The following is a 57671-nucleotide window of genomic DNA, read 5'->3' on the forward strand; positions in this document are numbered from 1 at the left end:
GAACCACACCAGATCAAAACCCAGCTGCTGAACGACCGGTGCCACCAGCGGCAGAATGATCAGGGTGATTTCCACCCAGTCCAGGAAGAATCCCAGCAGGAAGACACCCAGAAGGATGGTGAGAACTACGCCGTATGGTCCGAAAGGAAGGCCCAGCAGGGCGTCTTCAATTACCTGATCGCCACCCAGACCGCGCAGAACGACTGAGAACGCCGTCGCACCCAGGAAAATGGCGAAGATGAACGCCGCCGTGCGGGTGGTCTGCTGCATGGAGGAATTAAGCACATTCAGGTTCAGTCGGCCAGAGATCAGGGCCAAAAGCAGAGCGCCCAGCGCGCCAACACCGGATGCCTCCGTTGGAGTGGCTATGCCGGCAAAGATAGAGCCCAATACACCCAGAATTAACGCGGCCGTTGGCACCACTGCCTTTGCGACGTCCCAGACGATGGCCCAGCTCACTTTCTCGGTACCCGCCGGTACTGGTGCAATGTTCGGTTGCAGCATCGGACGGATAATGGCGTAGGCCACATACATGGCACCCAGCATGAGGCCGGGGAAGAAAGCGCCCATGAACAGATCGCCGACCGATGCCTCAGGAACGGCCAGCCGGTCCGCCATCAGCACCAGCATAATGGACGGGGGGATCAGGATACCCAGGGTTCCGGTGGCACAGGCAGTACCCACCGCAAATCCCTTGTCGTACTTGTTCTCCATCATTACCGGCAGGGACAACATGCCGAGGAGTACCACGGAAGCACCGATGATGCCGGTGGTCGCAGCCAGCAGTACGCCGATCACAATTACGGTAACCGCATAGCCGCCGCGAACAGCGCCAAACAGCTTGACCATGCTGTTCATCAGTCGCTCGGCCACACCGGACTGGTCGAGCATGATGCCCATGAAGATAAACATGGGCAGGGCCACAAGGGTCTCGCTACTTACCACCTTCCAGATTCGCTCGGGGACGAGCCCCATGGAGGAGGAGTAGTCGAACCATAAGTTGGCACCAAAATTCTCAACGGCAACGACACCTACAACGGTCCAGATAACCGCGGTGCCACCCAACACCCACGCAACCGGAAAACCGGTCATCAACAGCGCCCCGAAAGTGAGGAACATGCCAATTACAAAAAGGGTTTCAAGCTCCATCAGGACGCATCCTCTTTCTTGTTCTCACCGGACTCGACCCGGATTGGCTTCGGAAAGCCGAAAAGCAAAGCGGTAACTTTCAGCAGACGGGACAGGGCCGCTATGATCAGAAGGGCAAAAGACAGCGCCAGAATGCCCTTGAGAATCCAGCGGTAAGGGAGGCCCGCCGGTGCCTGGCTGGTCTCGCCCTGCTCCCAGGAACTCACTGCATAGGGAATCATCTCGTAGACCGCCAATCCCAGAAACGGCAACAAGAGAAACAGCAGGCCAAACAGTTCAATCCAGGCCTGGCCCCTGAGCGACAGTCGCTCATGGATGACATCCACCCTCACGTGATCATCAGTTACCAGGGTATAGCCCAGCCCCAACAACCAACCAGCGCCGGCCAGGTGCCACTGGACTTCCTCCAGGGTGACCGAGCCCATACCAAACGCATAGCGGCCCACCACGGCATAAATGATCACGCCGGTGACCACAAACCAGAGCCAGGAAGCACTCTTGCCTATCGCAGAAATCACACCGTCCAGAACCTGGCTGAACCGGGTGGTCGGAAATTCGGTGTGGTGATGAATAAATTGACCGGCGTCCGACGCCGACGCGTGCACCTCAGGCGGTGAGCCTTTATCAGACACTGCCATACAACCGTTCCTCGTTCAGAAAGCCTACGGGTAAACAGGGATGGCCCCGCAGGGCCATCCAGACTCGATCAGGGGGCACCGGTCATCGCCCGGCCCCCGCAGTCAGCCCCGGACCTTAGAGATCCGCCGGAACGTAGGCGCGGGTATCCCACACCTTGTAGGTTTCCATAAACGCCTGCTGGCTTTCATAGACGCGTTTGAAGTCAGCATCCTTGGATGCTTCCTCCTTGAGCACCTCCTCGGTCACTTCTTTCAGCTTGAGCAGGACATCGCGGGGAATCTGGTCGGCCTGAACGCCCTTGTCCTGGAACTCCGCCAGAACCTTGCCGTTCTTGTACTCACCTTCGGCCAGACCACGAGTAGTGGCTGCAGTGCAGGAGGCTTCAACCAGCGCTTTCTGGGCTTCAGTGGTGCGGTCCCACTCATCCTGGTTGATCAGCATGTACTGTGCGGTGAACTGCTGATGCCAGCCGGGGAACAGGTTGTACTTGACCACCTGATTGAAGCCCAGGATCTGATCAATGGCAGGCATGGAGAATTCCGTGGCATCAATGGTTCCTTTCTCCAGTGCCTGATACAGCTCACCACCCGGCATCATGGTGACAGACGCACCCAGCTTCTCGAGAACCTTGCCGCCCAGGCCCGCAAAGCGGATTTTGAGGCCTTTGTAGTCTTCCAGTGACTCAATCGGCTCGGCATACCAACCCGCCGTTTCGGGCCCGATAATGCCACACAGCTGGGCATGTACCTTGAAGCCTTTGTTGGCGTAGGTTTCCTGCAACAACTCGTGGCCGCCACCGTAGTAGTACCAACCGATGTAGGCCCAGGGCTTCATTCCGAAAGGCACGGCCGCAAACAGTGGAATCGCCGGCACCTTGCCCTGGTCGTACCCGATCCAGGTGTAACCAGCGGAGACCTTGCCATCAGAGACAGATTGGAGAATATCGAATGGTGGAACCAGCTTTCCGGGTTCGTAAACACGAACCTGAATGCTGCCATCAGAAGCCGTGGTCAGGTTATCGGCTACCCAGGCCGCTGGTGAACCCAGGCCAGGCAGGTTGGTGGCGAAAGCAACCGGCATTTTCCAGCGAAGATCATCGGCGAAGGCAGAACCGGTGGTGAGAGCAATCGCACCGGCAACACCGGTGAGAGCCTTGAGAAGTTTCATTGGCAAGTCTCCTTGCTTTGTTGTTGTGTGCGGCCTTTGACGGCCTTATCTGAGTATAGTCAGACAATGCAGGAACAGACGGACAGGGGGTCTCGCGGGTCCAACGGGTAACGCCAGTCTTGTTGTCTGCATTGTTCTGACGTCCTGCACACGGCTCAAAGCACGGGGCATACCAGAAAAAATTAGTTATTGTTTTTCAAAGTGTTAGATAGATTCTTGTGAGGATCAACCGAACAAATCGTCCGGATATAAAGACACATATAGACCTCAGTAGTACGCAGTTGTCCCGATATCCAGACATATGTCCGGATTTCAGGACAGCTTGGCCAGTTTTTCATAGAGTACAGAACGGGAAATCCCCAGCAGCCGGGCGGCCTTGGTACGGTTACCGCGGCAGGTCACCAGGGCCTCTTCAATGGCCTGGGCTTCGGCCTCAGCCACAATGCGGGCCAGCGGCCGCACAGAGCGGGCGGGAACCGGAGAGACCAGACGCTGGCCAGCACGGGGTAATACTTTGAAGATGGCATCGGCATCCAGCAGGTCACCGTCTTCGCTCATGGTCAGGGCCCGCTCCAGCACGTTGCGCAATTCCCGGATGTTGCCCGGCCAGTCGTAACTGCCCAGGGCCGCGACGCCGGCATCGGTAATTTCGCCACGCATGTCCTGGCCCTCACAGATTTCACCCAGCAGGGCTTCACACAGCACGCCCAGATCGGCCAATCGGTCCCGCAGGGGCGGGATATTGATCTCCAGCACATTCAGCCGGTAATAGAGATCTGAACGAAAGCTGCCCTCGGCAATCATGGCCTCCAGATTGCGACTGGTGGCCGCAATCACCCGCACATCCACTGTCGTTACCTTGTTCGAGCCCAGAGCCTCAATTTCCCCCTCCTGCAACGCCCGCAACAGCTTGGCCTGCAACGGCAGCGGCATATCCCCCACCTCATCCAGAAACAGCGTGCCCCCGTTGGCCAGTTGGAACTTGCCCTCCCGGGTACGACGGTCTGCACCGGTGTACGCGCCCGGGGCGACACCGAAGAATTCCGCCTCCAGCAGGTTTTCCGGCACCGCAGCCACGTTCACACCAACAAAGGGCTTATCTGCCCGGGGCGACACCGCATGGATAGCCTGGGCTAACACCTCTTTGCCGGTGCCGGTTTCCCCCAGCAGCAGTACCGGCATGTCCCGGCCTGCCGCCAGTCGCGCCCGGCGCTTTACTTCGAGGGCCGCCGGACTACCACCGACAAAATCGCCCAGACTGTAGCGGGTGCCACGGCTTTTCTTCGCCAGGGCCTTGCGGGCAGCAGCCAGATCCCGGTGCAGGCGCCGGTATTTGGACACCAGCGGTGTCAGTGGTTGCAGGTCATCGTAGAGCACGAAGGCAACAGCACCGACAATGCCGCCCTGATCGTCGTAATACGGCAACCGAGTGACCACCAGTTGCTGCTCATTGTGCTCCATGATGTCCAGCAACAGAGGTTTGCCGGTTTCAATCACCTCTGGCATCCGGGTCTGCGGTATCACCTTGCGCACCGGCTTTCCGATCGCCTGCGAAGGATCCCCGAGCCCCAGCAACTGGGAATAACTGCCGTTGATCCAGGTAATGTTGGTTTCCCGATCCACTGCAATGGCACCGGCACTGGCCTCCTCAAACATGGGAAACAGGGCTTCGATCAGGTCACGGGTAAGGCCGCTCTTGTTCTTGTTGGTAAACAACTCGCTCATAGTCCGCGTGCTCACGGGTGGGGATGGTTTCATGGGCAATCCTTGGGCGTCCGGATTTCCGGACGCCGTCACGGGAGTATAGGAAGCCCCCGGTGCGGGGGCAAACCTCCAAAGGTGGCATTCAACCGTCGGTAATCAGTCCGGGATCTGCAACTGGTTACCGGTGAAGACAATCCGGTCCGCTTCCGCCGGTTCGGATTGAATGGGCGGCAGGTTCGCCAGGGTCAGGGGCGTGGTCAGGCTGCCCCGGGGCACCGTGCGCACCACCTGACTGGGCGGCAGCGGCTGCTTGTCGGTGAGATGGGCCCACACCAGATCCAGCGCCTGAAAGTAGTAGTGATGCAACGGCACATAGCGGTCACCGATGCCCGGAAAGCCGTTGAGCACGTCCAGGTGATGGGCGTTGAGAATTTCGTAATAGCGCAGGTTGCTGTGGCGGCCTTCCACTGCCTGGTTCAGGCCGACATAGGGTCGGGAGGTGTGGTTGATGGGCAGGATGGCATCGGCCCGTCCGGTGACAAACACCGTCGGCTTGCGCTGCAGGTCTCCGCTGGCCCGCACCGCTGAAATGCCACGGCTAATGGCTTCGTGCAGCTCAGCCTGAACGCCCTCGAGGGGCTCGCCGGTAACCACATCCCTGCCTTCGGCAAGACTTCTGAGGCACAACAGGGCGTCCAGACCGTAATCCACCTGGCTGGAACTGGGCGAGGCGCTAACGGCGAGGTTCGTGGGCTGGCCCTCGGCGTTGTCGTAGACCAGATTGACACCGGCGGAGGGCGGAATGCCGTTACTCGCCGCAAACAGCGACGCCTCGGCAGCAGGCGCCAGTGGCACCACCGCGCCGGCACTGCCGGTCGCCGCCAGGCTCAGGCCACACAATCGGTCTTCAACACCCGCGCGGCCATAGGCATTGGCGTAGGTCATGGCAATGCTCTGGGCGACCGCCAGGCCAAAATGCACCGGCGCCAGCAGGTTCTGCTCCGGCTGCACGCCGAAGTCCTCGTTCAGGATCCGTTGCGCATCGAGGGCCCAGTCATCCTTGGTTGCGCCAGACACCAGCCCCTTGTTGAACAAGGAGTGGCAGATGTTCTGGCCAGTCGCCGGCGGGTTGAACATGCCGTTCAGGGGGGCAAGATCGCGGATGCCGGGGGCCTGGTTGGCACAACCCTGGTACACCGCCAGCGCGGTGGTGTAATCCAGCAGGCTGCGGCTGTGTTCCGTCAGTGCAGGGCCATTGCCCTGACGAATGCTGAAACGCCGGTCCACAGCCGGATTCACATTGGGCTCAGACACCGCCACACCATCAATCAGGCCTTTCTCGTCCTGTTCCGCCGCCCGCACCGAGGCTCCGCCGCCGTTGGAAACACTGGAGGCAATCACCAGGGTGTTCCTCGGGTTGATGGTCCGGAGAGTTTCACCATTACCCAGTTCCCGGCCATGGAGTGTGTTCAGCACATAGAAGCCGAACTCAATGGATTGCAACACATGCCGGCCCCAGTCTGCCTCCGGGTTCTGTTTGGAATGGGCGTGTTTCCAGGCGAAGCGATCCGGCCACTGGCTATTGAAATCATCCCGGCTCTGAGCGTCCAGATCTGCCCGGAACAAGGCTTCTTCAGGTTCCATGGTGAGTGTTCCGTTCACGGACTGGGCGGTGTTTGTGGCGAGGTTATGGGCGCCGGTACCGGTGCCTTTATCGGTATAAACCACTGCGCAGCCCTTTTTCAGGCCCCACTCCCCGGCGGTGCCAATGGCGCCGTAGATCCCGCGGGAACCCGAGGAGGGCGCGGTTACCATGCACGGAAAATCCGGATCAAAGCTGTCGGGCACCTGGGCCATTACCGTCACCGGCACAGTGGCGCCCGGCACCTGCATCAGGGCAATGAATTCCTGGCCCGGAATTCGGCCACTGGCGTTACCCACGGCCGGGCCAAACAGGCTGCCATAACCTCCGCCGGGTGCGGTATCCACCAGCGCCCGGTAATTGTTGTAGATGGCCAGCCGGCGCAACTCTGCCGGTGTCGGATTCAGGGCATCGACAAACGCCGGTGGTGTGGCACTGGCCAGACCCTCCGGCCCCAGGCCAGCGGTAAGAAGATCATCGGTATTGCCATCGTAAGCAAACTGCTGGACATCGCTCACCAGGAAATCAGGCAAGGAGTTGAACACCTCGTCCTTCTTGCAGGCAGTGAGCGTTACCGTGGCAGCACCTATCAGGGTGCAGAGCATCATTCGTTTCATGGTCGGTCCTTGTTTGTTGTTGTTGAATCGGCCCCATGGGCGCCACGGCCCATGCGGATCCTGTGCCAACCGGACAAGACCATGAATATATTTAGAAAAATGAAAAATTACTGGCACTTGAGAGGGGGCTATTCCGGAATTCCGGACAGCGGTTGCGCGCGCAATGGCATGGCACGCGCGCAGCATCGCCGCTGGCCGCAGACTGTCCGGCAGACCGAACACTGTCTGAAAAACCAGACACCGGGCAGCGAAACTACCCTACTCGGACAAAGGGCAACAAGCTGATTGCCGCAATTGCAGCGATGGCCAGGCAGGCCGCCAGAGTCCGCAGCGGATAACGTCGAAACATGGAGCCGATGCCGCCGATTTCGCCGCGGGCCAGGCCCTGTTCATAAGCCTGGCGCTGGCTCTGAAAACGCTGGCGCTGGTAATCGTCCAGCAACGCCTTGGCCCGGGCCGCTTCGTCCGCATCTTGAACCCAGAAGCCGCCCATGCTGATGCCCCATCGGCTGGGCGGGGTCTCGTAGTAGCGCACCTCATGCTCCTCGAACAGAGCCCGGATCTCGTCGGCCTCGTCGTCGGGTACATGGCGCAGATTCATCAGGTGATGGGGCATGGCGCGTCCATTGGCTGGTATCAGGATCGTAATTGCCTATATGCTAACAGCAAAGCACCCACGACCGAACTTGCATCAGGACACTGCATGAGCCCGAACCCCCTTCGTCTGCTGCTGGATTTTGACGACCGCGTCCAGCGGGACAGGGATCAGCCCCCCGCCTTTCTCCACCGCCGGGACCGGCGCTTTGCTCTGGACTGCGAACAGCAGGGAATAAAGCCCAGCCCTTCGCGCTGGCTGGCACACATGGATCGACTGTCCGGCCCCGGCGGCACCGTGACGGCTGGCCGTCGGGAACTGAAACTCTGGCGCCGGGTAACCAGCGGCTTCGCAGGCGCCGGCTGCCTGATGGGCATAGTGACCATACTGGGTCTGCTGTTCTATGACGGCGGCCAGCGCATCAACATCACCGTGATTCTGGCGTTTGTGCTGCTCCAGCTACTGCTGGCCCTGGCCACCACGGTTCAGGCCATGATCGGCTGGCAACCCTGGCGCTGGTTGCTGAAACGGCTGCACCTGCACCACGCCAGCCCGACCCGGGCCCGGCTCCAGCCACTGCTGATGGCGCGGGCGGCCCACGCCGGCGGCGTTGCCTTTGGTCTTGCCGGCCTGGCCACGCTGCTGATCATGGTGGTGGTCCAGGACCTGGCCTTTGGCTGGAGCACCACTCTGGATACCGCCGCTTCCGGCTACCACCATCTGGTCAGCACCCTGGCGGCGCCCTGGTCCTGGCTGTGGCCTTCCGCGGTGCCATCCCTGGAGCTGGTGGAGGTAACCCGGTTCTTTCGCGCCGCTCCCGTCACAACCGGAGTTGAGCCTTCACGCTGGGGCCTGTGGTGGCCTTTCGTGGTCATGTTATGGCTGACCTGGACGGTGATCCCGCGTGTGCTCCTGCTGATTCTCAGTCAGGCTCTGCTGCGCCGCCGCGCCACTCACCTGCTGGCCGGCCACCCCGGCATGCGGGCCCTGCTATACCGGATGGAAACCGCCACCCTGGATACCGGCAGCAGCCACAACGATGCCGCCGACCTGCCAGACACCCGCACCCGGGCCCGGCCAGAGCAACTGCCGGACACCCCGCTGATGATCTGCTGGGCCGGTGCCGGCGAACCGGAGTTGCCCCAACGCCTGCAGGCACCGGATTCCCGAACTTTCCGGGCCGGAGGCCGGGCCACTCTGGCCCAGGACGACGAGGTACTGGCACAAGTGGGCGTCCACCTGGCCAGCCAGAAACATCCGGCAGTCATTGTCGTCACCCGCAGCTGGGAGCCACCCACCGGCGAGCTGCACGATTTTCTGGAAACCGCCCGCAAGCGCTGGCCCTCAAATAGCCGGGTAACCCTGCTGCCGCTGGCCAGTAACCCGAACCAGCCGCCGCAGAGCCATCTGGTTCAACCCTGGCTTCGGTTTACCGAACGCCTGGCTCCGGGCTTTGCCTCGGTCGCCTTACCGCCTACCGGCGAGCCCAACCCCTATCTGGCCGGGAGCGCGCAGCCATGACCAATGCTCCGGTATTCGCCGTGGTCGGCCACCCGAACAAGGGCAAATCCAGTGTCGTCGCCACCCTGTCCCAGAACGACGCTATCGCCATTGCCCTGGAACCCGGTACCACCCGGGCCAGGCAGGACTATCCCCTGACCGTTGACGGCCAGAAACTCTATACCCTGGTGGACACCCCCGGTTTCCAGCGCCCACGGCGGGTGTTGCAGTGGCTGGAAGCCCACAGCATTTCCGCCTCGGATCACCCGGAAACCGTGCGGGCTTTTGTGCTCCAGCACCGGGGCGATGACCGGTTTGTCGATGAATGTGAATTGCTGGCACCGATCGTGGAAGGCGCCGGGATCATCTACGTGGTGGATGGCTCGGTGCCCTACAGTGCCGAGCACGAGGCGGAAATGACCATCCTGCGCTGGACCGGGCGTCCGAGCCTGGCGCTGATCAACAGTATTGGTGAGGACGATTACAGCGACACCTGGCAGGCCGCACTGGGCCAGTTCTTTCAGGTTGTCCGCAAGTTCGACGCTGTTCGCGCCCCGTTTGAGCAACATCTTAGCCTGTTACGGGCTTTCGGCCAGCTGGAACCGGACTGGGAGACGCCGCTGGAACGGGCCACCCGGTTCCTGTCCGAACAGCGCCGCCAGCGCCGGCGACAGGCGGCTGGCCTGGTTGCCCGAGCCCTGGAAGACCTGATGTCATATCAGGAACGACGCACACTGACGCTTAACCAGATCGCCGAAACCAGCGATGCCAGCCTCGCCGAGACCCTGAGGGATCGCTGGTACCGGCACCAACGCCACCGGGAACAGGCCCTCAGGATCGACATCGAGCACCTGTACCAGCATCAGCGCATACGCCGCCAGGAAGCCGAACTCCAATGGCACAGCCAGCACGATCTGTTTTCCGAGGACACTCGCAAGCACTGGGCGGTCAGCAAGCGCTACCTGGCCACCGCGGGCTTTGGTGCCGGAGCGGTGAGCGGTGCCGGCATTGATGCCTTGACGTTTGGCTCGTCGCTGGGCACCGGCGCCCTGCTCGGGGGGCTGATTGGCGCTGCCGGCAGTTACTTCTACGGGGATCGCCTGGTTTTGCCGGCACTGAGCATCGGGCCCATGAAGGACGGCCTGAAAACCGCCAGCTTCGGGCCTGTACAGGACAGTCAGTTCGGCTATGTTGTGTTAGGGCGGGCGGTGGATCACTGGTGGCATATCAGCCAGCGAAACCACGCCGGGCGGGATTTGCTGGAACTGGAACCAGCCGACCATCACTGGCTGGAACAGCTCGACAAAGCCAGCCGGCGGGAAATCCAGAAAGCCTTCGAACGGTGCCGGAAACAGCGAGCTCTGACCCATCAGCAGAGGGAACAATTTGCCGCCGCCATCGAGCAGGCCATGGCGGCATACGACGACTGGCGGTTGAATCGAGCCTGAGCCGCATGTTTATACTGTATGGCTATTCCATCACAAAATGAGGAATGCGAATGAAAATCGTACGAGTGCAAGACATTATCGGTACCGAGCGTGAAGTTCACGGCCCGGGCTGGACCAGCCGTCGCATGCTGCTGAAGAAAGATGGCATGGGTTTCTCCTTTCACGAGACCATCATCCCCGCCGGCGCCGAGCTGAACCTCTGGTACAAGCACCACCTGGAAGCCGTCTATTGCGTCGCCGGTAACGGCAAGATTCTGGACAAAGCCACCGGTGAAGTACACGAGATTACCGACGGCACCCTGTATGCACTCGACAAGCATGATCAGCACACGCTCTACGGCGGCACTGAAGACATGCGCCTGATCTGTGCCTTCAACCCGCCGGTAACCGGCCAGGAAGTGCACGACGAAGACGGTGCTTACCTGCCGGATACCAGCGAAGACTGATTCGCTCCGCCGTGGCATTTCAAACCGCCGCGACCACACCGCCACCGCCAGCCCGATTGCTGCCGGTGGCGGTGTTGCTTTGGCTGGCCGGTGTTTACCTGCGTATACCCGTACTGGTGGCCCCGCCGCTGGCGCCTTTCATTGGCGATGAACTGGCCCTGACCCAGGCACTGACCGGCGCCCTGACCACATTGCCCATCCTGATGCTGGCCATTGGCGCCATGCCCGGTTCGCTGGCCATCTCCCGCATCGGCCCGCGAAACACCCTGGCACTGGCCATGGTGATCATGGTCATCGGCTCCGCCGGCCGTGGCCTGGTGCCCGATACCTTCACCCTGATGATAGCCAGCGCCGTCATGGGCCTGGGTGTGGCGATGATGCAGCCAGCGCTGCCAGCCCTGCTGCCGCGTTGGCTCGAACCCCATCACATTGCTCTGGGCTCGGCCATCTACATGAACGGCATGCTCATGGGTGAGTTCATCGGTGCCGGTATTACCCTGCCGGTTCTTATGCCGTTGCTGGACAACAGCTGGCGCGCCACCATGCTGGCCTGGTCGCTGCCGGCCCTGCTGGTAGTCGCCGCCCTGTTTCTGCCCAAACGGGACCTGGCCCGGCCCGCACGCAAAGCCGCCTGGCTGCCCGACTGGAAAAACCCGCTCACCTTGCGCCTGGGCCTGCTGCTGGGGCTTTCCGGCTCCATGTTCTTCGGCCTCAACGCCTACATGGGTAACCTGCTGGAACAACAGGGGCGTATCGGCCTGCTGTCCGAGGCCCTGTTCTGGTACAACATCGCCCAGGTCTTTGCCTCGCTGGTGATGCTGAAAATGGCACGGGCCTGGGTCGGCCGCCGTACCTTCATTGTCGTCACGGCGGTTCTCAGCATTGCCGGCACCGCCGGCACTCTGGTGCTCGAAGGCTGGTGGTTCATTGCCAGCGCCACGCTGATGAGCTTCGTGGCCGGCATTCTGCTGATCCTGTTGGTGGCTCTGCCGCCTTTGCTGGTGAACTCCGCCGAAACCGGACGGCTGTCTGCCGGCACCTTCCTGGTGGGCTATACCATGGCCTTCTCGGTACCCATGCTCGGCGGCCTGCTCGCCGACTGGACTGGCGACACCCGTCATGCCGTGATGGCCATGGTGGCCTACAGCCTGCTGGTATTACCCCTGGCTTTCACTCTGGACCTGAAACGAAAAAAGGATCAGCCCGCAAGCTGATCCTTTCTGAGATACCTCACTGACCTTCGGTCAGATATAGTAATCCTTCAACGGAGGAAAGCCGTTGAATTCAATGGCACTGTAGGTGGTGGTATAGGCCCCGGTCGACAGCCAGTACATCCGGTCTCCGATCGCCAGATTCAGCGGCAGCGGGTACTTGTGATGCTCGTACATGATATCGGCACTGTCACAGGTCGGCCCGGCGATCACACAATCCTCACCTTCACCGCTCTTCTCGGTCCAGATCGGAAACTTGATGGACTCGTCCAGGGTCTCGATCAGCCCGGAAAACTTGCCGACATCGGTAAACACCCAGCGGTGCAGGGCGGTACGGGATTTTCGTGAAATCAGCACGACCTCGCTGACCAACACACCGGCATTGGAAATCAGCGATCGCCCCGGCTCGATGATGATCTCGGGCAGGTCGTCACCAAAGTCCTCGTGCAGGAAACGGGCAATCTCCTCCGCATACACCCCCAGTTCATTGGTCCGTGTAATGTAGTTGGCCGGGAAACCACCGCCCATGTTGATCATCTTCAGCTCAATGCCGTCTTCTTCCTTAAGGCGCTCGAAAATCACCTTTACCTTGTTCAGGGCGGCGTCCCAGGCACCGATTTCGCGCTGCTGGGAACCGACGTGGAACGACACACCATAGGGCACCAGGCCCAGATCACGAGCCAGGATCAGCAGATCCATGGCCATATCGGTCTGGCAGCCAAACTTGCGGGACAACGGCCAGTCGGCGGTCAGGGTGCCTTCAGTCAGAATACGCACATACACTTTTGAGCCCGGGGCAGCCTTGGCAATGTTGCGCAGGTCTGCCTCGGAATCCGTGGCATACAGGCGCACACCCTTTTCGTAAAAGGTGCGAATGTCTTTCGCCTTCTTGATGGTGTTGCCGTAACTGATGCGGTCGCCGGTCACACCCAGGGCCATCACCTTGTCCAGTTCATACACCGAAGCGATATCAAAATTCGCGCCTTTGTCCCGCAGCATGGTCAGAATCTGCGGGGCCGGGTTGGCCTTCACCGCATAATAGACCTTGGCGTAAGGAAACCCTTCCACCAGCTCTTCGTACTGACGGTCAATGGTCTGGGTGTCGATCACCACAAACGGGGTTTCCTTGCCGTCGGCAAAGTCCTTGATCCGCTTGAAAGTCTCGGCACTGTAGTAGTCGGCGATATCGGCGTTAGGCGTCTGGATCATGGGTGGTGTGTCCCTCCACAGGGTAAACGGGCATAAAAAAAGGGTAGCACAGACTGGCTGTATTACCCGTGAATGGCGCGATCATCGGGCCTTTTTCCAATCACCGCAAATGCGCAGTTATACCCATAAACGCACCGGTCAACGGTGCGCCACGCGTGCCTCTGATTCAGGGTTCAGCGACAGGAAAACTTGTTACTGTCGGTTAACAGCTACCGACACTTTCAGGGGATCATGCTAGCCTGTTTGCAAATGAATCAACCCTAGAGGGGGTTGGCGTGTCTGACATTGCCGGAATTGCATCCAGTTATACCCAGTTCAAGCAACAACGGGTTCAGGAACAGGCGGAACTGGCCGTTCTGAAAAAGTCCATGGACATAGCCCAACAAGGTGCACTTCAGTTGCTTGAAGGCCTGACCGAAACATCTGTCGCGACAGCCGGCGCCAACCCCTCAGATAATGTGGGCAGCATGATCGACGTTCGGGCCTGACCGGTTTGTCTCTGCCTCAGACCGCAATTGGCCACAGCGGCGTTGGTTCGGTGGGACCATCCGGGTCCTGGGGCCGACTCTGGCGCTGCAGATAATCCAGTATGGCATCTTTCAGATCACTGCCCTGACCCAGGCCCTGATTGCCGAACAGACGGTTAAATTCCAGCACGTAGGGATAGCCTTCCACCAGGGCGATATCAAATCCGGCATGGTCGACTTCCAGCTCCCGGGCCAGACGCAGGGCCAGATCGGTAGCCACCGCCGGCACATCACCAGCCACAATCTGGCCACCCCTGGCGACGTTGTTGTAGAACCCCTGCTCCGACTGGGTACGCCAGTAGGCGGTCACCACCCGATCACCCACCACGACTACCCGCACATCCCGATCGATCGGCAGGTACTCCTGCACGTAGAGCACGTCTGTGCGATCACAATACTTCAGCCAGTCGGCCCGGGACTCGATCAACCACACACCTTCGCCCATGCTGGCCTTGGGTAGTTTGGCCACGAAAGGCAGGGCCATGGTGTCCCACAGCATGTCACGTTCCTGTGGACCATTGGCTTCAATCAAGGTCCAGGGTGTGTGTTCCGGCGCCACGGTCTGAAAGGCGCGGGTCATTTCCACTTTGTCGTGACCAATGCGATAACTGGCGATACTGGGGAACACCCGGCACTTCAAGCCATGCACCAGGGCGTTGATCTGCCAGTATTCCGGGAACAGTACCCAGTCCGCCTCCTGCAACAGCGGCTTGTGGCGAAGGAAATGCTCGGGCTTCAGTACAGTGGTGTCGGGAAAGCCAAGGGTACGGAACACGTTGAATGAGACAAGGTGCATGGTGACAGCCGCACAGAGTGAAAATTGGCTGCATTTTATCCAGCTTTGGAACCCTGGCAAGGGTTATTTTATGCGTAAATTGACCGATCTCATGGTCACAGTTAATGATACTGACAATAATTCGCATTAGTTATCACTAATGAGGAACTGACCATGACAAAACACCTGATGCTGGCCGCTGCCACCCTGCTGTTCACCCTTCCGGCCTTCGCCGATGATGAGTACGATCACTACAAAGGCGAACCCTCGAAAACCCTGGAGCAGGCGGTGGCCAATTTCTCCGAGTACAACAACCGGCTTGAGCAGGTGTTGGCCGGTGATCTGACACCAGAGGCGATGAGCGAAGTCCATCAGCTCACCTACACTCTGGAAAATGCCCTGGGCAAACTGGACCATGAGCTGGAAGACATTGCCGAGCGGCTGGAGAAAGTACACAAGGCTTCCGAGCACGCAGCCCCGGATACCGTGAAAGAGCAAGGCGCGGTGTATCTGGAAAAGAGCCGGTCCATCATCCGGTAACGGCCACGGGCTGCTAAGCTCCGGTAATCACTCGCTGACTTACCGGAGCCTGCCATGGGCACCCCTGAACCCGATTCCCGGGCCTGCAATATTATCGAAACCGTACGCGCTGATACCCAATCCGGTGCCGCCCAGCTGGCAACCAGAGCGCTGACGCTGGTGCGCCAATGGCTGGCCGCGGGTGGAGTCTCTACGGACGCACTCGAACAACTACTGACCGACCTTGCCAAAGCCCGTCCCAGCATGGTGCCGCTGGCCAACGCCATTGATCGGGTACGCCCGGGCCTGGTGGGCCACCAGGCCGTTGCTTCTGCGGCTGAACAGGCGCTGCCCATGGTGGACTCGGTTCTGGAGCAGATCGCCTCCGCCAACCAGCGTGTGGCGGAAATCGCCACGACACGGATTCCCGAGCGGGCCAAAATTTTCACGCACAGCCGTAGCTCCCAGGTGCTGGCGCTGTTCCGTTTACTGGTACAGCAGGGCCGCAACTTCTCGGTAATCTGCACCCAGAGCAGCCCAGGCAACGAGGGCTTTACCCTGGCCCGGGAACTGGATGAACTGGGCGTTCGGGTGACGGTGATCACCGATGCCCAGATGGGGCTGTTCGTTCCGAAGGCGGACCTGGTGCTGTGCGGCTGTGACACCTGGCTGGCCGATGGCCACTTTCTCAACAAGGCGGGCAGTTATCCGCTGGCCTTGCTGGCCAGGGCCGAGGAAAAACCGCTCTGGGTGCTGGCAGACAGCTTCAAGGACAGCACGGCGCCACACGATGAAGTCACACTGGAAGAAATGGCGGCGAACCAACTCGGTGCACCGGCCGGCCAGCACATTACCGTTCGCAACCTCTATTTTGAGCCTGTTCCGGTGCAGCTGATCAGTGGACGAATCAGCGAGCAGGGCGTTTTTTCGTTCCCTGCTGAGCCTGGGCCGTAAGCGGATCTTCCGGCCAGGGGTGTTTCGGGTAGCGGCCCCGGAGTTCTTTTCGTACCTGTGGATAGGCGTTCTGCCAGAAGCTGGCGAGATCTGCCGTGACGGCCAGCGGGCGCTGGGCCGGGGACAGGAGGTGGATTACCACGGGCACCCGGCCGCCCGCCACCGTCGGTGTTTCAGTCCAGCCAAACAGGGCCTGCAGCTTGGCAGCTAGCACCGGGCCGTTGTCGGCCGTGTAATCCAGCGTCACCGTCTGGCCGGTGGGGATGGCCAGAGCTTTCGGAGCCAGTTCATCCAGTTCTTGTTGCTGTGGATAATCGAGCAGGCTGTTCAGGGCGGATGTCAGATCAAGCCGGGCCAGATCCGACCACCGCTGCATGCCGGCCATAAACGGCGCCAACCAGCTTTCCACACCGGCCAGCAGGGCAGAATCCGTCACATCCGGCCAGTGACCGGGGAACTGTGTGGCCAGTAACTGCACCCGGGCCTGCCACTGGCGGGCGGCCTCGTTCCAGGTCAGCCGATCCAGTCCTTTGCGACGGACGGCATCCAGCAAACCCTGCTGGATCAGTTCGGGGGCCACCTGTTGCAACGGCTTTTCCGCCAGTATCAGGGCGCCAAGCTTGCGTACGTGACGCGCCACCACTGTGCCCCGCTTGTCGTCCCAGAGGGCTTCTTCCCGTTCTTGTATGTGCGCAGCCAGGTCCTGCTCCAGATCCCCCAGATCCACTGGCGCCGCCAGATAAATCGTCGCCTCCCGGGTCTTACCGTCCAGGTCCGCGGCCACCAGCCAGTCCTCCCGGGCCAGCGGATCATCGCCTCTCAGGCTCGCCCCCTTGCCATTACTGAGCTGGTAGCGCGGCGCCTCGCCCGAACGGCGGCGGGCAATACGGTCCGGATAAGCCTGGGCTAATACCCGGCCCACCTCGGTGGCAACAGGCTCGTTCCGGGACACCGGCTCCTGGCACAACCGTTTCGCCGCCTGCCGCACCGCCTGTAACCGGCCTGTATCGAGACCACGGGGTGGCCGTTCTCCCCGAACCATCCGGATCCGTTCGTGCAAATCCGCACCGGAGCCTGGCCCCAGCAAATCACGCTCTTCCAGCAATGCCGCCAGTTCCGCCGCCAGCTGGCCAAACCCCAGAGCCCGCCCCCGGATAACCATATGGGCCAGGCGGGGATGCAGCCCCAGATCCCGGGCGGACTTGCCGTGATCGGTAATAGCACCGTCAGCATCCAGCAAATCCAGCCACTGCAATAAATCCACCGCCTGCTGCCAGTGGGTTTGCGGCGGCGCATCAATCCAGGCCACCTGATCCGGTGAACGAGCCCCCCACTGGGCCAGCTCCAGTACCAGCGGCGCCAGGTCCGCCTCCTGAATCTCCGCTGGCGTGAACTCAGCCAGGCCGAACTGCTCCGACTCGCTCCACAACCGGTAACACACCCCCGGCTCAATCCGTCCGGCCCGGCCTTTACGCTGCTCGGCAGAGGCTTTGGACACCCGGCTGGTGACCAGGCGAGTCATGCCACTGTTGGGATCAAACACGGCCCGACGCTGCTGGCCCGCATCAACCACTACCCGCACGCCTTCAATGGTCAGGCTGGTCTCGGCAATGGCAGTGGCCAGGACCACCTTGCGAGCACCGTCCGGTGCCGGTGCAATGGCCCTGTCCTGTTCGTCGGCCTTGAGGTTGCCGTACAAGGGCGCCAGCACCACGTTTGCCGGCAGTTGTCCCGCCAGCAGTTGCGCCACCCGGCGAATTTCACCGGCCCCGGGCAGGAACACCAGCACCGAGCCAGCCTGGTCTCCCAGGACCTCCAGCACCACCGCCGTTACGTGATCCACCATCCGGGCATTGCGGGACAAGGGCCGATAAAGGACACCCACTGGAAACGCCCGGCCTTCACTGGAAATCACCGGCACGTCCCCCAGCATCTTGGCAATGGGCGCGGTATCCAGTGTCGCGGACATCACCAGAAGGCGCAGGTCTTCTCGCAGGGCCTGCTGGCTCTCTCGCACCAGTGCCAGCCCCAGATCGGCCTGCAGAGAGCGTTCATGGAATTCGTCAAACAGAACAGCGGCATAGTCTTCCAGCATGGGGTCGGTCTGGATCAGGCGGGTGAGTATACCCTCGGTCACTACTTCGATCCGGGTGGTGCCTGAGACCCTGGTATCCAGTCGGGTGCGATAGCCCACCGTCTGCCCGGGCGCCTCTCCCAGTTGCCGGGCCATATACCGCGCTGCCGACCGGGCCGCCAGTCGGCGGGGTTCGAGCATCAGGATTTTGCGGCCATCGCGCCAGGGCGCATCCAGCAGGGCCAACGGTACCCGGGTGGTTTTACCCGCGCCGGGCGGCGCCTGGAGCAAAGCGGTGGTGGTCTTTGCCAGTGTGCGGGTCAGTTCTGGGAGGATGCCATCAATCGGGAGCATGGTACGGGGTGCTTGCCGGAATGTGGCCGCAGTTTACCATGCCTCAGGAGCGGGCATGCCAGGCTTCAGGCCGGGGCACGAAGAACGCGAATACCAGGCCAAACGCCAACGCTGCCACCCCGATGCCGAAAGCCGACACCAGGGTGCCTCCCGCATCCAGCCACTGTTTGGTCAGCCAGGGGCCGACCATCTGGGTAAAGCCATACAGTGCCACCATCGCTGCCGACAGGCGCGGGCCCTGATGCGGATGCAGCGCGCGCCCGATGCGCTGGGTCAGCAATACCGTGCCCAGAAAGGTGCTGCCGACCAGGGCGGCACACAACACCAAGCCCAAGGCGCCAGGCCAGACCACGGTGGCCAGTACACCGGCCAGCTGAATCAGAAAATTCAGGCGAAGGGCGGGCAAGTCTCCCATCAGGGCCCCCAGTTTGTTCCACAGCCAGGGCGCCGGGATGGTGAACAGGGCGACGATCACCCAGGTCCCGTCCAGCAAGGCGTGGCCCTCAGGCAGTTCCAGTTTTGCCAACAGGGGCAGGAAGGTCATGGGCAGGATGTAGCCCAGGCCCGCCCCGGCATAGGACAGAAACAGCGGGATGCTGGCGCGATCCAGCAACGGGGTATTGACCACTGCCTTACCGGCGTCATCATGCTGGCGCACCGGTACCTCCAGTTGCCGTAACTGCATGGCACCCCACCAGGCCAGGGGAATCGACAACAGGGCAGCCGGCCACCAGCGCTCCGCGCCCTCCAGCAGGCCGGCGGTTCCGGTAACCAGGCCGCTGGACACCAGCAGCCCTACACCAACACCGATATAGACCAGACCGCTGAGAGAGGCCCGGTTGCGCATTACCAGCCACTCCAGAATCAGAGCTGGCGCCTGGACGAATACCACGCCGTTCGCCACACCGTTCAGCCAGCGGGTGACAGAAATCACCGTCAGCTGGTCGGTCTGGGTCACGATCAGCGTGGTGACCACATGAACCGCCAGGAAAAGAGGCAACATCAGCCGGATCTGGTCGATTCTGTGCCAACGGATGGCCAGCATTGCCCCCATCAGATAGCCGAGGTAGTTCCAGGTGGCCACCGCAGCTCCATCCGGCGCGTTGAACTGGTTATCGGCCACCAGGTAGGGCAACAACGGGGTGTAGATGAATCGGCCAAGGCCGTGGACAACCAGCAACACCAGGCTACCGGCGAGCAGAACCGTAAACAGTTGCCTGGGGGTGGGGGTATTTGCAGAAGTCATGGCATAGGCCCGGTCGTCAGGTTATCAACGGAAACCGGGTAGTGTAGGTGACTAACCAATGCTTGTCAGTGAGACCTTCGCCTCAGCCTGGCTGGCGATTGGCGTTGGCCCACTGGTAGATACGCTCAAAGGCTTCGGCCAGCTGTTCCGGCTTGTGGGGTGGCTGGATCAGCGCCTGAACGTCGCCGTCCGGATTGAGCAAGGCAAAATGCCCGCTGTGGTCCACCAGCAACTCGCCATTCACCTGCCGGTGCACAAACACCGCGCTCACGCTCTTGGCGACCTGGCGCAGGGTGTCCAGATCGCCGGTCAGGCCGTGGAAATGCTCACCAAAGAAATCGGTATAGGCCTTCAGCTTCGCCGGGGTATCGTGCTCCGGGTCTGCCGAGACCAGCAGATAGTCCGGTTGGGGTAATTCCGGGGACAGCAACTGGTCGGTACGGCGCAGATTGGCCATGGCAGCGGGGCAGATGTCCGGGCAATTGGTATAGCCCACAAACACGAAGGTCCACCGGCCCCGGAGATCTTCCCGGGTGACCGTCGCTCCTTCCTCGTTGGTCAGAGAGAACTCCACCAGGGGCCGTGGCTGGTCGTAGACATAGGCGTTGTACTGGCTGAGATCCGGCGCCGGTGCCGGTTCGCCCCCCACCAGAAAGACCTGCCGACCCACTGTCAGGCCGAACACCAGCACCACCAGCAACAACAGAACAAACAACGTGATTCGAATCGACCGCCCCATAGGGTCTCCCAACCAGGCTTAACCCCGGCCAGTCAGGCCGGGACAAACACAAAATGATCTACCAGCAACACCACAAACAACGCCATCAGATAGGTGATGGAATATTTGAAGGTGTTCAGCGCTACCCGCCGGTCGTCGCCGCGCAGCAGGCGAACCGCATATTGCAGGAACCTCAAGCCTAGCGCCAGGGCGCCCACCAGGTAAATACCGCCGGACATGCCTGTGACAAACGGTAGCAGGCTGACGGCCAGCAGCATCAGGGTATAGAGCAGAATATGCAGTTCGGTGTAACGATTGCCGTGGGTCACCGGCAGCATGGGAATACCAGCCTTGGCGTATTCCTCCTTGCGGTGGATGGCCAGAGCCCAGAAATGCGGTGGCGTCCAGGCGAAGATGATCAGCACCAGCAACAGCGCGTGGCCTTCCACCTGGCCAGTGACCGCGGTCCAGCCCAGCAGTGGCGGCATGGCACCGGCCAGCCCGCCGATGACAATGTTCTGTGGCGTCGCCCGTTTCAGAAACAGGGTGTAAACACCGGCGTAACCCACCAGGGACGCCAGCGTCAGCCAGGCGGTCAGCTCGTTCACCTGCCACACCAGCACGACCATACCCAGGGCCGCCAGCACGGTAGCAAACAGCAGGGCGTCCAGCGGCGCAATCCGGCCAGTCGCCACCGGACGTTTGCGAGTGCGGGCCATCACGGTATCAATCTTCTGATCCACCACGTGGTTCACCACCGCAGCCGCGCCGGCCAGCAGGGCGATTCCCAGGTTGCCGAACAGCAGCACGCTCCATTCGGGAACGCCTGGTGCTGCCAGCAGCATGCCGATCACCGAGGTAAGAATCATCAATGCCACTACCCGGGGCTTGGTCAGTTCCAGGTAATCGCGCCAGGAAATAGTGCTCGCATGCGTTGGATTCTGGATCGGCAGCGCCTTCACTTGCTCGCTCATGCCGTAACCTCCCGGTTTATGGTTGTTGTGTGAGGTGCGGGGGATAGTGCTGGCAGGGCCAGCTGATGATGCCGCCAGATCAGGTGCACCATCGACAGTAACAGGCCAGCGCCCATGGCGTTATGGGCAACGGCAATGATCAGGGGAATGTGCAGCCAGACGTTGGTCAGCCCCAGACAGAACTGGAGCACCAGGGCACCGCCCACCAGAGCGATAGCCCTGTCGAGACCGCTCTGGGCGCGCTGGCGCCACAGCAGCCCCAGCAATATGGCCAGATAACCCAACACAAGGACTGCGCCCAGGCGATGGCTGACGTGAATAGCAACCCGGCCATCGCTGGTCAGCTGGCCGCCCAGATAGTTGGGACCAACATGTTGGGTGATATCAAATCCATGCTGAAAATCCATGCCCTCGGGCCACCACTGACCCTGACAGGTAGGCAAATCGGTACAGGCAACGGCGGCGTAGTTGGCTGCCGTCCAGGCCCCCAGGGCAATCTGGGCAATGACCAGCAGCAAACCGCCATACAGCCAGGGTCGGAGTCTTGCCAGGGATGCCGCCATCGCCGGTCGCGGCGCCTCACTTTCCCGTGCCCGCCGCCGGAGCCGCAGGGTCAGCAACAACAACAGGCTCAGGGTGGTAAATCCGCCCAGCAGATGCAGGGCCACCACCTGGGGCCAGAGCTTGAGGGTAACCGTCCACATGCCGAACGCGGCCTGCAACACGATAAAGCCGGCAATGAACAGCGGCAGTTTGACCGGAAGCCCCGCTCTGCGCTTGCGCACCGAGGCAATGGCCAGCCCGAATACCAGTAGTCCCAGGGTACCGGCGGCGTAGCGATGAATCATTTCCGGCCAGCCCTTGGAGACATCCACCGGGGTCTCCGGGAAACGGGCATTGGCAATGGCGATGCGGGTTTCATCCTGGGGCACGGTCAGAAAACCATAACAGCCAGGCCAGTCCGGGCATCCCAGGCCGGCATGAACCAGCCGTGTCCAGGCACCGAGCATGATCACCACCACTGCCAGCAAACAGGCCAGGGTAGCCCAGAACGCCAGTTTCTTTGCTATTGCCCGGGATTGCTCCGGAGACATCGCCGTCATACCGCAGGCCTCCCGTTAGCCAATCTGTGACAGTTTCAGCAGGTGCTTCAGATCTTTCAGCAGCTGTTTGCCGGTATGTTCCCTGCCATAGTGCATCATCACATTGCCAAACGGGTCGACCAGCAGGATTCTCGGTTGCTGCTCCGGGTTGATCCCGGCGGGCCATGCCGGTGTCTTGCCAGCGGCCGGTTGCAGGCGCTCCATCAACTGGTACTCATCGGACCAGCGCCGCTCCAGATCCGCCGGTACCGTGCCCAGATAGGCGGCACGACCAACACGCGGCGCGTTCTTGCCAAGCGCAACGTTAACCTGGCGAGCCAGATACAGCAGCTGCTCGCAGTCTTCCGCGCAACGCTCCGAGGCCACCAGCATCAGCCATTTCGGGTCGGCGACATCAACACCAAAGCGTGCCTGCAGGGGGTTCCCCGCAGCGGTTTGCAGATTCAGCTCTGCCACCGGCACCGGCGGTTGCACCAACTGCCCCTGATTGCTCTGACCGGTCGGGTTAAGCCAGCCGGTGTAAAACATGACCGTCGCCACCAGCATGGGGCCGAACCCCACCGCAAAGAGCAACATGGCGGTGCGCCGGCCCCGCCTGACCTGAGCCGGGCTCGGGCCATCAGAATGAGAGAGAGAGTCAGCCGTTGTCGTTGTCATTGTCGGCTCCTGCCTTGGGTCTTTCGCTGTCTTTTTTATAACTCGCCACCAGAGTCAATATAGTCAGTGCTACCGCTAGTGCAAACCATTGGGCGGCGTATCCGTAGTGCGTCTGCGGGCCCATCACATCCGGCGCCCGGTCCGCCCGGTATGCACCCGGCTGCTGGCTGTCGGCAAGGTGAACAATCATCGGGGCCGGCGTCTTACCCAACGCCCGGACACGGCTCTCAGGCAACGCCTGGACCCGTCTCGGCCAGCCGGGTGTATCGGGCTCCTGCGCCCCCAGTACCGGAGGTTCCGGATAGGCCGCCAGCCGGCCCTGAAGGGTAAACAGAGGCTCAGGCGTCTGCACTTCCGGCAGTTGTTCACGGCTGGCCGGTGCCGGTACCCAGCCCCGGTTGACCACCACCAAAGGGCCTGAGAGCGGCTCAAAAAGCGTCAACACTTCGTAACCGGCGCGGCCGTCCCGGGTCCGATTGTCCAGCAACCAAGTCTGCTCCCGGTACCAACCGGTCAGGGTGACCGGTTGGCCCTCCTGCCACCCATCTGCAGCCGCCACATCCTGCCAGTCCCACCCGGCGCTTTCTGAATTCCAGGTCTCCAGCCGACTGGTTTTTTCCGCGGCGCGGTTCAGCTGCCAGACACCCAGACTGATCAGCAGAGGCAGAAAGACACCGCTGAAGACCAGCAGGCGCCAGTCGAACTGCCAGCGGCGGGAGGTGGAACCCACTTAGCGCCGCTCTGCTATAGTGAGGTAACGAACCGGGGCGTTGTTCCCGGCACCAGAATGCTCAACAGGCTGCGGACCTGATACAACCGGATTCCTCATGTTAAAACTTGCCATTGTCGTACTGCTGTTCGCCGTCATTATCAGCCTGTTCAGCGGGCTGTTTTTCCTGATTCGGGACGGCGGTAAAACCAACCGTGTGGTGAACTCACTGGCGGTGCGAGTCTCGCTCAGCGTGCTATTACTGGCCGTGGTGCTGATCGCGCTCTGGACCGGCGATCTCACCCTGAACCCGACGCCCTGACTTCATCTGCCTCAGAGCACATACACGAACACAAACAGGCCCAGCCAGACCACATCCACAAAATGCCAGTACCAGGCTGCCGCTTCAAAGCCGAAATGATTGTCGGCGGTGAAATGGCCCTTGATGATCCGGACCAGCATGATGGCGAGCATCAAAGTACCCAGCATCACGTGGGCCCCGTGGAAACCCGTTAACATAAAGAACATGCTGCCATAGATGCCGGACTTCAGGGTCAGGTCCAGGTCCTGATAGGCGTGCATGTACTCGTAGCCCTGAACGAACATGAACACCACCGCCAGCGCAATGGTGGCTCCCAGCCACAGCTTCACCTTGGCCCGGTTACCCGCTTTCAGGGCATGGTGGGCAATGGTCACCGTGAACGACGAGGTTACCAGCAGGATGGTGTTGATCAGCGGCAAGCCCCAGGGCCCGATCACTTCCTTCGGGCCCGGGTAGGCCTCTGGGTTGGGGTTGCTGACCAGAGGCCAACTGGCCTGAAAGCCTTCCCACAGCATGTTGCTACTGCCTTTATCACCCTCGCCCCCCAGCCAGGGCACCACGAACATCCGAACGTAGAAGAGCGCACCGAAGAACGCCGCAAAAAACATGACTTCCGAGAAAATGAACCAGCTCATACCCCAGCGGAAAGAACGATCCATCTGGTCGCTGTACAATCCGGCCCGGCTCTCGCGGATGACGCTGCCGAACCAGCCGAACAGCATGTACGCCATGATCAGCGCGCCAATCCAGAACATGATCCAGGAACCGGTGGTGCTTTCACCCTGGTTGCCGTTCACCATGATGGCTGCCGCGCCATACAGGGTGACCCCCAGGCCAACGGTGGCGACAATGGGCCACTTGCTCTGTTCGGGAACGTAGTAGGTCTGGTGATCCGCCATAGCTGTCTCCGATGGCTTAGCCGTTATTGTTGGTTGTTTTTGCTGCCCCGGCGGCACCCGATACCTCGGCCTTCTGGCTCTGGTCGTAAAGGGTGTAGGACAGTGTCAGCTTGGTGATGTGTTCCGGCAGTTCCGGATCCACGATAAACACCAGAGGCATTTCTGTGCTTTCGCCGGCTTCCAGGGGCTGCTGGTTGAAACAGAAACACTCGGTCTTGTGGAAGTACAGGGTGCCCTCAGCCGGGGACAGGCTGGGAACTGCCTGTCCCACCATGGCCTGGTCGCTGCCATTTTCGGCGTAGAAATTGACGGTCACCGGCTCACCGGGATGCACCTTGATGCTGCGGGTCACCGGCCGGAATTCCCAGGACATGCCCGGGCCATTACTGGCCAGGAACTGGACCGTCACGGTGCGGTTGGCATCCACCTGGTTGGTGACCTGCGCTTCGTACCGGCCGCCGGTCTTGCCATTGATACCGGTGATTTCGCAGAACACGTCGTACAAGGGCACCAGGGCAAAGCCGAAGGCGAACATACCGACCACGCCGGCCATGCACCAGGCAATCACCCGACCGTTGCTGCGTTTGCCGTGTTGTGGCTCTGCCATGGCGACCTCCCGGTTATTTCACTTCCGGCGGTGTCGAGAAAGCGTGATAGGGCGCCGGTGAGGGCACCGTCCATTCCAGCCCTTCAGCACCATCCCAGGGTTTGGCGGCGGCCTTCTCGCCCCCTCGCACACACTTCACCACGATGAACAGGAACAGCAACTGACTGACGCCGAACATAAAGGCCCCGATGCTCGATACCATGTTGAAGTCAGCAAACTGCAGCGCGTAGTCCGGAATCCGCCGGGGCATGCCCGCCAGCCCCAGGAAGTGCATGGGGAAGAAAGCCAGGTTCATGCCGATGAACGACAGCCAGAAGTGGGTCTTGGCCAGGGTTTCGTCGTACATGTGGCCGGTCCACTTGGGCAGCCAGAAGTAGGCCGAAGCGAAGATGCCGAAGATGGCACCGGGCACCAGCACATAATGGAAATGCGCGACCACAAAGTAGGTATCGTGGTACTGGAAGTCCGCAGGCGCGATGGCCAGCATCAGCCCGGAGAAACCACCGATAGTGAACAGAATGATAAAGGCCACGGCGAACAGCATGGGCGCCTCGAAACTCAGGGAGCCCCGGAACATGGTGGTGACCCAGTTGAACACCTTCACCCCGGTGGGCACGGCAATCAGCATGGTGGCGTACATGAAGAACAACTGCCCGGCCAGTGGAATACCCACGGTAAACATATGGTGCGCCCAGACCACGAACGACAACAGGGCAATGGCACCCACCGCATACACCATGGAGGCATAGCCAAACAGCGGCTTGCGGGAGAAGGCCGCAACAATGTGGGAGATGGCCCCGAACGCCGGCAGGATCATGATATAAACCTCCGGATGCCCGAAGAACCAGAACACATGCTGGAACAGCACCGGATCGCCACCACCGGAGGCATCAAAGAAACTGGTACCGAAGTTGATGTCCATCAGCATCATGGTCACCACGCCGGCCAGCACCGGCATGACCGCAATCAACAGGAACGCGGTGATCAGCCAGGTCCAGACAAACAGGGGCATTTTCATCAGGGTCATGCCCGGCGCCCGCATGTTCAGAATGGTGGCAATGACATTGATGGCGCCCATGATTGAGGACACCCCCATGATGTGCACCGCGAAGATGAAGAACGTGGTGCTGGGTGGCCCATAGGTGGTGGAAAGCGGCGCGTAGAAGGTCCAGCCGAAGTTGGGGGCGCCGCCCTGCATGAACAGGGTGGAGACCAGAATCAGGAAGGCGCAGGGCAGCAGCCAGAAACTCCAGTTATTCATGCGCGGCAGTGCCATGTCCGGCGCGCCGATCATCAAGGGCAGCATCCAGTTGGCTAACCCGACAAAGGCCGGCATGACCGCCCCGAACACCATGATCAGACCGTGCATGGTGGTCATCTGGTTGAAGAACTCCGGCTGCACAATCTGCAGGCCGGGCTGGAACAGTTCGGCCCGGATGACCATGGCCATGCTGCCGCCGAGCAGGAACATGGCAAAACTGAACATCAGGTACATGGACCCGATGTCTTTATGGTTTGTGGTCAGCAGCCAGCGGCTGATGCCTTTGGCCGGGCCGTGGTGATGTTCCTGGCTGTGGGTATCTGCAACCGCACTCATGAAAACCCCCGTTACCGCCTTCTGATGTGGCTGGTGATTGTTGTTATCTGGCGTTGATTACTGCTGGTTCTTGTAATCAAAAATTTCCTTGGGCGTGACCATATCGCCGGTGTTGTTACCCCAGGCATTACGCTCATAGGTAATCACCGCAGCCAGGTCCACTTCGCTCAGCTGGTTACCGAACGCCTGCATCGCCGTCCCGGACTTGCCGTTCACCACAATGTCGATGTGAGCCGTCATATCTCCGGTCGCAATCGGGCTACCCTTGAGCGCGGGGAACGCCGGGGGGGCCCCGCTGCCATCCGCCTGGTGGCAGGCCGCACAGGCTGTGGCATAAGCCTTCTCACCACGCGCCATCAATTCTTCCAGAGTCCAGTCTTTCTGGGTCAGCTGGCGTTCTTTCTCGGCTGCCTCGCGCTGCTCCGCCACCCAGGCGTTGTATTCCTCTTCCGGCACCGCCTCGACCACCACCGGCATGAAGCCGTGGTCCTTGCCACACAGCTCGGTGCACTGGCCACGGTAAATGCCCGGCTCATCCACCCGGGTCCAGGTTTCATTGATAAAACCGGGGATGGCATCTTTCTTCACGCCAAACTCCGGCACCCACCAGGAGTGGATTACGTCATTGGCGGTCAACAGAAAACGCACTTTCTTGCCGACTGGAATCACCAGCGGGTTGTCCACTTCCAGGAGGTAGTTTTCACCCTTGGCCTGGCGGTTCTCGATCTGGTCCCGGGGTGTAGACAGGCTGGAGAAGTAACCAAAATCTTCATTGATATACTCATACTGCCAGCGCCACTGATAGCCGGTAACCTTGATATCCACTTCGGATTCGGTGGTGTCGTACATCTCCACCAGCGTTGCCGTGGCGGGAATGGCCATGGCCACGAGAATGGCGAACGGAATGATGGTCCAGAGAATTTCGACCACCGTGTTCTCATGGAAATTGGCCGGTTTCGCGCCCTGGGATTTGCGATGGGCGAAAATAGACCAGAACATGACCCCGAACACCACCACACCGATGGCGACGCAGATCCAGAGAATGGTCATGTGAAGGCTGAAAATCTGATTACTGGTGCCGGTTACACCGGGCGTCATGTTCATGGTCCAGTCGGCCACGACGACAGCCGGTGACAACAGACCAGCGGCTAGGGCTACTGCCCGCTTGGCATGCACGCGCATACTGTGTCTCCACAGAGTGTTATTCTTGTCGGATTTTGCGTCATCCCTCCGAAATTTACCGATGGCACTCGCAACCGTCGGAAATCCCCGAGTGAAAGCCTGCTTATGGATACATCAAAATTGAGTATAGACACAGATCAAAAAAAGACTAAAAAATCCTTAAATCCAAATAAGATAAGTGCAGAGTTTTGAGAAGCATAAAGAATAAACAGCGTGCGCCCGGCATCATTGACCGACGCCTGTGGGCACTGGCCTGGCCACTGATGCTGACCAATCTCACCGTGCCCCTGCTGGGCCTGGTGGACACCGCCGTGCTCGGCCATCTGCACAGTCCGGAATACCTGGGCGCGGTCGCCGTGGGCGCCAACCTGTTCAGCATTCTGTACTGGACTTTCGGTTTCATGCGCATGGGCACCACCGGTCTGGCGGCGCAGGCCTGGGGCAAACGGGATGCCTTTGCTCAGGTCGCGCTGCTATTACGCTCAATCCTGCTGGCCATCGGCATCGGGCTGTTACTGATTCTGTTCCACCAACCGTTGATCCGGATCGGTCTGGAGCTGATGAATCCCAGCCCTGAGGTGTCGGCTCTGGCCGCAGAATACGCGGCCATCCGTATCTGGAGTGCGCCCGCGGTGCTGTGCCAGTACACCCTGGTGGGCTGGCTGATCGGCACCCAGTTCCCCCGCGGCCCCATGGTGATGCTGATCATCGCCAACGGTATCAACATTGTGCTGGACGTGTTCTTCGTCACGGTACTGGGCTGGAACAGCCGGGGCGTGGCCATGGCTACCGTGATGGCCGAATACGGCGCCGCCCTGATCGGGTTTGCCATCGTGCTCCGGAGAATGCCGGAAGGCCAACGGCTGACCCGTGCACTGTTCGGGCACCTGTCAGACTACCTGACCATTCTGCAGGTGAACCGTTACATCATGGTTCGCACCATCGCGCTGCTGCTGGTACTGGCGTTTTTCACCGCCCAGGGTGCCCGTCAGGGCGATGTCATCCTGGCCGCCAATGCCGTGCTGATCACCTTTTTGCTGGTGATTTCCAATGCCCTGGACGGTTTTGCCAATGCCGCCGAAGCCCTGGTGGGCGAAGCCATCGGCCAGAATAGCCGGCGCCGGTTCCGGATGGTCTTCCTGAGTGCCCTGCGCTGGTCGATCTGGGGGGCGTTGCTACTGACCGTTGCGTTCGTGCTCGGCGGCCGCTGGCTGATCAGCCTGCTGACGGGGCTGGAGGCGGTGCGAACTACCGCCTGGCAATACCTGCCCTGGCTCTGGCTGCTGCCATTTGCCTCGGTCTGGGGCTTTCTGCTCGATGGAGTTTTTATCGGCGCCACCCGGACCCGGGAAATGCAGAACACCATGCTGTTTTCAGCGCTGGCTGTCTTCCTGCCGGTCTGGTGGCTGACCACCGGATGGGGCAATCACGGGCTCTGGTTTGCGCTCATCACGCTGATGCTGGCGCGGGCAGGGAGCATGGGCTGGCTGTGCTGGCGGTACACCCGTGAGGGCCGGTGGTTTAATACTCACTAACGTTTTCTACTCACACCGTAACCGTTAAATTTGCCGGTGCAGGCAGCAAGGCGACAAATCTTGGCTACACTAGTCAGAAACGGCAGGCATGTTGCGGTAGCCAGCCCCTGCTTTCCTGCCTCCGGTTACTCCTTGATAGAACGGGAGGCGCCTTGCGACCTCAAATTGTTCAGACTTCGGCATCTCCTGAAATGACTCCACAGGCCGTCCTTGAAATCATTGATCAGGCAAGGCGTCAGGAAGCACGATCCGGCGCCTTTTTACGCCAGATGAAAGAGAAAGCCGCCCGGCTGCCGGGTTCGGTGGTGGTGGATGGCTATCAACCGGCAACCTCGCTGTTCCAATTCGCGGTGGAATACATCGAGATGGCGCCCAGGCTGATCGAATGCGTGGATGCCTGCGCCCGGGAAGCCGGCAAAACCGAGCTGTTCCAGCCCTTTATTGATGCCGCCATCCGCTATTTCACTCAGCCCTCGGTGCTGCTGGTGCGCTACGACGGCCTGGACGGGCTGCTTATTCGCGCCTACCTGTGCCACCGGTTGATGGAGGAAATGCACGACAACAACCGCTCGATCCGCGCCAGTGAACTGATCGATCTGGAAGCCACCCGGGCCAATCTGCTGGTGCACGAGCTGATTGGTGAACCCTTCGCCAACGAGCTGGACGATGCCATTACCGTTACCGTGCTGCAGATTGCTGGCACCCCGGATTACTACAACCTGGATCTCGATCCCTTTGTTGATCAGGTAAACAACCAGGCCTGGGACTGGATGCGACAGTACTGGGAAAACCTGCTGGAGCGGAACCACATCCGCTTCGCCCTCGGGCCGTCGTGCTGAGTTTAATAACAACACGTCACTGAATTGCCTCTGAAAAACCAGTATTCTTGCGCTCCCGAACATCACTGAGGAGGCCAAACGTGCTGGACAATGCCGATCTGGGAAAACTGATTGTACGGCTGACACTGGGCGGATTACTGCTGTTCCACGGCATAGCCAAACTGCTCAATGGCATCGGCTTTATCGAGGGCCAGCTGGCCAGCCATGGCCTGCCCACGATCCTGGCCTATGGCGTCTATATCGGGGAAGTTATTGCACCCTTGATGGTGATTCTCGGATACCAGACCCGCATCGGCGCCCTGATCATTGTTTTCAACATGATCGTTGCCATCGCCCTGGTGCATGGCCACCAGCTGTTGACCCTGAGCGGCAACGGCGGCTGGGCGCTGGAACTTCAGGGCTTCTTCCTGTTCACCGCACTGGCGCTGATTTTCCTGGGGCCGGGCCGGTACAAACTCAAAAACTGAGGTCAACTGGTGGTGGGGGCGACTGCCTTGGGATGCCAGACCACCACCCGGTTCCGCCCATCGGCCTTGGCGGCGTAGAGCGCCTCATCGGCGCGGCGAATCAGTTCCTGACAATCGGATTGCCGGTTGGGGGTCAGTGTCGCCACACCGAGACTGATGGTCAGGCTGACCGGCGACATATGCTCGCCACTGTTGACCGGCGTTCGCGCGACCGACAGCCGCATCCGTTCCGCCACCTGCTGCGCGCCGGCCACATCGGTAGCGGGCAGCAGAATGGCGAACTCCTCCCCACCGTAACGCGCCACCAGATCCCCTGAGCGCTGGACCTCATCGGACAGAATTGAGGCCAGCGCCACCAGGCAGTCGTCTCCCACCAGATGGCCGAAGTGGTCGTTCACCTGCTTGAAGTGGTCAATATCCAGCAGAATCAGGCTCAGTTCATGCTCGTGACGCAACGCCCGGTTCCATTCGGTTTCCAGCTTTTCATCAAACCGGCGCCGGTTGGCGACGTGGGTCAGGCCATCGGTCAGGCTGATAGCCCGTAACTGCTCGTTTGCCTTCTCCAGTTCCTCGGTGCGTTCCCGAACCCGGGATTCCAGGGTCAGGTTAGCCTGGCGCTGAACTTCCAGGGCATGCTCCTGGGCCTGTTGCCGGCGCCGGCGTTCCATGTTGATCCGGTAGGCCAGGGCAAACGACAGCAGGATCACCTCAACCGCCACCCCGGCCTGGGGCGCCAGTTCGGTAAACGGACTGCGCGGAATCCAGCCCAGTTTGCTGACCGCCAGCACCAGATGCCCCAGCAGCAAGGGCGTCCAGGCCAGAACATAAAAACCACCCAGAATCTGGCCCTTGCGCCAGACATCGATACCGATCAGCCAGGCCACCGGGGTGGCAAAAGCCGCTAATGCACTGATCAGCATGATGCCACTCTGATAGGAACCGACAAAGCCATAGATCAGACCGATGACACTGATGCCCAGCAAGCTCTGAAGCACACGGTAACCCCAGCGCGAATGGAGACTGACCAGCAAAAATCGCATGGTGAAAACAATGGCCGCAATCAGCGCGGCACTGACCACGGGCACAGTGAAGTAACGGTTGATCCACGGCAGGTCCGGCCAGAACCACTGGAACAGCAGGCCATTGAAGTTGAGCTGCACGGCACCGGAACAGATAACGGCCAGCACATACCAAAGGTAGGTTTGATGGCGGACAATCATGAACAGGAACAGATTGTACAGCGCCAGGGCGACTACAATACCCAGAAACATGGTCTGCCAGCCGTACGAAATCTGCTCGTTGGCCAGGAATTCGGCGGACGGGGTGACCGCGATCGGAACCTGGACCGAGCCCTGGGTCTGCACACGAATCCAGGCGGTGACCGGCTCGGTATTGGACGGCACCAGAAACACGAAATTCCGGTGTACAATCGGCCGGCTGTCGAACGGCCGGGTATCCCCGGTGTGATGGGATTCGATAATCCGGCCATCCAGCTCCCAGTAAATCGACACTTCATCGAGCAGCGGATAGCCCACTTCCAGAACCCGGTTAGCGGGTTGCGCCGGCACCGGTACCTGCAACCAGAATTCATCGTCACTGAAACCCTGGTTCAGGGTCTGGCCAGCCGGAACCGTCTGCCACTGGTCAGGCCCGATGGCACGGACTGCCTCGACATCCCTGGCCCCCTGAGGTACTGACAACCATTGAAAGGACACGGGCTCGGCGTGGGCAGCAGTGAAGGCCAAGCACAGCAGCAAGGTAACGAATATGCCTGTTATGCGGGAAATGCGCCCGTTCATTCTTGTCTGTAATTTCCGGCCCGAGGTGCTTGAACTACACTGTTGTGTTCTGATGGGGAACACCATAACCCTAGTGCTTCACAAACAGTGTAGACGGATATCCCGCTCAAGTCCGGCAAAATTAAGGGGTAAGGCCCCGCTACCACCAGAGAGGAAGACATGCCCGAACGCAGACACACGGTTCAGCCCGGCCGCTACCGGCATTACAAAGGCAAGGACTACGACGTGATCGGCGTGGCCCGCCACAGCGAAACCGAAGAGCCGCTGGTGGTCTATCGCTGCCTGTATGGCGACTATAGTCTATGGGTTCGCCCGCTCCCCATGTTCCAGGAAACCGTCGACGTGGCCGGCGAACAGGTTCCCCGTTTCATGCGGGTTGAGGACGAGTAACGGTTACACAACCGTTTTGACTGCGGCGGCCATTTCCTGCACATTAGCGCACTTTTCGTGCTGCCGGCGCCCAAAAGGTGCCGGTATACCCTCGATTCCTATCCGGAGTTTGCCATGAATGCCGTAGTTGCCGCGGTACTGATCATGCTCGTACTGAGCCTGTGCCGTATCCACGTTGTTGTTGCCCTGATCATCGGCGCCATTTCCGGTGGCCTGGTGGCGGGCATGTCCCTTGAAGATACCATCAATGCCTTCAATACCGGCCTGGGGGGTGGTGCCACCGTTGCCTTGTCCTATGCCACCCTGGGCGCGTTTGCCGTCGCCATCGGAAAATCAGGGCTGGCCCACGCCCTGGCCGACAAGGCCCTGGCCATGGTGGGCCGGCAGGATGAAGGGGGCGCTGCCACCGGCATCCGGTTCATGATCATCGGCCTGCTGCTGGCCATTGCCGTGTCGTCCCAGAATATCCTGCCGATTCACATCGCCTTCATTCCGCTGGTAGTGCCGCCACTGCTATACGTGATGGCGAAACTGCACATGGATCGCCGGCTGGTGGCCTGCGTGCTGACCTTCGGGCTGATCACGCCTTATATGTTCCTGCCGGTAGGCTTTGGCGGTATCTATCTAAACGAAATCCTGCTGGCCAACGTGGCCGACAACGGCGTTGATGCCAGCAACCTGAACGTCATGTCTGCCATGGCGCTGCCGGCCCTGGGCATGCTCCTTGGCCTGCTGGTTGCGGTCTTTTTCAGCTATCGGGGCGGTCGCGGCTATGACCTCAAGCGCATCGAACAGACCGAGCGTGTGGATGTTAAGTACAGCCCCAGAACACTGGTGATGGCGCTGGTCGCCATTGCCGTGGCATTCGTGGTGCAACTCTGGCTTGGCTCCATGATCCTGGGCGCCCTGGCCGGCTTCGTGCTGTTCAATGTCTCTGGCGTGGTTAAGTGGAAAGAAGCCGACGATTTGTTCACCGAAGGCATGAAAATGCTGGCCATGATCGGCTTCATCATGATTGCCGCCAACGGCTTTGCGGAAGTGATGCGGGAAACCGGCGAAATCGCCACTCTGGTGGAAGGTTCGGTCGCCGCCATAGGCGAGAACAAGGCGCTGGCAGCATTGCTGATGCTGGTGGTGGGCCTGTTGATCACCATGGGCATCGGGTCCTCGTTCTCCACCATCCCCATTATCGCGGCACTGTATGTGCCTCTGGCGCTGCAACTGGGCTTCAGCCCCCTGGCCATCGTGGCCCTGGTGGGTACGGCGGGTGCTCTGGGTGATGCCGGCTCTCCGGCGTCAGACTCCACCCTCGGCCCCACCGCCGGCCTGAATGTGGATGGCCAGCACAACCACATCTGGGACACCGTGGTGCCCACGTTCCTGCACTACAACCTGCCACTGCTGGCCTTCGGCTGGCTGGCCGCCATGGTGCTCTGAGGCACCGGCAAAGCCCTCGGTTTGCCACCGGCCGAAGACGGCCAGGCAAGCCGGGGGGTCAGTCTTCTGAACCGGACTTGAAGAACACCACCTGTTTTACCGTGTGATCGTCCTTGTTGCCGCGTTTGTTCACCCGGGTCTCGATTTCCGGTGCCGCCGGCTGCTCCTGATCGGACATGGCATCGGTAAAACCGCATGCCACGCATTCGCGCACCTGCTCACCGTCGTCATCGGTAAACATCATGATCTTGTCCATCTCCGCACAACGGGGACAGACAGCACCGGCGATAAAGCGTTTCGGACTCGCCATAACTCAACTCCAGATAAGTCACCCGATGGCCAGTACGACCACCGGGCGTGATTGTATCAGGCCGCTTCGTCCGTAATGCCGGTCTGCTTCAGCAAGGCATCCACCTCGGGCTCCCGGCCCCGGAACGCCTTGAACAGCTCCATGGGCTCCTGCGAGCCGCCTTTCTCCAGAATGTTGTGCAGGAAGGCCTTGCCGGTTTCCGGATCAAAAATACCATTCTCCTCAAACAGCGAGAATGCATCGGCCGCCAGCACTTCCGCCCACTTGTAGCTGTAATAGCCCGCCGCGTAGCCCCCGGCAAAAATGTGGGAGAAGGCATTCGGAAAGCGATTGAACTCCGGCGCCTGGACCACGGCAATCTCTTCCCGCACTTTCCGGTGCATGTCGAGCGGATTGGTCGGCGCCTGCTCGCTGAATTCCGCATGCAACCGGAAATCGAACAGCGAGAACTCCAGCTGCCGCACCATGGCCATCCCGGACTGGAAGTTCTTGGCCGCCAGCAGTTTCTGCAGCAGATCTTCCGGCAGCGGTTCGCCGGTTTCATGGTGACTGGCAATCAGTGCCAGCGACTCCGGATTCCAGCACCAGTTCTCCAGGAACTGGCTGGGCAACTCGACCGCATCCCAGGCCACACCGTTAATACCCGACACATCCATCACCTCAACCTGCGTCAGCATGTGATGCAAGCCATGGCCGAATTCGTGGAACAGGGTGGTGACTTCGTCGTGAGTCAGCAATGCCGGCTTGCCGTCCACCGGTGGCGTGAAGTTGCAGGTCAGGAACGCCACTGGCAACTGCAACCGGCCGCGCAAATCGCGCCAGCGCACCCGGCAGTCCGCCATCCAGGCACCACCGCGTTTGCCCTGGCGGGCATAGAGATCCAGGTAGAACCAGGCAATCGGCTCGCCGTGGCGACTGATGCAGTAAGCCTGGGCATCTGCGTGCCAGATTTCCACCTCCGGATGGGCTTCGATCTGAACATCAAACAGCTTCTCTGCCACCCGGAACAGGCCCGGCACTACCTTGTCCACCGGGAACCAGGGGCGCAGGGTTTCCGGAGAAATGTCATAACGCTTCTGGCGCAGCTTCTCGCTGTAATAACCCACATCCCAGGCCTGAAGATCCTCGACGCCGTATTCGTCTTTCACAAAAGCCTTCAGCTCGGCGAACTCCTTCTCCGCCTGGGGCTTGGATTTCGCCGCCAACTGATTCAGGAACTCCATCACCTCATCGACACTGCGGGCCATCTTGGTGGCCAACGAACGCTCGGCGTAGTTGTCGAATCCGAGCAACTGGGCGAGGGCATGGCGACGCTTGAGAATCTCAGCCATCACCGGGGTATTATCCCACTTCGCGGCATCCGGGCCCTGGTCCGACGCCCGGGTCACAAACGCCTCGTACACTTCCCGGCGCAGGCTGCGGTTGTCACCGTAGGTCATCACCGGATAGAAACTGGGGAAATCCAGGGTAATCACATAACCGTCCACCTCCTTCTGCCGGGCCGCCTGCCTGGCGCCTTCAATGGCCGTCTCCGGCAGACCGGACAGCTCGTCCACATCGGTGATGTGCTTGTACCAGTGCTGGGTGGCGTCCAGCACGTTATCGCTGAACTTGTTGGACAGTTCCGCCAGCTCCCGGGACAGTTCCGCGTAACGCTTTTTCTTGTCCTCGGGCAGATCCACACCACCGAGCCGGAAATCCCGCAGGATGTTGTCGATGGACTTGCGCTGGGATTCGCTCAGATTGTGGAAATCATCGCGGGCGGCCAGTTTTTTATAGGCCTCACACAAGACACTGTTCTGGCTGACTTCGGTACTGTATTCAGTCAGTTTTTCCAGGCAGTTCTTGTACACTTTGCGCAGGTCATCGTTGTTCATGACACCGTTCAGGTGGGAGATCACCGACCAGGCATTGCTTAGCTTGTTTTCCAGCTCCTGCATGGGCTGAGCCAGAGTTTCCCAACTGGGATCCTCCTGCTGGGCCAGCGTCTGGATCTTCATCCGGTTCTCGCTGAGAATCTGGTCTATGGCTGTTTCCATGTGCTCGGTACGGATATGGCCGAACTTCGGCAACAGATCGTCTGTCAGTAGCGGGTTATTCATAGGTCCCCTTCTCAGCCGTTCGTTAATGAGATAGCTTGCACCAACTTACGGGGTGCCGGTGGGGGATGGCTTTCAGAAACTGTGTGGAGCCAGGGATGGCGGAACTCAAGCGTCACAGGGGCTCCGCCGAGCGTTTATGAAGCGAAGCTTCATGCGACCGCTGAGCGACCGCAATCTGTGATTGCGGGCCGGACTCCGCAGGAGTGCCGAAGGAGCGTGTTTCTGAAAGCCATCCCCCACCGGCACCTTGCACCGCACTTGGACAGCATTGAGGTATATGTAATGGCGAATGTACGAACTCACAAGGGTATCACACCACAATTTGGCGAACGCACCTGGGTAGACGACAGCGCCGTGGTCATCGGAGATGTACAAATGGGGGAGGATTGCTCGGTCTGGCCCATGACCGTAATCCGAGGCGACATGCACAAGATCCGCATCGGCGACCGTTGCAGCATCCAGGACGGCTCGGTGCTGCACATCACCCACGCCAGCGACTACAACCCCGGCGGCTGGCCGCTGATCCTGGGCGACGACGTGACCGTTGGCCACAAAGCCCTGCTGCATGGCTGCACCATTGGCAGCCGGGTTCTGGTCGGCATGGGCTGTACCGTGATGGACGGCGCCGTGGTGGAAGATGAAGTCATTATCGGCGCCGGCACCCTGGTACCGCCAGGCAAACGCCTGGAATCCGGTTACCTGTATGTGGGCTCCCCGTGCAAGCAGGCCCGGGCCCTGAGCGACAAAGAAAAAACGTTCTTCAAATACACCGCCGCCAACTACGTCAAACTGAAAGACGAATACCTGAATCCTGCCGAATAAGCCCTGACCAACCGCCCCTGATTCAGATCAAATTCTGATCAGGGGCACCTTGAAAATTTCCCGCCTGCACCTACTTTCGAGAATAGCAGAAGTTCACGGAGTCCATCCGGGGGCGCCACCGGGTTGGAGCTGTTCCGCGAGCGAAGCTGATGACCATCTCAGATTCGACATCGTTAAAGGAGGAGTTCCCATGAGCAACATTACACGCTGGAATCCGATCAGTGAGTTCGAAGACATGATGAACCGCTACAACCGGATGTTCGGCCTGGCCCGCACCAACGGTGAACAGGAAGGCAAGGATCTGTTCAGCCGCAGTGACTGGGCACCTGCAGTGGATATCAAGGAGACCCCGGAGGCCTTCATGGTGGAAGCCGAGCTGCCGGGTATGAGCAAAGACGATGTGAAGGTGACCGTACACGACGGCGTGCTCACCATTCAGGGTGAACGCAAGAGCGAAGAGGAAACCAAGGACAAGAAGCTGCACCGCATTGAACGATTCTACGGCAGCTTTATGCGCCGGTTCACCTTGCCGGACAACGTGGATGAGAACAGTGTGAAGGCCAACTTCAAGGACGGCCTGCTGACACTGAGCATCCAGAAGGCCGAGCCCAAAGAACCGAAGGCGATCGAAGTCGAGGTAAAGTAAGCCCTCGCCTTCGAGCCTGCAAGGCAGCCTTGCCGGGAATCAGTTCCCGGCCGCTGCCTTTTTTTGTGCGCCGGCGTTTTCCAGGGCACGGGCATAATCCGCACTACGCCGGTGACGAGCAACCCGATCCAGAATGGTTGCCCCGTGCTCGTCTTCAGCATTCAGGTCACGACGGGCTTCAACAAAGAAGCTGATAAAGCGTTCGAAATCCTCGGCCCGCATAGATTCATAAGCCCGACTCAGCACAAAATAGTCGGCATTGATGCTTCGGTCCCAGGGTGTCAGATCGAGATAGCTCTTTACCCGATCGTCGCTCCATTCCTCGCCAATGACTTTGGGTTTGTCCGGTCCGCTCATGCTGGCATTTCCTGCTGTCTGCAATTCAGGGCGCACAGTATAAGGCTTTGAATGGGCAGAGGTTATATGAATCCACTATGAGTATCTTCGCTGCGAGCATAAGGCGGGCAGGGCATAGCGGCGGCTCAGGGCAGGATTTCCACCGGCAGGTCTGCGGTGGGCACTTCGTCGTTGCATTCGGGGTTTCGGATGGCGATTTCCACCCGGCGGTTGATGGCGCGATTTTCCGGGCTGGTGTTGGGGGCCAGTGGCCGGGTCTCGGCGCGGCCGGCGGCGACGACCCGATCGGCGGGGATATCCCGGTTGAGTACCAGTTCATGCACCACCGAGACCGCCCGGGCAGCGGACAGGTCCCAGTTTGAGCGGTACTGGCTGCTGGAAATCGGGCGATCGTCGGAATGCCCGGAAACCACTACATCCCCGGTACAGGCGGACAGTACACTCACCACACGCTCGATGATCGGGATCATTTCCGGCTTGATGGTGGCGTCGCCAGAGCGGAAGGTCGCTTCCTCCGAGAACCGGATAACCACCTGATCCTCGTCGTAGTTCACATGCAGGGTTTCGGACGCCACTTCCGCCTCCAGCTCCCGAACCAGGCGCCCGGCCAGGTCCAGCACACCGCCGGGTATCTGCCGGGTTTCCGAGCGTTCGGTACGCTCATCAATAAACTCCGGTTGTTGTTGCAACGATTCCGACGGCTCGGGCAGCGACACGGTATCCGATTCCACCAGGGTGATGGGAGAACCACCCACGTCCTCCGCCACCACATTGCTGGAACCAAAGGCCAGTGCCATGGAGTTGGCCATGGCCCGGTACTTTTCCACATCCATTTCGGCGAAGGACAGCAGCAGAATAAAAAACGTCAGCAGCAGGGTGGCCAGATCGGCAAACGTCACGATCCAGTCCGGGGTGCCTTTCTTGCCCCGGTTCTTTTTCAATGGCCGCGCCGGCTGCAAACCTCAGGCCTCCCGCTCGGGTTCGAGGTTGGTACGGTGTTCCGGAGACACGTAGGAAGACAGCAGTTCGGTCATTACCCTGGGGTTTTCACCGCGCATGATGCTCTTGATGGAGGTAATGATCAGCATCTGATTGCGGGCATCGTCTTCCGCCTTCAGCTGCAGCTTGTCGGCCAGGGGTAACGCCATTAGCTGGGCAATGAATGCACCGTACAGGGTGGTCAGCAGGGCAATCGCCATGGCCGGACCAATGGATGAGGGGTCATCAAGGGTATTGAGCATCTGCACCAGCCCCACCAGGGTACCGAGCATGCCGATGGCCGGTGCCGATTCGCCAATACCGCGAAACACTCTTTCCGCCACTTCGTAGCGCTCTGCGGTCTGCTGGCTGTCCTGCAACAGGGCCTCTTCCACCAGTTCCGGCGGGTGGCCGTCGACACAGAGGTTGATGGCTTTCTTCAGGAATTCGTCCTGGGTGTCATGGTTCTCCAGACCCAGAATGCCCTCCTTGCGAACCACCCGGGCCAGCACGCCCACTTCCCGAATCAGTTCCGCCGGGCGCGCCAGCTTGTCCGTAAAGGCCGCGCGGAATGCCAGCCGGAAAGCACTCAGCACGGAGGGCATGCGGAATTTGATCAGGGTAACGGCAAACGTCCCACCGAGTACGATGGCCAGGCCTGGCAGGTTCAGAAAGGTAAGCACGGTTGCATTCGCCAACATCGCGAGCAACACAATCAGGGTTCCGGCTAGCAACCCGACAAGCGTAAGAATATCCATAACTGACCCTTATCGACGGCTCGGCTGCATCGCCTGCCTCAGTCTGTTCTCAGTTCCTCGGTGACGGCCGAGGTTTCCGGGCGTACGCCCCGCCACACGAAAAAAGCTTCGGCAGCCTGTTCCACCAACATGCCCAGACCGTCAAACACGCGTACGGCGCCATGATCCAGGGCCCACTGGTTAAACGTGGTGGTCTGCAGAGAATACATCATGTCGTAGACCACGGTATCTGCGCCGATCACATCTGCCGTAATGGCTGGCAAATCACCCTTCAGGCTGGCGCTGGTGCCGTTGATCACCAGATCAAACGGTCCTTCGACCTGCTCAAAACCACAGGCCGAGAGATCAATGCCACTGTGTTCCCGGCCGAACAGCCGGGCCAGCGCTTCGGCCCTGGCGACAGTGCGATTGGCCACAACCACACTGGCGGGCTGCTCGTCCAGCAGAGGCCCGAGCACACCGCGCACCGCACCACCAGCGCCCAGCACCAGCACACGCGCGCCCTTCAGAGGCACGCCATGGTTGTCCCGGAGGTCGCGAACAATACCCACACCATCTGTGTTATCGGCCACCAGCTGGTCTTCTTGATCCAGATAGAGAGTATTGGCGGCACCTGCCAGCTCGGCCCGGTGAGTCCGGTGCTCGGCCAGGGTCCAGGCCTGTTCCTTGAACGGCACCGTAATGTTCAGACCCTTGCCGCCGTGGTCAAAGAAGTGATGAACGGTGCCGGCGAAATCCTCCAGCGGCGCCTGAATCGCGGTGTATTCCACGGCCTCACCGGTCTGTTGGGCAAACAGGCTGTGGATACGGGGTGATTTGCTGTGGCTGATGGGGTTGCCCACCACGGCATACAGATCGTTAGTCATTACGTTCCTCCAACCAGTCACGGCCGGTCAGAAAATACTCGGTCAGCCGGGCTTCCTCAGTGCCTGGCTCCGGACGGCGGTCGTAATCCCAGCGCACCAACGGGGGCAGGGACATCAGGATAGACTCGGTCCGGCCGCCCGACTGCAGTCCAAACAGCGTGCCCCGGTCGTACACCAGGTTAAACTCGACATAGCGGCCCCGGCGGTAGAGCTGGAATTCCCGCTCCCGTTCCCCCCAGGGCTGATCCATACGCCGGCGCACAATCGGCTCGTAGGCCTCAATGTAACTGTCGCCCACGGCCTGCATAAAGGCAAAGTCACGGTCGAAATCGCCGGTGTTGTAGTCATCAAAGAACAGCCCGCCGACGCCCCGTGGCTCCTGCCGGTGTTTGAGGTAGAAATAGTCGTCGCACCAGCGCTTGTAGTCCGCGTAGACGGAGTCACCGAATGGCTGGCAGGCTGCCTTTGCGGTGCGGTGCCAGTGCACGCAGTCTTCCTCAAATCCGTAATAGGGCGTGAGATCATAGCCACCACCGAACCAGTACACCGGAGCGCTGTCCTCCGGCGTAGCGATGAAAAAGCGCACGTTGGCATGAGAGGTGGGCACGTATGGATTGTTCGGATGAATCACCAGCGACACCCCCATGGCCTGCCAGGGTGCGCCCGCCAGGTGAGGGCGGTGAGCCGTGGCAGACGCTGGCATGGTCTCGCCCATCACGTGGGAAAAGTTAACGCCGCCCTTCTCGATAACACCACCGTCGGCCAGTACGCGGCTGATACCGCCACCGCCTTCCGGCCGCTGCCAACTGTCACGGATAAACGATGCCTGGCCATCGACCGTTTCCAGCCGCTGACAAATCCGCTCCTGAAGACCGATGAGGTAGTCCTTGACGGCCTGGATATCCGGCTGCTGTGACATGAATTCTCCTAGCGAAACTGTTGACCGGTAACAATATCAATAATGCGACTGGGCTTGCGATTGCCGCCCAGCGCACCGGGGACAATACGATCTATGCGGTCGCCGAAATAGCGCCGCACCTGCCAGATCGCACGGGCCGGCTGACGCCCCGCCGGATTGCATGAGGTACTGACCAGCGGCATACCCGTCGCCTCACACAAGGCCCGCACCACCGGATGATCACTGACCCGAACGGCGATGGAACTGTGTTTGCCGCGGACCCACTCCGGCACCTGCTGGTTTACGTCCGGCAACAGACAGGTGACCGGCCCTGGCCAGTGGCGCAGAGCCTCGCTCTGAACGGCCTCGGGCAACGGATCCAGCAGGAAACGCACCTGTTCAACCGAGGCTGCCACCAGTATCACGCCCTTCTCCATGGGCCGCTGCTTGAGCTCAAGGATGTATTCGACCGCCTCCCGGTTCCAGGGATCGCACCCCAGTCCCCACACCGCTTCCGTGGGATAGGCGATTACCCCGCCTGCCAGTACCGTCTGGCGGGCAAGAGCCAGTTGAAGAAAACTCGGAGAAGATGTATCCGCCATCAGATATCGGCGCCCTCATGCAGAACAATGAACAAGGTCCCGACCGGTGCGCTGATAACCACCCGGGCAGGCATGGGCGAGGCCCTCAAGCTCCAGGATCAGTAGTGACTGCAGCAACTGATCCGCGGGCAAACCCGTGGCAAGGCCCAGTGCATCGGTAGACTGCGGATCATACCCCAAAGCCTCGAATACCGCGATTTCCCGGCTGTCCAGAAACGACAGGTCTGACGAATTCTCCGTTGCTTCCGGTTCTGCGGGCTGCGCCTGCATGGACCACCAGGTACCCAGTTCTTCCATCACGTCGTCGGCGGTCTCCACCAGCCGGGCGCCCTGGCGAATCAGTTGGTGACAGCCCCGGGCCACCGGGCTGTGCACCGAACCGGGAATGGCAAACACCTCCCGCCCCTGCTCGAGGGCGGTTCGAGCGGTAATCAGTGAACCGCTCCGGAGGCTGGCCTCCACCACCAGCACGCCCCGGGCGAGGCCACTGATAATGCGGTTACGCTGGGGGAAATAGGCGGCCCTGGCCTGGGTGCCCGGCGGGTACTCAGAAACAATCAAGCCGTTCTCAATGATGCGGTGGGCCAGGTTACGATGTTGGGCCGGATACAACCGGTCGAGACCACAACCCACCACCGCCAGTGTCGGATAGCCAGCATCCAGGGCGCCGGCGTGGGCTGCGCCATCTATTCCGAGGGCCAGACCGCTGGTGATCAGCAGCCCCCGCCGGCTGAGTTCGGCAGAAAACTGGCGGGCATGATCCAGCCCCGCCCGGGTGGCGTTGCGACTGCCGACCACGCCCAGTTGGTCCCGTTGCAATAACTCAACGTTACCCAGGGTATAGAGCACCAGAGGCGCATTGTGGATATGGCGCAGGCATTCCGGGTAGGGCGCCTGGCCCTGTCCGAGCACGCCAATACCCCGTTCCCGACATTGGCGATAGATATCCAGTGCCCGGGCAATGACGCCCTGGCTGAGATCACCTGCCTGCCAGGCGACAATCGCCTCCACGGCATCGCCGCCAAGCCCCATGGCGCGAAGCGTGGCAGCATTCAGGGGCAGGATATCGGTGAGCGTATCAACAGAACCCAGAATCCGCTCCCTGAGGGAGATTCCGAACCGGGGCAGCAGTGACAGCAGCAGCCACTGGCCTGCCGGTGTTTGCAGAAATTCCTGATCTGACATTTTCTCTTCCTTGAAAACAACAATGGCCGGGCATTCCGGCCCGGCCATGTCTTATTCCTTCAACTCATCAAACGCGCGGCCTCAGGGATTGGTGACCTTGTCACCCACCGAGAGGGGCCGCGTTGCCTGCAGCACCAGACCGTAGCTCATTTTCTCATAGGCCTGGAACACCATCAGCAGGCCAGCCCGCTCAGACGGCAATTCAATGGTTTCGCCGGTGACCGTGTCACGAACCATGTTGCCCGCCTTCAGCACCGCCAGCACATTACCGGGCGCCAGGCCTTCGCGCTCACCACGGTTAATGGCGACCACATCGTACTGACCGATCTGGCTGACACCGCCATCGACAGAAATCATCTTGCCTTCGATCTCACTATCCGGCGAGCTGGGCACGAAGCTGGTGGTCAGCCGGCGATCTTCATTCACCAGCAACCGGTCGCCAATACGCACTTCTTCACTGGACTTGGTAATGCCTACGGTCAGCACATCACCATTTTCGGCATTAACGTTGCCGCGGGCAATGCTCCGGGCTTCCAGGCCAAGGAACTCGCCGGTGTCCGGATCCACAAATTCCTTGCTGCGACGGAAAATACCCACGCGATCGGCCGGCTTCTCGCCGCGAGCGTAAATACGGTCACCGGCACCGGTGATGATGCGGCCGTCCTCACCTTCAAGCACATAGGGCGCACCGTTAATTTCTTCCGGGCTGACAATACGGGTTTCTGTCAGGAAACTGGCGATGGCATCCAGGGGGATGGCCGGTATTGGTGTGTCGATGGCCTCGGAACGAACCTGAGGCGAGAGCTTCACCACATCGCTGGTCGCGACCTTGGTAATCCGGGGCTTGCCATCGATGTACACCAGTGCCAGGCGGTCACCGGGATAGATCAGGTGTGGGTTGGCAACCTGCGGGTTCACGTGCCAGATTTCCGGCCAGTACCACGGGTTGTTCAGGAATCGCGCTGAAATGTCCCAGAGGGTGTCCCCTTTGACGACAGTGTAACGCTCAGGATGATCAGACCTCAGCTCCGGCTGTGCCTGGGCCCAGGAGGTAAACAGCAGCGCAGAGGCTGCCAGAGCGTACAACAGTTTCCTCATTGTTTATGTCCTTGATCGCGTGCCTTGAATCTTTGCGTTCGGTAATGTCGCCGCAGAATCCCCGCAGCATATTACGTTGTTATTCCCGTTACTATAGAAGAAGTCCCGGAATTTGTGATGTTATCTTTTGTTCTTCGAGTGATTTCTGCAGCCATCGAAGCGCATTCGTGAAAGATTTTAACTATTAACTGATCAGTTTGTACTCAATCGGCGAATTATTGGATAATAGGTACCGTCAGGCGGACGTTATTACCTTGAACCCGGGAACTCTGCCAGCATTAACGGTTCATACTGTCGGAATCTATGGATTCATCATAGGCAGACCAAGAAAATTTGCGCAGTACGCTGTCGCATTTCGGCAATCGGTTTCACAGCGTTACAAATGGTAAAATTCTACGCTGGGCAGCCCGTCAAACAGGCTGACATTAGAGATTGCCCGATACACACAGGCCAGAAGCAAGAGCATTATGATTCGAGAAATTCTTGAGTATCCGGACCCACGACTTCGCACCATCGCCAAGCCGGTGGAGGAAGTGACCGATGACATCCGTACGCTGATCGACGACATGTTCGAGACCATGTACGATGCCCGCGGCATTGGCCTGGCCGCGACCCAGGTTGATGTGCACAAGCAGATCATCGTAATGGATCTGTCCGAAGATAAAACCGAGCCGCGGGTGTTCATCAACCCGAAAGTGGAAGTGCTGGATGGCGAGCTCGAAGCCATGCAGGAAGGCTGCCTGTCGGTACCGGGGTTCTATGAAGATGTGAAGCGCATCGAGCACTGCCGGATTACCGCCAAGGATCGCGACGGCAAGGAGTTTGTCCTGGAGGCTGAAGGCCTACTGGCAGTTTGCATCCAGCATGAAATGGACCACCTGAATGGCAAGCTGTTTGTCGATTACCTGAGCCAGCTCAAACGTAATCGCATTCGCAAGAAGCTGGAAAAGCTGCACAAGCAGAGCGCCTGAGGCGCTGCCAGCATAGACCGAATTCAGGACCGGGTTACGACCCGGTTTTTTCGTATCAACGACACAGAGAAGCAACCAACGTGCGCATTGTGTTTGCCGGCACGCCGGATTTCGCCGCCACCGCCCTGAAAACCCTGCTGAATGCCGGTTACGACATCGTCGGCGTTTACACCCAGCCTGATCGCCCCGCCGGTCGCGGCCGCAAACTGATGCCCAGCCCGGTCAAACAGGTCGCACTGGATACTGGTATTCCCGTGTATCAACCGGTCAGTCTGAAGCCAGAAGAGGCCCAACAGGAACTGGCGTCACTGCAACCGGATGTGATGATCGTGGCTGCCTATGGCCTGATTCTGCCCAAGGCAGTGCTGAACATACCAACCCATGGCTGCCTGAACATTCACGCCTCCCTGCTGCCGCGATGGCGTGGCGCCGCCCCTATCCAGCGGGCGATTGCCGCCGGCGATGCCGAAACCGGAATCACCATCATGCAGATGGACGAGGGCCTGGATACCGGCGACATGTTGCTGAAACTGGACACCCCCATCAGCGCCGACGATACCGGCGGCAGCCTGCATGACCGGCTGGCCGAGATGGGCGGCAAGGCTGTTGTGCAGGCCATGGAGCGGCTGGCCAAGGGCGATCTGACCGGCGAAGTCCAGAATGAGGCAGAGGCCAACTACGCCCATAAGCTGTCGAAGGAAGAGGGCCACATCGACTGGAGCCGAAGCGCCCAGGAGATCGAACGACTGATTCGCGCGTTCAACCCCTGGCCCGGTACCTTTACCGATCTTGGCGAGCAACGTATCCGTATTCATCAGGCCAGCGCCCTGAAGCAGGGCAGCGACAAGGGTCCCGGTACCGTGATTGCCCGGGAGCGGGACGGTGTAGACGTTGCCTGCGGCACCGGCACGCTCAGAATCACTTCCGCGCAGTTACCAGGCAGCAAGGCCCAGAGCATCAACGATCTGATCAACGGTGGTAAGCAGGTATTGCTGCCAGGCCAGGAGCTGAACTGACCATGGCCTACCAGCCCCTGCCATTCCGCGCCATTGCCGCCAACGTATTGCTGGCGGTGGAACAGGGCCAGTCGTTATCCCAATGCCTGCCCCCCGCCCTGAACCAGTTACCACCGGAACAACGGCCACAGCTGCAAGCTATCTGTTATGGCACCTGCCGCTGGTTTCACCGGCTTGAGAGCGAGCTGAACCAGCGCCTGAAAAAGCCCCTGCGCAAGCCGGACCGAATCATTCACCACCTGATGCTGGTGGCCCTGTTTCAGTTACGTTACAGCGAACAGGCCACCTACGCGGTACTGAACGAAACCGTGGAGGCTTGCCGGGCACTGGACAAGCCCCACCTGACCGGTCTGGTCAACGGAGTGCTGCGGGCCGCCGAACGGGAAGGGGCGCCAGCGCCGAAAGACGATAGTGGCCGCTTCAGTCATCCGGTGTGGATGGTGGAGAAGCTTCGCCACAACTGGTCGAACGACTGGCAGGCCATCCTTGAAGCCAACAACCAGCAGGCACCCATGACCCTGCGGGTCAATGCCCTGCGCTTCAAACGCGACGAGTACCTGAACCTGTTGTCGGAAGCCGGCATCGAGGCCCACGCCACGCGCTTTGCGCCCAACGGCATCCAGCTGGAACGGCCGGTACCCGTCGACCGCCTGCCCTGGTTCGAAGACGGCGCGGCCAGTGTTCAGGATGAAGCCGCGCAATTGTGTACAACTTTACTGGACCTGAAGCCCGGCCAGCGGGTACTGGATGCCTGTGCCGCACCCGGAGGCAAGACCTGCGCCATTCTCGAAGCCTGCGGCGAGCTGGACGAAGTGGTGGCCATCGACGAGTCCGCCGAGCGCCTGCCCCGGGTCCAGGAAAACCTGGACCGGCTCGACCTGCACGCCACCCTGACCCAGGCCGATGCGGCAGACATCGACAGCTGGTGGGACGGCACGCCCTTCGACCGCATCCTGCTGGACGTTCCCTGCAGCGCCACCGGCGTGATTCGCCGGCACCCGGACATCAAACTGTTGCGCCGGGAGTCCGACATCGTGCCTCTGGCCAGTATCCAGCTTGGCCTGCTGGAGGCCATGTGGTCTATCCTGAAGCCCGGCGGGCGGCTGGTGTATGCCACCTGTTCGGTGTTTCCACAAGAGAACCACCGTATAATCCAGCGGTTCCTGAAGCAGCAGAATCAGGCAACGCTGAAGACCATCGACGCAGACTGGGGCCGGGACATGAATACCGGGCGCCAGCTGCTCCCAGATCCGGACAGCCATGACGGCTTTTTTTATGCCGTGCTGGAGAAACCTGAACCATGAAAATCCTGATTCTCGGCGCCGGCCAGGTAGGCGGCACACTGGCGGAAAACCTGGCAAACGAAGCCAACGACATCACTGTGGTGGACAACGACAGCGCCCGCCTTCGCGAACTGCAGGACCGGCTGGATATCCGCACCATGCACGGCCGGGCCTCCTATCCCACGGTATTGCGACAGGCCGGTGCCGAAGATGCCGACATGATCATCGCGGTCACCAACAGCGATGAAACCAACATGGTGGCGTGCCAGGTCTCCAAGCTGCTGTACAAGACCCCCACTACCATCTGCCGGGTGCGGGCCGGCGCCTATCTGGCCAAGCCGGAGCTGTTCTATAACCGGGATACGGTCAAGGATCTGGACAGCCTGCGCGGCTTTCCTCTGGACGTTCTGATCAGCCCGGAACACCTGGTGACCCAGCACATTACCCGGCTGATTGAATACCCCGGTGCCCTGCAGGTACTGGAGTTCTCCAAGGGCCTGACACGACTGGTCGCCATTCGCGCCACCGAAGGCGGCCCACTGGTGGGACACGAACTGTCCTACCTGCGCACCCACATGCCCAAGATCGATACCCGGGTGGCGGCGATATTCCGCAAGGACCGGGCGATCATGCCCCAGGGCGACACGGTTATTGAAGACGGTGACGAGGTGTTCTTCATCGCCGCCGCTGACCATATCCGCTCGGTGATGAGCGAACTGCAACCGCTGGAGAAGCCTTACAAGCGCATCTTCATCTGCGGCGGCGGCAATATTGGCTACCGGCTGGCCAACACCCTGGAAGACCGCTACCAGGTGAAACTGCTGGAACGGGACCATGAACGCTGCGTGATGCTGTCCGAGCGCCTTCGCAAGACCGTGGTGCTGGAAGGTAACGCGGCCAACAAGGACATCCTGCTGGAAGAGAACATCGAGAATACCGATGTGTTCTGCGCCGTCACCAACGACGACGAAGCCAACATCATGGCCTCGTTGCTGGCCAAGCGACTGGGCGCCCGCAAAGTCCTGACCCTGATCAACAATCCGGATTACGTGGATCTGATCCAGGGCGGCGACATCGATGTGGCCATCTCGCCACAACAGACCACCATCGGCAGCCTGCTCACCCACGTGCGCCGGGGTGACGTGGTGAATGTGCACGCCCTGCGCCGGGGCGCGGCCGAAGCCATTGAGGCCATCGCCCACGGCGACCACCGTTCCTCCAAGGTGGTTGGTAAACGCCTGGACGAAATCAATCTGCCAAGCGGCACCACCATCGGTGCCATCGTCCGGCATAACGAAGTGCTCATCGCCCATGACCATCTTCGGGTGCAACCAGACGACCATGTGATCTTGTTCCTGGTGGACAAATCCCGCATCCGGGATGTGGAAAAACTGTTCCAGGTGGGCCTCACGTTCTTCTGATTGATCTCAGGCAAAACAACACCCTGGCTGGCACTTAGAAATGCAGCGCCGGCCAGCGTATAATGCGCGTTTTCAAATTTTCGGAGTGCCCCGGAACCGGGGCCCATACACAGACTGACCAGCAGGCAAACGTCGTGACAGACAAGGCAACCAACAACTCCGCGCCGGACATCAAGACCTTCCAGGGTCTGATCCTGGCATTGCAGAATTTCTGGGCGCAGCACGGCTGCGTGGTTCTCCAGCCCCTGGACATGGAAGTGGGCGCCGGTACCTTCCACCCGGCCACCTTCCTGCGATCCATCGGCCCGGAAACCTGGAACTCCGCCTACGTCCAGCCCAGCCGTCGCCCCACCGACGGCCGTTACGGCGAGAACCCCAACCGCCTGCAGCACTACTACCAGTTCCAGGTGGTTCTGAAGCCTTCACCGGACAACATTCAGGAGCTGTACCTGGATTCCCTGCGCGCCCTGGGCCTGGACCCGTTGGTGCACGACATCCGCTTTGTCGAAGACAACTGGGAATCGCCGACCCTGGGCGCCTGGGGCCTGGGCTGGGAAATCTGGCTGAACGGTATGGAAGTGACCCAGTTCACTTACTTCCAGCAGGTAGGCGGCCTGGAATGCTATCCGGTCACCGGCGAGCTGACCTACGGCCTTGAGCGTATCGCCATGTACCTGCAGGGTGTGGACAGCGTGTATGACCTGGTCTGGACCAATGGCCCGGATGGCGTGGTTACCTACGGCGACGTGTTCCACCAGCAAGAGGTGGAAATGTCCACCTACAACTTCGAACACGCCGACACCGAGTTCCTGTTCCACAGCTTCGATGTCTATGAGCGGGAAAGCGCCCGGCTGATCGACGCCGGCCTGCCGCTGCCGGCCTATGAGCAGGTACTCAAGGCCTCCCACACTTTCAACCTGCTGGACGCCCGTCACGCCATCTCCGTGACCGAGCGCCAGCGTTTCATCCTGCGCGTACGTACCCTGGCTCGCTCCGTGGCCCAGGCCTACTTCGAGAGCCGTCGCAAGCTGGGCTTCCCGCTGGCCCCGGAACACCTCCGCAAGGAAGTGCTGGCCGCCGCTGAAGCCGCCGACGCCAAGGCCAGTAAAAAGGGCAAGAAAGCCAACAAGGCACCGCAGGAACAGGGGAACGCATAATCATGGCAACTCAGGATTTTCTGGTCGAACTGGGCACCGAGGAGCTGCCTCCGAAAGCTCTCAAGCCCCTCTCTGACGCTTTCACCCAGGGCATTGTCAAAGGCCTGGAAGAAGCCGGCGTGGCCTTTGGTGCGGTGGAAAGCTTCGCAGCACCCCGTCGTCTGGCGGTACGTATCCGGGACCTGGCCGATGCCCAGCCGGACAAATCGGTCGAGAAGCGCGGCCCGGCCGTGAAAGCAGCGTTTGATGATTCCGGTAACCCCACCCGGGCGTTGACCGGCTTCGCCACCTCCCTGGGGATTACCCCGGATCAGCTCGACACCATGGAGACCGACAAGGGTGCCTGGCTGGTGTACCGTACCGTTGAGAAGGGCAAGCCCACCGTAGAACTGATGCCGGATCTGGTGGACAAATCCCTGGCCGCCCTGCCCATTCCCAAACGCATGCGCTGGGGTGCCTGGAAGACGGAATTCGTGCGCCCGGTACACTGGCTGATTCTGTTGTACGGCAACAAGGTGATTGAAGCACCGGTGATGAACCTCAAGCCCGGCAACAAGACCCGTGGCCACCGGTTCCACTGCCCGAAAGAGCTGATTGTGCCCACCCCGGCCGACTACGAAGTGGTGCTCAAGCAGGAAGGCTACGTACTGGCAGACTTCGCCGAGCGTCGTGAGCAGATCCGCGCCGGCGTGGCCGCGCTGGCGGAGAAAGAAGCCGGCGGCAAGGCCGTAATCGACGAAGACCTGCTGGACGAAGTGACTGCCCTGAACGAATGGCCGGTACCATTGATGGGGCGCTTCGAGGAGCGCTTCCTGGATGTACCGGCCGAAGCCCTGATTTCCTCCATGAAGGAGCATCAGAAGTACTTCCACGTAGTGGATGCCGGCGGGAAGATGCTGCCGCTGTTTATCACCGTGGCCAACCTGGAGAGTAAAGACCCGGCCCAGGTGATTTCCGGTAACGAGAAAGTGATTCGCCCGCGCTTGTCCGACGCCGCCTTCTTCTACGACACCGACCGCAAGACCAGGCTGGAAGACCGCATCGAGGCACTCAAGCCCATCGTGTTCCAGGACAAGCTGGGCAGCATCTACGACAAATCTGTACGGGTAGCAGCCCTGGCCAAAAAGATTGCCGAAGCCATCAACAGCGACCCGGCCCTGGCCGAGCGTGCTGCCATGCTGGCCAAGACCGATCTGGTCACCGAAATGGTGCTGGAGTTCACCGACCTGCAGGGCATTATGGGTCAGTACTACGCCGCCAACGACGGCGAACATGCCGATGTCGCCAAGGCCCTGAACGAGCAGTACATGCCGCGCTTTGCCGGCGACGACCTGCCCACCACCCTGACCGGTTGTGCGGTGGCCATTGCTGACCGCATCGATTCCCTGGTCGGCCTATTCGGCATCAACCAGCCGCCGTCCGGTACCCGGGATCCGTTCGCCCTGCGCCGTGCTTCTCTCGGTGTGCTGCGCATCATCATCGAACGTGAACTGCCGCTGGACCTGCAGACGGTCTGCGAGTGGGCGGAAGAAAACTTCTCCGTGCTGACCGAGAAGAACACCGCCAGCACCGTGGTGGACTACATGCTGGAGCGTTTCCGTGCCCACTATGATGAGCAGGGCATCGGCGCCGAAGTGTACCTGGCGGTGCACGCCCGCCGCCCAACCCGCCCGCTGGACTTCGACCGCCGGGTAAAAGCCGTGGAAGCCTTCCGCCAGCTGCCAGAGGCCCAGGCCCTGGCCGGCGCCAACAAGCGGGTTTCCAACATCCTCACCAAACAGGGTGGTGACAGCATCGGCGAGACCGTAGACACCGCGCTGTTGCAGGATGCTGCCGAGAAAACCCTGGCGGCGAAGGTGGAAGAGCAGGCACAGCAAGTTCTGCCGATGTTCGAGCAGGGTGACTACGCCAGTGCGCTGACGTCGCTGGCCAGCCTGCGTGAGCCGGTCGACACCTTCTTTGATGAAGTTATGGTGATGGCAGACGACGAAGCCGTGCGCAACAATCGTCTGGCACTGCTGAACCGCCTGCGCAACCTGTTCCTGCGGGTTGCCGACATCTCCCTGCTGCCCACAGCAGGCTGAGACACACAGGCCGCTGGTTCACGATAAACCAGCGGCCTGCCTGTCCTGCTTTTCCACTCAGCTGCGCCAGAAGTCCGGCGACAACATCACAAACACACTCAACAGTTCCAACCGGCCCAGAATCATGGCGCCCATCAGGACCCATTTGGCCGCATCCGGCAACGTCTGGAAATTGCCTGCAGGACCGATGGTATCGCCCAATCCTGGCCCGACATTCGTCAAAGCCGTAGCCGCTCCGGAAAGGCTGGTCACCAGATCCAGTCCCAATGCACCCAAAATCGCCGTCACCAGCGCCAGCGTCGCCAGAAAGATGAAAGAGAAGGCGACACTGGAGGCCACGATATCGTCACCAATCACCCGCCCGTTGTAGTTGCGGGCAAACACCGCATGGGGGTGCAGTAGTCGGCGCACCTGTTCCCTGAGCAACAGCATGGACAGCTGAAACCGGAAGATTTTCATGCCACCCGACGTAGATCCGGAACAGCCGCCGACAAAGGTGATGAACAGAAACACCACCACCGCAAAAGGGCCCCACAAGGAATAGTCGGTAGAAGCATACCCCGTGGTGGTCACCACCGACGTAACATTGAACAGCGCTGAAACAAAGGTCTCAAACGGATCTACCGGTTCCCTCAGAACACGGTAAATGGTCAGCAACGCAGCGACAATCACCAGGAACCGGAGAAAGAAACGAACCTGCTGATCCCGCAACAGCGGCTGTCGCTGTCCGTGAATAAACCGTACAAACAGAAAGAACGGCATGGCGCCCATGGCCATGAAAACCGTCGACGCCAGTAGAATGGACGGCGAATCAAACTGCCCTATGGAGCTGTCCGAGGTGGAATAGCCCCCGGTCGATACCGTGGTCAACGCGTGATTCAGCGCCTGAAAGAAACTCATCCCCAGCAGCCAGTAGGTGAGCACGCAACCGAGCGTCAAGCCCAGATAGATCAGTACCAGGCTGCGGGCCAGGTGGCTGGTGCGGGGCACCGCTTTCTCGTTCCATTCGGACGATTCGGTGGCAAACAGCCGCATACCGCCAATCCGGAGAAACGGCAGAATAGCAACCGCCATACCGATGATCCCGATACCGCCCATCCATTGCATGATCGAACGCCAGAGCAGAATGTCGTCCGGCAGATGATCCAGGCCGGTAAGAACGGTGGAACCCGTAGTGGTCACGCCGGAAATGCTCTCAAAGAAAGCATCGGTCATGCTCAGCTTCATATCACTCAGCAGCAGCGGCAAACTGGAGAATAACGGAATCACAACCCACGCCGACACCGTCAGCATGAACATCTGCTGCTGGCGTAGCGCGTGTTTCTGCCGCCCCGCCAAGGCCAAAGCCGCGGCACCAATGCTGAAACAGACCACCGAGGATTTCACGAACGCCAGCCAATCCGGCGTATCACCGAATACCAGCAGGTTAACCGGAAGGGTCATGAGGAAACTGAGCAGGATGAGCAGAAAACCGAGGATCTGAACAATGGGGATAATGTTCACAGGGCAGGGGGCTCCGATGTCCGGACACAGGCCAGTCACAACGCCTTACAAGGCAAGGCGACATCCACGCCGCTGTTATACGCCCATTCAACCGGGTTTACCACTGCCAGGGCGAGGCTTCTGCTTGCCACCGATCCGGACAATCCACGACAGAATTTTTGAATTCCAGCCCGGGGAAGGGGTAGCAAAACCGCCGCCAATGCGTATAATACCGGCCGTTGATCGGCGTGTGGCGCAGCTTGGTAGCGCACTTCGTTCGGGACGAAGGGGTCGCAGGTTCGAATCCTGCCACGCCGACCACTTTCCCGCTTTGATTTTCTCCGGTTTCAAAACTCTTTGCTTAACTGCAAGCCCACTGTCCACGGCACCACATCATACTCGCTCTTGAATGATGTCTGTCCCTGCGCAGGATCCGTCGCCGCATAGTCGATGGAAATATCGCCCTCGTAAAAAACTCGTGCAACAGACATATCCACCGTCCAGTCGCCTGCCAGATCGCGAATCTGCGCACCCAGGGAAAGCTGATGGTAGTCATCGAACGGTGTCAGCGGGGAACGGGTCTCAAGAGTGACGGGAGATTCATCGAAGAGATAGCCTGCTTTGAACGACCAGGTCGATGTCGCCTGCCAGATTGCACCAACCCGCCATTGCCAGGTGTCTTTCCAGTTCTGAACCTGATCCTCGGGTGGCTGCTCGGCGGGAAAAGCCACCGGCGATGGCTCACGGGATACGACGGTCAGCGCAGACGCATCACTCCATTTCGCCCAGGTTGCCCCGGCAAGCAATTTGAGTGCGTCGTTCCACTGGTGAGCAACGCCAACACTCAGACTTTGGGGAATCGTAATCGGGACTTCTATCTGCTCAGTTACGGTTGTTTGAGAAAGGCCGCTGGCTGACAGTGTTGGAAAGTTGGTGATTGTGCCTGTGCCCTTCAGATTGAATTCGGTACCCGTGCGGGCAGAGAACCCAAGCGAAGTTTCCGGAGTCGCCTGCCAGAGTGCACCGACCGTGAATTCCAACGCAACATCATCCCCAACCAATGTCGCGTGGCCATCGTTGAAGGTTCCGGGAGGAAGGGAAAAGCGGGATTCAATTCCACTGAAATCTACCGGGCTACGCTGCTCGGCATCGGCATAGAGCACATTGATGCTGCCACCCAGCGAGAAACCTTCACCACTGTTCACGGAAAAGGAAGGGCTCACGCCGTAGGACACCAGTTCAATCTCATCGCCAATGAACCGCCCGGCGAAGGCCTCTCCATAATCAAATCCCAGGCCATAGGGGACGTAGACCCCCAGCCCCACATCCAGCCAGTCGTTCACTTCATGGGTAAGGTAGGCATTGGGCACCGCAAAGGTATCAACGTGGTCGCCACCGCCATCGCCGACAACCGGATCGCCATTGGCTCGGGTCGCCGATGTTTCAGAGTCCCCGCCCACGGCATCGATCTCAAACAGAATTGCTCCGAGTGACAGATTGGTACCGGAAAGCCGGCTCATTCCGGCGGGGTTAAAAAAAATGGTGGAAGCGTTTTCCGGGTTGGCGACACTGCCGGCATTGCTGACTGCCGAAGTGCTGGCACTTTGATCACTATTGGACAGACCTGCGGCAAAAGTTACACATGGGGACATTGCAAATAACAGAAGAGCTGAGCGAAATTCCTTTACAAAACCTGGCCTTGAACTATACATACAACACCCTTTTGAGTAGGCTTAGGAGTATAGTTTTCAACGGCACATCGTTCCAAGTGACTGTGTCAAAAGTTTTAAATTGAATAAGTCAGTTGTTTGGCCAAGGCAGGTAAACTGGATGTATCGAATCGGAAGGGATGCCTGGAAAGCTCGAATTATTACCCTTTTTTTCTGTCTGATTGCTTCTTCCATTTTGCTGGCTGACGATAGGCAGGGGGGCTTTCTTGATCTGGAACCCCGAATCGAAGTGTTTCAGGGCGACTGGGATAAAGCCGATCGTCCCGATTCATCGGCAAAAGGATGGACACCTCTTAGTGAAACGTCTTTCAGGGCCGATGATAAAAGAGAATTTATCTGGTTACGCGCTGAGATAAGCAAGACTGAGCTCACGACAAAGCCCTGGCTTTTACTGCACCCCTATATTCAAAAAGTAACAGCATTTGTTGACGGAAAAGCTACAACCGCTGAACCGGTGCATTTCTGGAGCAACCCTGAAGACCGGCCACTACCGCACCACTTCATCGCAATACCCCTGAACACCGTGGATCTGAATCCATCAGCGCAGAACCACACGATCCACATCAGGGTCGAGCCGCTTTTTCACATCAATACATTCTTCTATCTGCTGAATGACCTTGAGCTTGTGAAGGAACTGACCTTTCACACGGCTCTGGCATTTGCATTGCTGGCCATGATCGCAATCATGGCGATTTATAATCTCCTTCTTTATTTCAGTGTCCGAGATTCAGTATATCTTATCTACGTAGCGGCATCCCTCTCCGCCTTGGCTTATTCTTCTTTGCTCACAAATATCGTAGTTTATTTTGTGGATGCTTCGGGCCTGAATCCCAAACAAGGATTCCTCGCTGGAATAATCACTTTCATCTTCCATGTACTCCTCTTTCAACGGCT

Annotated in this window: 54 protein-coding genes and 1 tRNA gene (2 of these 55 cut by a window edge); 23 read left to right on the forward strand and 32 right to left on the reverse strand. The window is 59.9% G+C overall.

Annotated features, from left to right (window positions below):
* The 6 genes from Q674_RS24815 to Q674_RS24840 form a co-directional block, all read right to left on the reverse strand.
* Positions 1 to 1149: the 5' portion of a TRAP transporter large permease gene (locus Q674_RS24815; protein ID WP_023008094.1), read on the reverse strand. 216 nt of this gene lie to the left of the window's left edge; only the first 1149 of its 1365 coding nucleotides appear in the window; it begins with the start codon at positions 1147 to 1149; its stop codon lies beyond the left edge, outside the window.
* Positions 1149 to 1787 carry a TRAP transporter small permease subunit gene (locus Q674_RS24820; RefSeq protein WP_011783666.1) on the reverse strand — a complete coding sequence of 213 codons (639 nt, stop codon included), beginning with the start codon at positions 1785 to 1787 and terminating at the stop codon, positions 1149 to 1151. Before Q674_RS24820 ends, Q674_RS24815 begins: the two co-directional genes overlap by 1 nt.
* 115 nt (positions 1788 to 1902) lie before the next feature.
* Positions 1903 to 2955 carry a TRAP transporter substrate-binding protein gene (locus Q674_RS24825; protein WP_011783665.1) on the reverse strand — a complete coding sequence of 351 codons (1053 nt, stop codon included), beginning with the start codon at positions 2953 to 2955 and terminating at the stop codon, positions 1903 to 1905.
* A gap of 312 nt (positions 2956 to 3267) precedes the next feature.
* Complete coding sequence (locus Q674_RS24830) at positions 3268 to 4713, reverse strand: sigma-54 interaction domain-containing protein (protein ID WP_410110932.1); 1446 nt, start codon at positions 4711 to 4713, stop codon at positions 3268 to 3270.
* Between the two features lie 102 nt (positions 4714 to 4815).
* Positions 4816 to 6918: a 3-hydroxybutyrate oligomer hydrolase family protein gene (locus tag Q674_RS24835; RefSeq protein ID WP_031209778.1), complete on the reverse strand. Its 2103-nt coding sequence runs from the start codon at positions 6916 to 6918 to the stop codon at positions 4816 to 4818.
* 253 nt (positions 6919 to 7171) lie between these two features.
* Positions 7172 to 7534 carry a DUF6164 family protein gene (locus Q674_RS24840; protein ID WP_023008096.1) on the reverse strand — a complete coding sequence of 121 codons (363 nt, stop codon included), beginning with the start codon at positions 7532 to 7534 and terminating at the stop codon, positions 7172 to 7174.
* A gap of 87 nt (positions 7535 to 7621) precedes the next feature.
* On the opposite strand from Q674_RS24840, the gene Q674_RS24845 reads away from it, so the two are divergent.
* From Q674_RS24845 to Q674_RS24860, 4 genes are read left to right on the forward strand one after another with little or no spacing between them, the layout of a single operon-like run.
* Positions 7622 to 9034: a DUF2868 domain-containing protein gene (locus Q674_RS24845; RefSeq protein ID WP_023008097.1), complete on the forward strand. Its 1413-nt coding sequence runs from the start codon at positions 7622 to 7624 to the stop codon at positions 9032 to 9034.
* Positions 9031 to 10461, forward strand: a complete 1431-nt coding sequence (locus tag Q674_RS24850; RefSeq protein ID WP_023008098.1) for a GTPase/DUF3482 domain-containing protein — start codon at positions 9031 to 9033, stop codon at positions 10459 to 10461. The genes Q674_RS24845 and Q674_RS24850 overlap by 4 nt, the downstream gene beginning before the upstream one ends.
* A 50-nt stretch (positions 10462 to 10511) precedes the next feature.
* Positions 10512 to 10907 (forward strand): ectoine synthase, encoded by a 396-nt coding sequence (locus tag Q674_RS24855; protein ID WP_011783659.1) that lies wholly within the window; start codon positions 10512 to 10514, stop codon positions 10905 to 10907.
* Between the two features lie 11 nt (positions 10908 to 10918).
* Positions 10919 to 12121 (forward strand): CynX/NimT family MFS transporter, encoded by a 1203-nt coding sequence (locus tag Q674_RS24860; protein ID WP_023008099.1) that lies wholly within the window; start codon positions 10919 to 10921, stop codon positions 12119 to 12121.
* Between the two features lie 30 nt (positions 12122 to 12151).
* Here Q674_RS24860 and Q674_RS24865 read toward each other — a convergent pair whose 3' ends face one another.
* Positions 12152 to 13327 carry a type III PLP-dependent enzyme gene (locus Q674_RS24865; RefSeq protein ID WP_023008100.1) on the reverse strand — a complete coding sequence of 392 codons (1176 nt, stop codon included), beginning with the start codon at positions 13325 to 13327 and terminating at the stop codon, positions 12152 to 12154.
* Between the two features lie 275 nt (positions 13328 to 13602).
* On the opposite strand from Q674_RS24865, the gene Q674_RS24870 reads away from it, so the two are divergent.
* Complete coding sequence (locus Q674_RS24870; protein WP_023008101.1) at positions 13603 to 13815, forward strand: YjfB family protein; 213 nt, start codon at positions 13603 to 13605, stop codon at positions 13813 to 13815.
* Between the two features lie 16 nt (positions 13816 to 13831).
* Here the strand turns inward: Q674_RS24870 and Q674_RS24875 are convergent, their stop codons facing one another.
* Positions 13832 to 14650 carry an ATP-grasp domain-containing protein gene (locus tag Q674_RS24875; RefSeq protein WP_023008102.1) on the reverse strand — a complete coding sequence of 273 codons (819 nt, stop codon included), beginning with the start codon at positions 14648 to 14650 and terminating at the stop codon, positions 13832 to 13834.
* Between the two features lie 153 nt (positions 14651 to 14803).
* Between Q674_RS24875 and Q674_RS24880 the strand changes: the two genes are divergently transcribed.
* Positions 14804 to 15169: a DUF6746 family protein gene (locus Q674_RS24880; protein WP_011783655.1), complete on the forward strand. Its 366-nt coding sequence runs from the start codon at positions 14804 to 14806 to the stop codon at positions 15167 to 15169.
* Positions 15170 to 15223: 54 nt separating this feature from the next.
* The gene (locus Q674_RS24885; protein WP_023008103.1) at positions 15224 to 16102 is read left to right on the forward strand and encodes a translation initiation factor eIF-2B; all 879 of its coding nucleotides are present in this window, start codon (positions 15224 to 15226) and stop codon (positions 16100 to 16102) included.
* Here Q674_RS24885 and hrpB read toward each other — a convergent pair.
* The 7 genes from hrpB to Q674_RS24920 all read right to left on the reverse strand — a co-directional run bounded on the left by hrpB (position 16056) and on the right by Q674_RS24920 (position 23958).
* Positions 16056 to 18530 (reverse strand): ATP-dependent helicase HrpB, encoded by a 2475-nt coding sequence (gene hrpB, locus Q674_RS24890; protein ID WP_023008104.1) that lies wholly within the window; start codon positions 18528 to 18530, stop codon positions 16056 to 16058. The two genes, Q674_RS24885 and hrpB, sit on opposite strands and share 47 nt — an antisense overlap.
* Positions 18531 to 18573: 43 nt before the next feature.
* Positions 18574 to 19776: a YbfB/YjiJ family MFS transporter gene (locus Q674_RS24895; RefSeq protein ID WP_023008105.1), complete on the reverse strand. Its 1203-nt coding sequence runs from the start codon at positions 19774 to 19776 to the stop codon at positions 18574 to 18576.
* A gap of 82 nt (positions 19777 to 19858) precedes the next feature.
* A complete protein-coding gene (locus tag Q674_RS24900) occupies positions 19859 to 20515 on the reverse strand; it encodes an SCO family protein (RefSeq protein ID WP_023008106.1) in 657 nt (218 codons plus the stop codon).
* 32 nt (positions 20516 to 20547) lie between these two features.
* Positions 20548 to 21468, reverse strand: coding sequence for a heme o synthase (cyoE, locus tag Q674_RS24905; protein WP_011783650.1), 921 nt, complete (start codon positions 21466 to 21468; stop codon positions 20548 to 20550).
* Positions 21465 to 22571 carry a COX15/CtaA family protein gene (locus tag Q674_RS24910; protein ID WP_011783649.1) on the reverse strand — a complete coding sequence of 369 codons (1107 nt, stop codon included), beginning with the start codon at positions 22569 to 22571 and terminating at the stop codon, positions 21465 to 21467. The genes cyoE and Q674_RS24910 overlap by 4 nt, the downstream gene beginning before the upstream one ends.
* Positions 22572 to 22586: 15 nt before the next feature.
* A complete protein-coding gene (locus Q674_RS24915; protein ID WP_011783648.1) occupies positions 22587 to 23228 on the reverse strand; it encodes a hypothetical protein in 642 nt (213 codons plus the stop codon).
* Entirely contained in the window at positions 23209 to 23958 is a 750-nt protein-coding gene (locus Q674_RS24920) for an SURF1 family protein (RefSeq protein ID WP_022992668.1), read from the reverse strand. The genes Q674_RS24915 and Q674_RS24920 overlap by 20 nt, the downstream gene beginning before the upstream one ends.
* Positions 23959 to 24055: 97 nt before the next feature.
* Between Q674_RS24920 and Q674_RS24925 the strand changes: the two genes are divergently transcribed.
* The gene (locus tag Q674_RS24925) at positions 24056 to 24259 is read left to right on the forward strand and encodes a twin transmembrane helix small protein (protein ID WP_011783646.1); all 204 of its coding nucleotides are present in this window, start codon (positions 24056 to 24058) and stop codon (positions 24257 to 24259) included.
* Between the two features lie 11 nt (positions 24260 to 24270).
* On the opposite strand, the gene Q674_RS24930 is transcribed toward Q674_RS24925, so the two are convergent.
* From Q674_RS24930 to coxB, 4 genes are read right to left on the reverse strand one after another with little or no spacing between them, the layout of a single operon-like run.
* Entirely contained in the window at positions 24271 to 25158 is an 888-nt protein-coding gene (locus Q674_RS24930; protein ID WP_022992667.1) for a cytochrome c oxidase subunit 3, read from the reverse strand.
* 16 nt (positions 25159 to 25174) lie between these two features.
* Positions 25175 to 25765, reverse strand: a complete 591-nt coding sequence (locus Q674_RS24935) for a cytochrome c oxidase assembly protein (protein ID WP_022992666.1) — start codon at positions 25763 to 25765, stop codon at positions 25175 to 25177.
* 13 nt (positions 25766 to 25778) lie between these two features.
* Positions 25779 to 27362: a cytochrome c oxidase subunit I gene (gene ctaD / locus Q674_RS24940; protein ID WP_022992665.1), complete on the reverse strand. Its 1584-nt coding sequence runs from the start codon at positions 27360 to 27362 to the stop codon at positions 25779 to 25781.
* Positions 27363 to 27419: 57 nt separating this feature from the next.
* The gene (coxB, locus tag Q674_RS24945; RefSeq protein WP_011783642.1) at positions 27420 to 28544 is read right to left on the reverse strand and encodes a cytochrome c oxidase subunit II; all 1125 of its coding nucleotides are present in this window, start codon (positions 28542 to 28544) and stop codon (positions 27420 to 27422) included.
* Positions 28545 to 28732: 188 nt separating this feature from the next.
* On the opposite strand from coxB, the gene Q674_RS24950 reads away from it, so the two are divergent.
* From Q674_RS24950 to Q674_RS24960, 3 genes are all read left to right on the forward strand, one after another.
* Positions 28733 to 30079 (forward strand): MATE family efflux transporter, encoded by a 1347-nt coding sequence (locus Q674_RS24950; protein WP_023008107.1) that lies wholly within the window; start codon positions 28733 to 28735, stop codon positions 30077 to 30079.
* 191 nt (positions 30080 to 30270) lie between these two features.
* Positions 30271 to 30918, forward strand: a complete 648-nt coding sequence (locus Q674_RS24955) for a hypothetical protein (RefSeq protein ID WP_031209780.1) — start codon at positions 30271 to 30273, stop codon at positions 30916 to 30918.
* Between the two features lie 80 nt (positions 30919 to 30998).
* On the forward strand, positions 30999 to 31385 hold the full coding sequence (locus tag Q674_RS24960) for a DoxX family protein (protein ID WP_023008109.1): 387 nt from the start codon (positions 30999 to 31001) through the stop codon (positions 31383 to 31385).
* A 2-nt stretch (positions 31386 to 31387) separates the two neighbouring features.
* Here Q674_RS24960 and Q674_RS24965 read toward each other — a convergent pair whose 3' ends face one another.
* Positions 31388 to 33184 carry a diguanylate cyclase gene (locus Q674_RS24965; protein ID WP_023008110.1) on the reverse strand — a complete coding sequence of 599 codons (1797 nt, stop codon included), beginning with the start codon at positions 33182 to 33184 and terminating at the stop codon, positions 31388 to 31390.
* Positions 33185 to 33343: 159 nt separating this feature from the next.
* Here Q674_RS24965 and Q674_RS24970 point away from each other — a divergent pair, with 159 nt between their 5' ends.
* On the forward strand, positions 33344 to 33574 hold the full coding sequence (locus tag Q674_RS24970) for a DUF1653 domain-containing protein (protein WP_023008111.1): 231 nt from the start codon (positions 33344 to 33346) through the stop codon (positions 33572 to 33574).
* A gap of 114 nt (positions 33575 to 33688) precedes the next feature.
* The gene (locus tag Q674_RS24975; protein ID WP_023008112.1) at positions 33689 to 35011 is read left to right on the forward strand and encodes a Na+/H+ antiporter family protein; all 1323 of its coding nucleotides are present in this window, start codon (positions 33689 to 33691) and stop codon (positions 35009 to 35011) included.
* A 58-nt stretch (positions 35012 to 35069) separates the two neighbouring features.
* Here the strand turns inward: Q674_RS24975 and Q674_RS24980 are convergent, their stop codons facing one another.
* On the reverse strand, positions 35070 to 35321 hold the full coding sequence (locus Q674_RS24980) for a YheV family putative zinc ribbon protein (protein ID WP_023008113.1): 252 nt from the start codon (positions 35319 to 35321) through the stop codon (positions 35070 to 35072).
* Between the two features lie 56 nt (positions 35322 to 35377).
* The gene (prlC, locus tag Q674_RS24985; RefSeq protein WP_023008114.1) at positions 35378 to 37423 is read right to left on the reverse strand and encodes an oligopeptidase A; all 2046 of its coding nucleotides are present in this window, start codon (positions 37421 to 37423) and stop codon (positions 35378 to 35380) included.
* Positions 37424 to 37705: 282 nt separating this feature from the next.
* Between prlC and Q674_RS24990 the strand changes: the two genes are divergently transcribed.
* Positions 37706 to 38245, forward strand: coding sequence for a gamma carbonic anhydrase family protein (locus Q674_RS24990; RefSeq protein WP_011783633.1), 540 nt, complete (start codon positions 37706 to 37708; stop codon positions 38243 to 38245).
* Positions 38246 to 38435: 190 nt separating this feature from the next.
* Positions 38436 to 38891, forward strand: coding sequence for an Hsp20/alpha crystallin family protein (locus Q674_RS24995; protein ID WP_022992658.1), 456 nt, complete (start codon positions 38436 to 38438; stop codon positions 38889 to 38891).
* A 39-nt stretch (positions 38892 to 38930) separates the two neighbouring features.
* Here the strand turns inward: Q674_RS24995 and Q674_RS25000 are convergent, their stop codons facing one another.
* From Q674_RS25000 to Q674_RS25035, 8 genes are all read right to left on the reverse strand, one after another.
* Positions 38931 to 39248, reverse strand: coding sequence for a PA4642 family protein (locus tag Q674_RS25000; protein ID WP_022992657.1), 318 nt, complete (start codon positions 39246 to 39248; stop codon positions 38931 to 38933).
* A 125-nt stretch (positions 39249 to 39373) separates the two neighbouring features.
* Complete coding sequence (locus Q674_RS25005) at positions 39374 to 40207, reverse strand: flagellar motor protein MotB (protein WP_031209783.1); 834 nt, start codon at positions 40205 to 40207, stop codon at positions 39374 to 39376.
* Positions 40208 to 40210: 3 nt separating this feature from the next.
* Positions 40211 to 40984, reverse strand: coding sequence for a motility protein A (locus tag Q674_RS25010; protein WP_023008116.1), 774 nt, complete (start codon positions 40982 to 40984; stop codon positions 40211 to 40213).
* Between the two features lie 38 nt (positions 40985 to 41022).
* Positions 41023 to 41850 carry a shikimate dehydrogenase gene (gene aroE, locus Q674_RS25015; protein ID WP_023008117.1) on the reverse strand — a complete coding sequence of 276 codons (828 nt, stop codon included), beginning with the start codon at positions 41848 to 41850 and terminating at the stop codon, positions 41023 to 41025.
* Complete coding sequence (gene hemF / locus Q674_RS25020; protein WP_014420026.1) at positions 41843 to 42769, reverse strand: oxygen-dependent coproporphyrinogen oxidase; 927 nt, start codon at positions 42767 to 42769, stop codon at positions 41843 to 41845. The genes aroE and hemF overlap by 8 nt, the downstream gene beginning before the upstream one ends.
* An 8-nt stretch (positions 42770 to 42777) precedes the next feature.
* The gene (locus Q674_RS25025; protein ID WP_022992655.1) at positions 42778 to 43350 is read right to left on the reverse strand and encodes an L-threonylcarbamoyladenylate synthase; all 573 of its coding nucleotides are present in this window, start codon (positions 43348 to 43350) and stop codon (positions 42778 to 42780) included.
* Between the two features lie 15 nt (positions 43351 to 43365).
* Positions 43366 to 44583, reverse strand: a complete 1218-nt coding sequence (gene dprA / locus Q674_RS25030) for a DNA-processing protein DprA (RefSeq protein WP_023008118.1) — start codon at positions 44581 to 44583, stop codon at positions 43366 to 43368.
* A 33-nt stretch (positions 44584 to 44616) separates the two neighbouring features.
* Positions 44617 to 45633 carry a LysM peptidoglycan-binding domain-containing protein gene (locus tag Q674_RS25035; RefSeq protein ID WP_023008119.1) on the reverse strand — a complete coding sequence of 339 codons (1017 nt, stop codon included), beginning with the start codon at positions 45631 to 45633 and terminating at the stop codon, positions 44617 to 44619.
* Between the two features lie 464 nt (positions 45634 to 46097).
* On the opposite strand from Q674_RS25035, the gene def reads away from it, so the two are divergent.
* From def to glyS, 6 genes are all read left to right on the forward strand, one after another.
* Positions 46098 to 46604, forward strand: a complete 507-nt coding sequence (gene def / locus Q674_RS25040; RefSeq protein WP_198324811.1) for a peptide deformylase — start codon at positions 46098 to 46100, stop codon at positions 46602 to 46604.
* An 80-nt stretch (positions 46605 to 46684) separates the two neighbouring features.
* Positions 46685 to 47620 (forward strand): methionyl-tRNA formyltransferase, encoded by a 936-nt coding sequence (gene fmt / locus Q674_RS25045; protein WP_023008120.1) that lies wholly within the window; start codon positions 46685 to 46687, stop codon positions 47618 to 47620.
* 2 nt (positions 47621 to 47622) lie between these two features.
* On the forward strand, positions 47623 to 48924 hold the full coding sequence (gene rsmB / locus Q674_RS25050; RefSeq protein ID WP_023008121.1) for a 16S rRNA (cytosine(967)-C(5))-methyltransferase RsmB: 1302 nt from the start codon (positions 47623 to 47625) through the stop codon (positions 48922 to 48924).
* Positions 48921 to 50324: a Trk system potassium transporter TrkA gene (trkA, locus tag Q674_RS25055; RefSeq protein ID WP_014420019.1), complete on the forward strand. Its 1404-nt coding sequence runs from the start codon at positions 48921 to 48923 to the stop codon at positions 50322 to 50324. The genes rsmB and trkA overlap by 4 nt, the downstream gene beginning before the upstream one ends.
* Positions 50325 to 50458: 134 nt before the next feature.
* Complete coding sequence (gene glyQ, locus Q674_RS25060; RefSeq protein ID WP_036149746.1) at positions 50459 to 51481, forward strand: glycine--tRNA ligase subunit alpha; 1023 nt, start codon at positions 50459 to 50461, stop codon at positions 51479 to 51481.
* Between the two features lie 2 nt (positions 51482 to 51483).
* Positions 51484 to 53565, forward strand: coding sequence for a glycine--tRNA ligase subunit beta (gene glyS, locus Q674_RS25065; protein WP_023008122.1), 2082 nt, complete (start codon positions 51484 to 51486; stop codon positions 53563 to 53565).
* A 57-nt stretch (positions 53566 to 53622) separates the two neighbouring features.
* Here glyS and Q674_RS25070 read toward each other — a convergent pair whose 3' ends face one another.
* Positions 53623 to 55068, reverse strand: coding sequence for a TrkH family potassium uptake protein (locus Q674_RS25070; protein WP_023008123.1), 1446 nt, complete (start codon positions 55066 to 55068; stop codon positions 53623 to 53625).
* Between the two features lie 223 nt (positions 55069 to 55291).
* On the opposite strand from Q674_RS25070, the gene Q674_RS25075 reads away from it, so the two are divergent.
* Positions 55292 to 55368, forward strand: a tRNA-Pro gene (locus Q674_RS25075).
* 26 nt (positions 55369 to 55394) lie between these two features.
* Here the strand turns inward: Q674_RS25075 and Q674_RS25080 are convergent.
* On the reverse strand, positions 55395 to 56699 hold the full coding sequence (locus Q674_RS25080) for an OmpP1/FadL family transporter (protein ID WP_023008124.1): 1305 nt from the start codon (positions 56697 to 56699) through the stop codon (positions 55395 to 55397).
* 178 nt (positions 56700 to 56877) lie between these two features.
* On the opposite strand from Q674_RS25080, the gene Q674_RS0120580 reads away from it, so the two are divergent.
* The coding region annotated (locus Q674_RS0120580) for a 7TM-DISM domain-containing protein (protein WP_031209790.1) crosses the window boundary (this coding region is incomplete at its 3' end): on the forward strand, positions 56878 to 57671 show 794 of its 988 nt. The annotated region continues 194 nt past the right edge of the window.

This window comes from Marinobacter sp. EVN1 (assembly GCF_000475375.1).
In the GTDB taxonomy this organism is placed as follows: domain Bacteria; phylum Pseudomonadota; class Gammaproteobacteria; order Pseudomonadales; family Oleiphilaceae; genus Marinobacter; species Marinobacter nauticus.

Coding starts and splice junctions, on each gene's coding strand:
- ctaD (WP_022992665.1), bottom strand. CDS start 27,362: ATGAGTGCGGTTGCAGATACCCACAGCCAGGAACATCACCACGGCCCG.
- glyS (WP_023008122.1), top strand. CDS start 51,484: ATGGCAACTCAGGATTTTCTGGTCGAACTGGGCACCGAGGAGCTGCCT.
- Q674_RS24875 (WP_023008102.1), bottom strand. CDS start 14,650: ATGCACCTTGTCTCATTCAACGTGTTCCGTACCCTTGGCTTTCCCGAC.
- Q674_RS24935 (WP_022992666.1), bottom strand. CDS start 25,765: ATGGCAGAGCCACAACACGGCAAACGCAGCAACGGTCGGGTGATTGCC.
- Q674_RS25025 (WP_022992655.1), bottom strand. CDS start 43,350: ATGGCGGATACATCTTCTCCGAGTTTTCTTCAACTGGCTCTTGCCCGC.
- aroE (WP_023008117.1), bottom strand. CDS start 41,850: ATGACTAACGATCTGTATGCCGTGGTGGGCAACCCCATCAGCCACAGC.
- Q674_RS24865 (WP_023008100.1), bottom strand. CDS start 13,327: ATGATCCAGACGCCTAACGCCGATATCGCCGACTACTACAGTGCCGAG.
- Q674_RS24955 (WP_031209780.1), top strand. CDS start 30,271: ATGACTCCACAGGCCGTCCTTGAAATCATTGATCAGGCAAGGCGTCAG.
- Q674_RS24820 (WP_011783666.1), bottom strand. CDS start 1,787: ATGGCAGTGTCTGATAAAGGCTCACCGCCTGAGGTGCACGCGTCGGCG.
- prlC (WP_023008114.1), bottom strand. CDS start 37,423: ATGAATAACCCGCTACTGACAGACGATCTGTTGCCGAAGTTCGGCCAT.
- Q674_RS24855 (WP_011783659.1), top strand. CDS start 10,512: ATGAAAATCGTACGAGTGCAAGACATTATCGGTACCGAGCGTGAAGTT.
- Q674_RS24885 (WP_023008103.1), top strand. CDS start 15,224: ATGGGCACCCCTGAACCCGATTCCCGGGCCTGCAATATTATCGAAACC.
- Q674_RS24900 (WP_023008106.1), bottom strand. CDS start 20,515: ATGGGGCGGTCGATTCGAATCACGTTGTTTGTTCTGTTGTTGCTGGTG.
- Q674_RS24975 (WP_023008112.1), top strand. CDS start 33,689: ATGAATGCCGTAGTTGCCGCGGTACTGATCATGCTCGTACTGAGCCTG.
- coxB (WP_011783642.1), bottom strand. CDS start 28,544: ATGCGCGTGCATGCCAAGCGGGCAGTAGCCCTAGCCGCTGGTCTGTTG.
- Q674_RS24970 (WP_023008111.1), top strand. CDS start 33,344: ATGCCCGAACGCAGACACACGGTTCAGCCCGGCCGCTACCGGCATTAC.
- Q674_RS24910 (WP_011783649.1), bottom strand. CDS start 22,571: ATGACGGCGATGTCTCCGGAGCAATCCCGGGCAATAGCAAAGAAACTG.
- trkA (WP_014420019.1), top strand. CDS start 48,921: ATGAAAATCCTGATTCTCGGCGCCGGCCAGGTAGGCGGCACACTGGCG.
- Q674_RS24925 (WP_011783646.1), top strand. CDS start 24,056: ATGTTAAAACTTGCCATTGTCGTACTGCTGTTCGCCGTCATTATCAGC.
- Q674_RS25010 (WP_023008116.1), bottom strand. CDS start 40,984: ATGGATATTCTTACGCTTGTCGGGTTGCTAGCCGGAACCCTGATTGTG.
- Q674_RS24850 (WP_023008098.1), top strand. CDS start 9,031: ATGACCAATGCTCCGGTATTCGCCGTGGTCGGCCACCCGAACAAGGGC.
- Q674_RS24845 (WP_023008097.1), top strand. CDS start 7,622: ATGAGCCCGAACCCCCTTCGTCTGCTGCTGGATTTTGACGACCGCGTC.
- Q674_RS24995 (WP_022992658.1), top strand. CDS start 38,436: ATGAGCAACATTACACGCTGGAATCCGATCAGTGAGTTCGAAGACATG.
- Q674_RS25000 (WP_022992657.1), bottom strand. CDS start 39,248: ATGAGCGGACCGGACAAACCCAAAGTCATTGGCGAGGAATGGAGCGAC.
- Q674_RS24915 (WP_011783648.1), bottom strand. CDS start 23,228: ATGACAACGACAACGGCTGACTCTCTCTCTCATTCTGATGGCCCGAGC.
- Q674_RS25035 (WP_023008119.1), bottom strand. CDS start 45,633: ATGAGGAAACTGTTGTACGCTCTGGCAGCCTCTGCGCTGCTGTTTACC.
- cyoE (WP_011783650.1), bottom strand. CDS start 21,468: ATGAGCGAGCAAGTGAAGGCGCTGCCGATCCAGAATCCAACGCATGCG.
- Q674_RS24825 (WP_011783665.1), bottom strand. CDS start 2,955: ATGAAACTTCTCAAGGCTCTCACCGGTGTTGCCGGTGCGATTGCTCTC.
- dprA (WP_023008118.1), bottom strand. CDS start 44,583: ATGGCCGGGCCGGAATGCCCGGCCATTGTTGTTTTCAAGGAAGAGAAA.
- hrpB (WP_023008104.1), bottom strand. CDS start 18,530: ATGCTCCCGATTGATGGCATCCTCCCAGAACTGACCCGCACACTGGCA.
- Q674_RS24965 (WP_023008110.1), bottom strand. CDS start 33,184: ATGAACGGGCGCATTTCCCGCATAACAGGCATATTCGTTACCTTGCTG.
- Q674_RS24880 (WP_011783655.1), top strand. CDS start 14,804: ATGACAAAACACCTGATGCTGGCCGCTGCCACCCTGCTGTTCACCCTT.
- Q674_RS24835 (WP_031209778.1), bottom strand. CDS start 6,918: ATGAAACGAATGATGCTCTGCACCCTGATAGGTGCTGCCACGGTAACG.
- Q674_RS24830 (WP_410110932.1), bottom strand. CDS start 4,713: ATGAAACCATCCCCACCCGTGAGCACGCGGACTATGAGCGAGTTGTTT.
- Q674_RS24990 (WP_011783633.1), top strand. CDS start 37,706: ATGGCGAATGTACGAACTCACAAGGGTATCACACCACAATTTGGCGAA.
- Q674_RS24895 (WP_023008105.1), bottom strand. CDS start 19,776: ATGACTTCTGCAAATACCCCCACCCCCAGGCAACTGTTTACGGTTCTG.
- Q674_RS24930 (WP_022992667.1), bottom strand. CDS start 25,158: ATGGCGGATCACCAGACCTACTACGTTCCCGAACAGAGCAAGTGGCCC.
- Q674_RS25080 (WP_023008124.1), bottom strand. CDS start 56,699: ATGTCCCCATGTGTAACTTTTGCCGCAGGTCTGTCCAATAGTGATCAA.
- hemF (WP_014420026.1), bottom strand. CDS start 42,769: ATGTCACAGCAGCCGGATATCCAGGCCGTCAAGGACTACCTCATCGGT.
- Q674_RS24840 (WP_023008096.1), bottom strand. CDS start 7,534: ATGCCCCATCACCTGATGAATCTGCGCCATGTACCCGACGACGAGGCC.
- Q674_RS24980 (WP_023008113.1), bottom strand. CDS start 35,321: ATGGCGAGTCCGAAACGCTTTATCGCCGGTGCTGTCTGTCCCCGTTGT.
- rsmB (WP_023008121.1), top strand. CDS start 47,623: ATGGCCTACCAGCCCCTGCCATTCCGCGCCATTGCCGCCAACGTATTG.